The following is a 43,232-nucleotide window of genomic DNA, read 5'->3' on the forward strand; positions in this document are numbered from 1 at the left end:
CATAAGGAAACACTGATAAAATGAGGTCTGCCAGATTGGCGTAGATTTTTTCGTCCGAACGAGGTGGAAAACCGGACGCAGAGTGGTGCTCTGTGGAGGATTTTCCGCCGAAGTGCGGGCAAAAAAGATGCGTCAAGATGGTTGTACCGAATTTATCAGTGCTTCCTTAACAGTCATATTATATCATAACGATAATAGGAATGTAGACAGTTTCTGCCAAAACTGTTAGAATACTTATCAAAGGAGGGATGTGCATGGCACAGGATCCATCGGACGCCATACGGCGCATCGAGGCGGAGATCCGCACCCTCGACGCACGGATGCTCCGCGCATCGGGCGACCTCGACTACGAAACCTGCCGCTACGAAAAGCGCGCCCTCGAAACTGCCCTCCATGCCCTGCGCAAACAGAGGGAAAGCGGTGCAGATGCAGCATTCAGCCAAAATTCAGCATCATCGGATAGGATAAAAGGCAAATAGTCAAAGCAAAGAAAGGAAAATACTATGTCACAGCGTATGACCACGGACGAAGTCCTCAAAGAATACGGCGTCCCCCAGCTGCGTCTCGACGTGCACGCGACGCGCAGCGACCTCCTGAAGCTCCGCGAAAAGCTCATGGCGATCCGCGACCTCTCCGACGGGCGCGAGCAGGGCTACCTCGACATCAATTGCAAGCTCTACATCGACGTGGACGACATCGACCGCTACCTCTCAGGCGAGCTCGACACCGTCGGCGAGATCTACGCCTTCCCCGAGGACATCAAGTCCTATCAGGAGTAAGGCATCTTCGTGTGCTCCTCGCAGAACACCTCGTTACGCAAGCGGTCGTCAAGGTATAAATCTGCGTTCTTCAATCCGGTTACGAATACCGGGGCTATCCCCGTATCGAATGATATATGAAGGAGAATATGGAATGAAACTAAAGAAACTCATCGCTGCGGCAATGGTCGGCTCGCTGGCCTTTACCGCACCCATCATCGTCCCGAACGCCGTGCAGAGTACGCTCGGTGCACAGGCAGAGGCCGCCAAGGGCGGCGCGCGCATCTCACCGAAGGCGACGCCCAAGGCCGCACCGAAGGCATCCGAGGGACAGAGCAGCAGCGGCAAATCCGTCTCGGGGAACGGCAACAGCTACGCCCCCTCGAAGAACGCGAACCAGCTGGAAAAGAATGCCCCCGCGGCAAACAGCAAGGCGAATGCAGCAAACGCCGCGACCCCCGCTAAGAGCAGCACAGGCTGGGGGAATACCCTGCGCAACATCGGCCTCCTCGCGGGCGGCATGATGCTCGGCGGGCTCCTCGCGAGCCTCCTCGGCGGCATGGGCAGCGGCCTCCTCGCCGACATCCTCGGCGTCCTTGTGAACGTCGCCATCGCCGTCGTCGCCTTCATGGTGCTGCGCTGGCTCTGGAACCGCTTCCGCTCCCGCAAAGAGGAGGAGAACGTCTACCAGCGTGCAGAGCAGCCGCGCGCTGCCGCACCGCAGCCGCCCATCACGGACATCCGTCCGCAGGGCAGCGCACCGCAAAGCGCCGCGCCGATGGACATCACACCGCCGACCTCGGCACTCGATGCAGGCGACAGCCCGCGTGCCATCGCCGACCGCTATCGCAGCCGCTGAGATACACAGAGAAACGAGGGACACTGCACGAAGCTCCGACTTCGTACAGCATCCCTTTTCTTATGCCCATACACTTACGCAAGAATCCCATCAGAGAGATTTCCCACCCTGTAAAAACACAAAAGCAAATCAGTAAAACAATACAGATAAATTCCATAAAATAACGATAAATAACTATAAATTAAGATCAATAGTATCAAAATAGAGCATTTCGCACATCAAAAAGCAGGATTGTGCACAGAAAAATCCATCTAACCCCGCGTCATTCCTTCCTCACAGCGATTTTTTATACGCTGAACGCCCCAGCACGACGACAAAGCCTCCCGCATCGGACAACCTGCCGCATTTCCCTCCCCTTTCCCTTGAAAAAGGCAGCATTTTCGTCCATAATAGAAGGGAACGGAGCCTAAAGGAAGCAGCGTTTTCTTTATCCGCCCTGCGAATACAATGTACACGGTACATTTCTTCACCCCTCGCGCGCAGCTAGGGAATCACTGATAAAATGAGGTCTGCCAGATTGGCGTAGATTTTTTCGTCCGAACGAGGTGGAAAACCGGACGCAGAGTGGTGCTCTGTGGAGGATTTTCCGCCGAAGTGCGGGCAAAAAAGATGCGTTAAGATGGTCGTGGCGAATTTATCAGTGCTTCCCTAACTGTCCGCGTGAGGCTCGCATCAATCGTAAAAGAATCACAAAGGAGCAACAACTATGAAATCATCCACCCTTGCCGCCGTTGACACGCTCATCGCACGCTATCCCGCACTCGAGGCCTGCGGTACAGACATCCGCGCCGCCATCAAGGCACTCTGCACATCCTACCACGCAGGCGGCAAGCTCATTGTCTGCGGCAACGGCGGCTCTGCGGCAGATGCCGAGCACATCGTCGGTGAGCTGATGAAGGGCTTTCTCCTGCCGCGTCACCTCGACGAGGACATCCTCGCAAAACTCCACGAAGCGTGCGACGCCGCTGACCCCTTGACCATCGACTATTTCATGCGGCACCTGCAGGGTGCACTCCCCGCCATCTCCCTCCCGTCCCAGCTCGCGATCAGCACAGCGTTCGCGAACGATCAGGCACCCGATCTCACCTTTGCCCAGCAGGTACTCGGACTCGGGCGCGCGGGCGACGTCCTCCTCGGCATCACCACCTCGGGCAACTCGAAAAACGTCCTCTACGGCTTCCGCATGGCAAAGGCACTCGGCATGACCTCCATCGCCCTCACGGGCGCATCGGGCGGCAAATGCGCGTCGGGCTTCGCCGACATCGTCATCAAAGCCCCCGAGGAGGAAACGCACAAGATCCAAGAGTACCACCTCCCCATCTACCACACCCTCTGCATCGCCGTCGAGGAGGAATTCTTTGGCGCGGAGTGAGGATGTGTCACTCGCGGTGCAGGCTGATGTCTATGGATAAAAAGCTGTAGCCGCTCATGGCGCCCCTTCCACCGCAAGCGGTCCCCCTCCCCCGCACCGGCGGGGGAGGCTTTTAGGGCGTTCGTGGCGTAGTAGTATCCCCAAAGCAAACCCTAGTGGAACAAGTGAAGATAAGCGCACGTTCTGCCCCCTGCGAATTGCGTCGTTCAAGCGCAGCGCGTTTCGGAATTCGTCGGTATTTAAGGAAGCACTGATAAATTCAGCACTACCATCTTGACGCATCTTTTTCGCCCGCACTTCGGCGGAAAATCCTCCACATAGCCTTTGCTATGCGTCCGGTTTTCCACCTCGTTCGGACGAAAAAATCTACGCCAATCTGGCAGACTTCATTTTATCAGCGATTCCTTAAGCGTACAAACACACGAACGCTTGCAAGCGAGGTGTTTGGGAGGCGGCGTACAAGAATCCTACATTTAAATCATTACACGCATAACACATAAACACACCATCACACACAATCATACGCAAAGGAGGAATCCCCATGCCACTGACCTACGAGGACTTCAAGAAGCTCGCGAACGGCAGCGACATCCGCGGCGTCGCCGTCCCCGGCGTGCCCGGTGAACCTGTCACCCTCACCCCCGAGGCAGCAAACCGCATCGCTGCCGGCTTCGTCCGTTTCCTCAGCGAAAAGACGGGCAAGAGCCCCGCAGAGCTGCAGATCGCCGTCGGCCATGACTCGCGCATCTCCGCGCTCGCCATCAAGGACAGCGTCCTCACGGGACTCACCTACACGGGCGCGCACGGCATCGACTGCGTCCTCGCCTCCACCCCCGCCATGTTCATGGCGACCATCTTCGAGGACACGGCGGCGGACGGCTCGATCATGATTACCGCGAGCCACCTCCCATACAACCGCAACGGACTGAAATTCTTCACCGCCGCGGGCGGCACAGACAAGGCGGACATAGAGAAGATCCTCACCTATGCCGCCGAGGCACCCGAGGCGCACGGTACCCTCGAGCACGTCCTGAAGTTCGACCTCATCGGGCGCTACAGCGAACACCTCGCGAAGAAAATCCGCGACGCGTTCGGCGGCGCAGAACGTCCGCTCGAGGGGATGCACATCGTCGTCGATGCGGGCAACGGCGCGGGCGGCTTCTTCGCGGGGCGCATCCTCACCCCGCTCGGCGCGGACACGACAGGCAGCCAGTTTCTCGACCCGGACGGGCACTTCCCGAACCACATTCCGAACCCCGAGAACGCCGATGCCATGCGCGCCATCAAGGACGCCGTGGTGAAGAACCATGCCGACCTTGGACTCATCTTCGACACCGACGTGGACCGCATGAGCGCCGTCCTCGCCGACGGCACGGACGTGAGCCGCAACGCCCTCATTGCCATGATGGCCGCCATCCTCGCGCCCGACTACCCCGGCTCCACCATCATCACCGACTCCGTCACCTCCGACGGGCTGCACGACTTCCTCGAGGATCACCTCCATCTGAAGCACCTGCGCTACATGCGCGGCTACAAGAACGTCATCAACGAGTGCATCCGCCGCAACGAGGCGGGCGAAATCTCCCCGCTCGCCATCGAGACCTCAGGGCATGGCGCGCTCAGCGAGAACTACTACCTCGACGACGGTGCCTACCTCGCGGTAAAGCTTCTCATCGCAGCGGCAAAGGCACACGCCGAGGGCAAAACCCTCAGCGACCTCATCAAGGATCTGCGCCATCCCGCCGAGGCACGCGAGATCCGCATCAAGATCACGGGCACCGACGACGTCAAGGCATACGGAAAGGACGTCCTCGCCGCATTCGAGCAGCGCGCCAAAGACAAGGGGCTCAGGATCGCCGCTCCCTCCTATGAGGGCGTGCGCCTCATCTTCCCGAGCGGCTGGGCGCTGCTGCGCATGTCGCTGCACGATCCGAACATGCCGCTCAACATCGAGGCGGACGCAGCGGGCGGCGCGGACAGGATCGAGCACGAGGTCAGGGAGCTCCTCGCGGGATTCGACGCGCTCGACCTCTCCGGCTTTCACGCATAGAACACATCCATGTCAGCCGCCCACGTGAGGGAAAGGCACAAGAGACTGTCGTACGAGGTGGACACCTTCATATCGCAGTCTCTTTTCTCTTGGTAAACGTACGACCTGCTCTTTTCTCATTTTTTTCCCACACGCACCCGTATTTTATGATATAATGCAGTGGTATATTGACATTTATTTCATTTATCCCTTATTGGAGAACAACGCAGGAGAAATGAACCCCTATGAAGGAAGCCGCACAGCACGCGCTGAAAAATGCCCTTGGACTGGCTGCGTTCGCCGCAATCATCGGGTCCATGGCCTTTGCCTGGCAGCTGCTCAATACCATGCCGTATACTGATCTGGCTCGCTCGTACGCCCTCGTCGGCAAGGATCTCACACATAACGACATCCTTGGTTTCCACGCGGCGGACCATGACTGGCAGTCCTATACGTCCCCCGTGCCGCCCCTTGCCGACGATGTGAAGGCGGTCTATCTCTCGTGGGAGATCCCGCAGGATATACCTCTGTCCATCGATCACATCCTCGCGGCGACGACGAATCAGAACCTCTGCGTCTACCTCGATGACCGTCTGATCTACACCACCGGTCAATGGGACGGTTTCCACAACCCCTATGGGCGCACACTGCACTTCATCGACGCGAAGGAGTCCCTCGCGGGGAAACGCATCACTTTCCTCCTGCATACAAACTATGCCCGGTGGCTTGGCAGCGTAGACTATTTCTTCATTGGCAGCGAGCTGACCCTCTTCCAGAAAATCAGCATCAGCGATGCCATCTACACGGCGAGCCTTGCCATCGCCGCTGCACTCATCGCCTTCCTCGTCATGGATATCATCTGGCGCGGTTATATCCGACGACGGCATCTGCAGCTTTACCTCATTGCCTTCCTCCTGAGCATCATCTTTTGGGCGACGGGCACCTCCTCACTCTTCCCCCGACTCTTCGGCACGACGCAGGTCTGGGCGGAGCTCCACTTCATCATGCTCTACCTCATGCCGATGCTTTTCATCAAAATCATCAAACACATCAGTCCGCCGAACTACAAGCATTCTCTGACCGGCATCTTTGGTCTCTACGGCGCACTCTTCGCCGTCGCAACGGCGGCGGAGGCACTCGGGCTGAACGGCTATATGAATATGCTCTTTGCCTTCTACCCCATCCTCGCCGTCACCTTCCTCTACCCCATCTTCGTTCTCCTGGGCACCTCATGGGCAAAGCATCCCGCCTGCCGCTACGGAGTGATCGCAGCGGTCTCGCTGATGATCTTTGTCGCGATCGATGCCCTCCATTTCGAGTATCATCTCTTCACCTCGACACTCTCAGCAACAGTTTTCTCGATCTACGCCATCATCCCATTCGTCTTCTACCTCATCCGCGAGCAGATGATGCAGGAAGCGGAGCTCGTCCGGGAGAACAGCATCCTCTCACGCGAACTGCAGGAGACGCAGGACGAGGCAAAGCACGACTTCCTCACGGGATGCTACAACCGTTTCCAGCTTGAGCCGAGCTTTGAGCAGTTCGCAAAACTTGCAGAGGAAAATAGCTTCCCCTTCTCCTACGCCATCTTCGACATCGACCACTTCAAGGAGGTCAACGACACGCGCGGCCACCTCGGCGGCGACCATGCGCTGCGCGGCGTCGCCGAGATCGTACAGGAGAAGATCGACCGCCGCCACATTTTCATCCGCTACGGCGGCGACGAGTTCATCCTCCTCGCCCTCCATCACGACCTCACACAGATGGCAGAGTTCTGCGAATCCCTGCGCTGTGCCATCGCAGAGACCATGGACGGCATCACGATGAGCTTCGGCGTCTCCACATGGCACGGTGCAGATGACTCGATGCACAGCCTCATGGAGCGTGCCGACCGTGCGCTCTACTGCTCCAAGGAAAAGGGACGCAACAGCGTCTCCACCGAGAGCGAGGCAGCGTGCTGCGATATCTGTGCAAACGCGAATGCGGAGCACCATCGCTGACGAGTAATATAAAGGCAGCGCTGTTAAAATAAGGTCTGCCGGATTGACGCAGATTTGTCCGAACGCGGCGAACGCCGATGATACCAGCGCATCAGAGGACTGCTGTGCGAAGCGCAAAACTTCGCGCAGCGCCTTTTTTGTATCCCTTCCACTGTATACTTAGATCACTGATCCTGCGGGAATCGTCTTTTCTATTGTTTTATCGCACCTAAATATGCTATAATGTTAGAAAATCCACACAAATTCCTACGAAAGTCCTTCTCTTCCCCAGAAGGAAGGTGCTCCCCATGATGAAACTCCGCACATTCCTGCAGGACAATGCCGCTGCTCTCCTCTGCACGGTAGCGCTCGCCGCCATTTGCATCATTTCATGGCGTCTCCTCGCAGCGCCCCCCGACCGTCAGCTCCCCCCCACGTATGCCCTCGCGGACACGACCTCCCCGATGCTCCGCGACTTTCGCGCTGACGCGCTCGACCGGCAGTCCTATGACTACCCCGTCCCGCCGCCGCTGCCAACGGATGCATCGGCGGTCTATCTTTCGTGGGAGATCCCGTATTCCTCGCGATTCATGAACTGCAACCTGCTCTTTACCACGACGAATCAGGATATCGCCGTCTACCTCGACGACGACTTCCTCTACCGCTACGGTGACTGGTCGGGGCGCACGGAGACGCGCGGCCGCACGATCCACTATATACCGCTCGACAACAAGGCGGCAGGACGGCGGCTCACGATCCTCCTGCACACGACGGATATGGGGCGGCGTGGGAGCATCGACGACTTTGAGATCGACACAACAACGCAGTTCATGAAGAACATCTCCTTTGCCGACGCGATCTACATCTCGGCGCTCTCCATCGCCCTCGCGATGATCGCGTTCCTCAGCCTCAACCTCTCGTGGCGCGCCCTGCAGGACATCCATCGCCGCGCACTCATCTACCTCATCGCCTTCCTCGCTGCATTCGCCCTGTGGACGACGGGCAACACCTCTCTCTTCCCGCGTCTCTTCGGGATGCCCGCACTCTGGTGGGAGCTCCATCTCGCGATGATCTATGCGCTGCCGGTCTGCTGGGCACTCGTCGTGCGCGAGATCGTCGCTCCGCAGTACCACGCGCGCGTAAAGAACATCCTGCACATCTTCGTCGGCATCTTCGCAGCGGCCACCCTCGCCGAACTCATCGGACGACACGCATACAGCAGCATGCTCCCGTTCTACAATGTCCTGATCTTTTCGTCAGACCTCATCCTCATCCATGCACTCGTCCGCTCCCACTGGGCATACCACCCCGCGTGCCGCTATGCCGCCTTTGGACTGATCGCCTTCGTCGCGCTCTCCCTCTTTGACGTACTGCACTGGGAGCACCATCTCTTCACGGGGATTCTCTCCATGGCCGTGTTCTCTGTCTACGCCATGGTTCCACTCATCCTCCACCTCATCCGCATCCAGATGATGGAGGAGGCGACACTCGAGCGCCGGAACGAGCGCCTCTCACAGGAGCTCGCCGCCTCGCAGGACGCCGCCAAGCGCGACTTCCTTACGGGCTGCTACAACCGCCATCAGCTTGACGTGGGCTTTGCGCGATTCTCTACCCTCGCGCACGAGCGCGGGTTTAGGTTCTCCCTTGCCCTCTTTGACATTGACCATTTCAAACAGGTCAACGACACGCACGGGCACCTCGCAGGCGATCAGGTGCTCAGAGACATCGCCGCCATCATCCACGATGAGATCGACCGTCGCCACATCTTCATCCGCTACGGCGGCGACGAGTTCATCCTCCTCGGCCTGCACTACGACCTCGAGGCGATGACCGCGTTCTGCGAGAGACTGCGCGCCATCCTTGAGGAGCGCATGGGCGGCGTCACGCTCAGCTTTGGCATCTCCACATGGCACGGGGGATGCGACTCCCTCCCCGGGCTCATCGCGCGCGCCGACCGCGCCCTTTACCGCTCCAAGGAAAAGGGGCGCAACGCCGTCTCCGACGAGAGCGAGATCGATGCGGCTTAGGGGTATGCGTTCGCCGCCAAGTCAAATGCTGCCGACAAGGGGGCTGTTGCACGAAGCTGCAAACTTCGTGCAACAGCCCCTTCTTTGTGCCCCTTCCACCGCTTGCGCGGTCCTCCTTCCCCTCCTTTTTTACTCTCTCTTTCTCTTTTAATACTAGGTCATATATTTTTCTTGTGAATCACAGGCAACTATGCTACAATTTCCATATACTTGGGAATCGTTTTCCATTAGGGAATCACTGATAAAATGAGGTCTGCCAGATTGGCGTAGATTTTTTCGTCCGAACGAGGTGGAAAACCGGACGCAGAGTGGTGCTCTGTGGAGGATTTTCCGCCGAAGTGCGGGCAAAAAAGATGCGTCAAGATGGTTGTACCGAATTTATCAGTGCTTCCTTAGACAGTGATTCCCTCATCAACGAAAAGGAGAATCATCATGTTCCAAATCGACAACATTCGGGAAATGTTCTTCTCGTGGGAGGGGCGTCTCAACCGCAAGCCCTACATCCTGCGCTGCCTCGCCCTCGGTCTTATCATGACGGCGATCTACATCCTGCTGATGGTGATCGCCTTTACCACGGCGGCGGCACAGGTCGGGAATGACCTCCCTATGATGGGCGCATTCAGTGCGACCTATATCCTCTACCTGCCCTTCATCATCTCGGGCTACCTCCTCGCGATCCGCCGTCTGCACGACCTCGACCTCTCGGCATTCTTTATCCTGCTGAGCTTTGTCCCCGTCGTCAGCTTCTTCTTCGCGCTCTACCTCATCTTCAAGAAGGGCACAGAGGGACCGAACGCCTACGGCCCGGATCCGCTCGGCACGGGGGATGAGATTCCCGTATTCACGGCGCCTGTCGCCCATACGACGAACAGCACAAAAATAGATACTGCACAGACAGACAGTGATACATCGCATGACAGCGGCGTATCGCGCAGCTGAGGACTGCGTATGAATCACGCACTCTTTTCTCGCACGGGCAGGCTCACGCGGCGCGACTTCGCTCTGACGCTCGGCGTCATCAGCGGCGGCGTCTTCTTTGCCATGCTCGCGCTCTGCTATCTCCTCTTCCCGCTCACCGCATCCGCTGCGGTGGGCTTTTTCCGTGATTCGACAGAGGTCTTCTTCGCCGTCTACGTCGCGACGTTTCTCGGGCTCAACCTCCTCCTCTACGCACTCATCCCGCCGCTCGCCATCCCCGCCGTCGTACGGCGTCTGCACGATCTGGGACACGGCGGCGGCTGGGCGGCGCCCATGCTCCTCCTCTGCGTCCCCGTCCTCCTCCTCATGCTCCTGCCCGTATGCATCTTCATCGGCATCCTCAACGAGATGATAGGGCCGTCTTTTCCCCTCTGGAACGGAACAACGGAGGCATTCGCCTCCGCCGTCGCCGCGAGCATGGGCATCGCGCTGCTCCTCTTCTTCCTCCTCTTTCTCCCGCTCGCCTGCTGGCTCGGCTGGCTCTTCCTCAAAAAGGGAAAACCCGAGGCGAACCGCTGGGGCGATCCACCTGTCGAGGAGGTACTGCCGCCCACGCGCGCAGCGTATTTCTCCTGTGCGGGGACGGTGACGCGCACGGCGTTCATCCGCCGCAGCCTCCTCCTCCTCCTCGTGCTGGGGCTTGTCCTCCCGCCGGCGGCACAGCTCATCCTGCAGTCCATGGCCGGCGTGTTCATGATCCTTGTCGCGGCGATTCCGGAGGCAGCGCGGATCCTTGCCACGGTCATCATCATTCTCTTTGTCCTCCCCTTCGTACTCTTTCCGCTCCCCCTCCTGCCGCTCGTACGGCAGCGCCTGCGCACGCTGGGACATTCCCCCTATGAGGCGTTCCTCCCCTTCGCCGTACTGCTCCCACCCCTCATCACACCGCTGCCGTTTGCCCGACTTTTCTCCTACGAGGTTCTGATGGAGGGCAGCACTGTCACGGACGGCGTGCTCCAGTCGGCAGTGGACAGCATGATCGGCGTGCCGAGCATCCTCCTCTGGACACTCTGCGGCATCCTCTCGTTCATCGGTATTATCCGACTGCTCGCAAATGACGATATATCCTATAGAAGGGAATCATCCGACGAAAGCGAGGTCCATGATGTACTGCCCAAAATGTGAAAAATTCGTCCCCTCCACCGCCACTGCCTGCCCGCACTGCGGCATCCCCATCATCTCGGGATTCTCGCCGAACTACGGCGCGGGCTTCTCCCTCGGCGACGATGAGACAGAGAGCCGCAACGACGCGCCCCCGGCGAAGGTCGTGAACGCCGACCTCTACGACGACGTGCCCGACACGGATGCACCGCCCACAGAGGGCATCGGCAGCAAGCTAAAGTCGCTCTTCGGATTCGGGAAGAAGTAACAAGGCCACATACAGAAAGCCCCTCGGCTGCATGCCGAGGGGCTTTTACACGCAGGGAAGCGAATAAAAAAGACTCCTCACGATGAGAAGTCTTGTCTGCTTTCATGGTGCGATTGGCGCGAGTCGAACGCGCGACCCTCTGCTTAGGAGGCAGATGCTCTATCCATCTGAGCTACAACCGCAGGAAACGTATTGATTCTACCAAAAACACACGAAAAGTGCAAGCCGTTCCCCGCCTCCATTCACAGAAGCGGCGACAGAGCACAAAAAGGGACTTCGCACGAAATTTTTCACTTCGTACAACGTCCCTCGTCATGTCCTGCCGATTCAGTACTCAGGCAAGCTGAGCACTGTCTACCGTCTGGACACTGATGTCCTTGATGGAGACAGGGTATGCCTCACCGAGCATGATCGCCTTCTTTGCGATGACATCCTGCAGGCAGGTCTCCACCGCCGCCTTCGTCAGATCATCCTTCGGATCCATCAGACTGACCGTGTGGTTCTTGCCCGTCGAGAGTGCCAGCGTCATGCGGAGCTGTTTCTTCGTCGACATAGTCGTACCTCCTTTCTATGTCCTCACATCATCTGCCGCGCGGGGGCTCAGTCCGTCAGGACAGCCGTATCCGTGCGCATCACCTGATCGAGCCCGTGCTTCTGCAGATTCGCGAACCCGCGTCCGACCGCGAGCGCATCCGCATCCGTGAGCACAGGCGCAAGCCCTGCGATCGTGCGGTTCTTATAGAGGTTCTTGCCGTCTGCGCCGACCCCCGTAATCACCTTCAGCGTGAGCTTGCTCGCTGCTTCTTTGCGTGCCATAGATGTCACTCCTTTCCGTTTTGTTCGTCCGCTGTAAGCTGCTTACACCCAAATACCTGCTGCGGCGAAAAAAAAGAAGAGCCTCCATGCAAAATTTTCTTTACATACGAACATATTTTCTCTATAATAGCATTCAGAAAGGAACAGGAGATCCAGAATCGTGTCCCGTGCCTGTGCGCCCCGCCAGCGGCAGGCAGGAGTCATGGAGTCACAGCATTTTGCCGTGATTCCCCCAAACAAAGGAGATCCACTATGAATCGTACGAAAAGAGAATGCCTGATGCAGCGCCTGCCCGCTCCGGCGGACATCCTCGCCCTCATTCCGGCACAGGAGGACGCGACGCGCACTGCCGTGATCTGTGCGCACGGGAGCAGCCTGATGCTCGGCGCCACACCGGAGCACGTGCTCGCCTGTCTCGCCGAGCGCGAGGACAAGGCACTCCGCCTCATCCGACGCAACGCCGCCCGTCTCATGGCACGGCGGCGCAACATTATCCTCCCCATCCTACATGGCTGCGTCCTCACCCCGATCAAGATGTACAATGCGCGCCGCGGCGGCATCGGCTACATCAACACAGCATACGCCGCCCTCGTCCTGCAGCGGCGCGGCACGGGGAGCGACATCGCCCTGCAGAACGGTGACATCATCCACAGCCTGTGGGCGTTCGGCACACTGGAGCGCCACGTGCGCGAGGGGCGCGCCCTCCACTACAAACTTCTCAACGACGTGCGCCGCCAGCTTCGCTTTGCCGAGAACTTGGCGTAGAGAAGTCCCTTGCATTTCTCCTCCATCCATTGTATGATACGAATATCGAACAACGGAGGGTACAATATGCAGATTTCGAGCCGCTTTACCATCGCCGTCCACATCCTCATCTGCGTCGATCTTTTCGGCAAACGTGAGCCCGCGACAAGCGAGTCGCTCTCGGGAAGCATCGGCGCACATCCCGTCGTCATCCGCCGCATCCTCGGTCAGCTCCGCCGCGCGGGGCTCATCACCGTCGCGCGCGGGCGCGAGGGCGGCGCACATATCGCCAAGGAACTCACGGACATCACGCTCGCCGACATCTTCTGTGCCGTGGAGAGCATCAGCGGTCAGTCCCTCTTCAGCTTCCATGAGAATCCGAACCCTGCCTGCCCCGTCGGCAGCCACATCCACGATGTACTCGACCATCGCCTCGCAGACATCCAGCACGCCATGGAAAAGAAAATGGAGGAGACCACTCTCGCCGACATCATCAAAGAGGCACGAGAAAGAGCAAACACATAGTTACTTAACAGCTGTTGTCTGCACAATATCTATCCGTATAGATTCGATGCCCGTCCCCATTTTCAGAGGAGGAAATACGCCATCATGACATGGGTATCGCACGCTGCACTCACGGGTACGATTGCCTATGCGGTGAGTGCCGATCCACTCGCGGCGGCGGCGGCATGCGTCGGCGCCGTCCTGCCGGACAAGGTGGAGGGCACCCCCGGCAGTGTCGGATGGCGTACATGGCGCAGCCGTCATCGCGGCTGGTCACACTGGCCAATGCTCTATCTCGCCCTCATCGGTGCGCTCCTCCACAGCGAGACGTACATTGGGAGCAGGATGTTCCTCACAGTACTCCTATGGATCTTCCTCGGTGCACTTCTCCACATTGCAGAGGACGCGGTCTGTGGCAAGGTGCCCGCCGTCCTCCCGACACAGAAAATCGGGATACGCCTCTTTACCGTCGGCTCGCTGCGGGAATATCTATTCACAGTTCTATGTATTGGCATTGTCTATGCAGGAAGTTGTTTTCTAGGGAATTAGTGATAATTAAAAGACCTGTCCAACGAAATCACAGACTTCGTCGGGCAGGTCTTTTTCGATTGCTTAGTGATTTGCCGCCGTGTAGATGGTGATGACGTCGGCGCGTGTGAGCGGGTGGAATACGCCGATGCGGATGCGGTCCTCCTGCGTCGCATCGTCTGCGAGCTGTTCGATCGTCCCCGCCGAGAGGGTGCCGATCCCCAGCCCGCCGATGCTCGTCGGCATCCCGATGGAGGTGAAGAACTCCTCCATGTGACGGATGCCCGCGCGCGCCCGCTCCTCATCCGTGCCCGCATCAATGTCGAAGAGGTCGGCAGCGAACTGGGCAAAGCGCGCCGGGTCGTAGGGATAGGCAAACCGCGCCCACGATCCCCAGAGCGCAGTGAGCGCACGCCCGTGCGTCACATCATAGTGTGCAGAGAGCGGATGGCTCAGCTTGTGTACGGAGAAATCCTTACCACGTCCAAGTCCTGTCAGGTCATTGTGTGATACACTGCCGCAGAACATGAGCTCACTCATCGCATCGTAATCCTTGCGCGAGACGAGGAGGCGGCGCACGGACTCCATCACGGTGCGCAGGAGGTCAATCGCGACGCGGTCGGTGAAGACGTTCGGCTCCTTGACGTCCGTGAAGAACCGCTCCATCGTGTGCATCATGATGTCCGATGCCCCCGCGGCGATCTGCTCACGCGGCAGGGTAAAGGCGAGCGTCGGGTTCATAAAGGCGAAGACAGGGCGGTTGAGCGGCGCGTTCAGCCCCAGTTTCTGCCCCGTATCCTCATTCGTCAATACGGCGGAGTCGCTCGTCTCGCTGCCTGCGGCAGGGATGGTGAGCACGGACGCAACGGGCATCGTGCGCGTCAGCTCTGCCTTTTTCGTCCAGATATCCCAAATGTCCACGTCAGGATTTGCGATGCCGTGAGCGACTGCCTTCGCCGAGTCGATCACGCTGCCGCCGCCGATGGCAAGGATGAAGTTCACATCCGCCGCGAGCCCCTCGCGGATCGCCTCACGAACGAATGTAACGCGCGGGTTCGGCTGTACACCGCCCATAACGAGGAACGCCAGCCCCGCCGAGGTCAGATTCATCTCGATGCGCGAGAGCAGCCCCGAGCGCTCCGCACTGCCGCCGCCGTGGAGAATGAGCACGCGGCGCGCCCCCGCCGCACGCAATTTTGCGGGAACGGCATCCTCCGCCCCCCGCCCGAAGATGATCTCCGTCGGACAATGATAGGTAAAGCTCTGCATGAAACTCCTCCTTTAATTTGGAACGAAACATACCGTATCCTTCTTTATTATAGCAGAATAATCAGGAAAAAATCATATTGGTGTGAAGAAAAGTGTTGCAAAAAGACTTCAAAATTTCGTATAATAAAATACACATAGAAATTATCATTACTTCCGGTAAGGAGGCTGAAAAAATGAGTGGAGATCAAAGCAAAGAAGCCCAACAGATACATGAGGCTGAGCAGAAATTTGATCGCACGCGTCGTCTCGTCGGCTTGTTTGGCGCGCCAATCCTCGCGATTCTGGTGCTCCTGACGCCGATTGACGGACTGACGCTTGCATCTCACAAGCTGCTCGCCATCATGGTTCTGGTGGCACTCTGGTGGATCACGGAACCCGTACCCATCCCCGTCACGTCCCTCATCGGGCCGACGCTCGCTGTCGTAACAGGCGTGGTCACGGCAAAGGATGCCTATGCGGCATTCGCCAATCCGATGATCTTCCTCTTCATGGGCGGATTCATCCTCGCCAAGGCGATGATGGATCATGGACTCGACAAGCGTTTTGCCTACTGGCTGCTCTCGCGCTCGTGGGTCGGCTCGAATCCGCGCCGCATTTTCCTCGCGATCGGTCTTGCCGCAGCACTCTGCTCCGGCTGGGTGAGCAATACGGCGACGGCCGCGATGATGTTCCCGATCGCCCTCGGCCTGCTGTCTGCCGTCAAGGAAATGATGGCCGCGAACGGCAAGGAGATCGACCTGCACGACTACAAGTACGCGACCGGGCTGATGCTCATGACGGCGTATGCCTGCTCGATCGGCGGCGTTCTGACTCCGATCGGCACTCCGCCGAACATCATCATGCTCGGCTTCCTCGATCAGATGGCAAACATCCACATCTCCTTCTTCGAATGGATGACGTGGGGCGCCATTGCAATGGTGGCGTACTTCATCATCGCCTATATTGTTCTCATCCGTATGTTCCCGCCCGATGTCGAGCGCATCGACGGCGCGGAGGAGTTCATCCGCGCGCGTGTCGCCGAGCTCGGCGGCTGGACGCGCGCCCAGAAGAACACGCTCTTCTGCTTCCTCGTCGCCGTCTTCCTCTGGGTGTTCCCGGGCATCCTCTCGATGGCGCTCGGCAGCACCTCACCGCTCCTCAAGATGTACAACCACCTCTTCCCTGAGGCGGTCGCGGCAATGGCCGGCGCGCTGCTCCTCTTCCTCCTGCCGATCAACTTCAAGGAGCGCAAGTTCACGCTCGAGTGGAAATCGGCCGTGCAGGGCATCGAGTGGGGCACGCTCATCCTCTTCGGCGGCGGCCTCGCGATGGGCGGCATGATGTATAAGACGGGGCTCTCGCAGTGGGTCGGCGACCGCATTGTCGGGATGCTCGGCGGTGAGCCGTCCGAGTTCGCCCTCGTCGCAATCTTCTGCGTGATGGCGCTGCTCCTCTCCGAGCTGACCAGTCACACGGCGGCGACGAACATGATTGGCCCGCTCGCCATTACCGCAGCGGTATCCGCAGGGTTCAGCCCGATCCACGTCGCGATCGGTATCGCCCTCTCTTCGTCGCTTGGCTTTATGCTTCCTGTGTCCACACCACCGAATGCAATTGTCTATGCATCGGGCTACATTCCCATCACAAAGATGATCAAGACCGGTGTCTACATCGACTTCATCGGCATCTTCTGCGTGACCATCCCGCTCGTGCTCTACTTCGTGGTATGGCTCGTCGGGTAACATCGATACAACGGAACAAAAAAGGAGCTGCTGTGCAGCTCCTTTTCCATGCATGTGAGGAAACATGACCCCCTTTCTCTTCTTTTCCATCATCGCCGCCATCCTCTTCGGCTCGTTCTTTCTTGCCGCCTATCTCTACAGTGTAAGACAGCGGCGCAAACAAGAGGCACATGATGCATATCTCCGGCAAAAGAAGGAAGAACTGTCCCCCTATGCGTTCTACCGTACGGTGCAGAGTGCCGACAATCAGATATTTTCCTTCGGACACATACAGGCAGGAGACCGTTTTCGTATCCGACGGGACTTCGTCGATCACGGCGGGCAGACGTTTCATGCGGGAGAGACGTATGATTTCGCATCAGCCTTCTTCCTCCCCTATGAAGGCGTCTATACCCTCTTTCTCTCAAGTGACGGCAAAGAGATCACCCGCATGTATCTCCATATCCCCTACGCGAGCATCAAAATCTCCGTCTCTGACCGCAGAGGAGAACTCACACATGAAGAGCTCCCTGCCGAAGAGGACATCTGCTGTCATACGGAGGAATATTTTGAGCTGCTTCTCCCGAGAGAATGACCGCCGCAGCGCCGCATACAAAAAGAGCCGCAGGGCGGCTCTTTTTGTACAAGGGAACGACTTACTCCTCCGGCGTAAAGCGAACCGGCACCTCCGTCAGCTCCGTCTCCATGCGGCGGCAGGTGACATTCGCCGAGGCGAGCATCCGCTTCGATGCCTTCGTACTGTCGGCGGCGGCGTACTTGTCCGAGAGATAGATGACCTCACGAATGCCGCTCTGAATGATCGCCTTGCAGCATTCGTTGCACGGGAACAGTGATGTGTAGATACGACAGCCTTTTAATGACGTGCTTGCGTTGAGGATGGCGTTCAGCTCTGCATGCACGACATAGGGGTACTTTTGCTCGGCGAACTCCCCCGTCCGTCCCCATGGATACTCATGGTCGTCGCAGCCGTTCGGCATCCCGTTGTAGCCGACGCCGACGATATGCTTGTCCTCGTTGACGATGCAGGCGCCGACCTGCGTATGCGGATCCTTGCTGCGATAGGCGGAAAAGAGCGCCACGCCCATAAAATACTCATCCCACGAGATGATCATGACGATTCCTCCCTGTATTGCATGGCATACATTTGTTTGCTATAATCACAGCAGGCACTGTACGCAACGGCAGGCGGCTAATCTTGCCCCCGAAAGGGGGTGATGGCATGGGGATCTACGATCTGTATGTTTTCCTCATTCTGCTCATCACCTTGATTCTTATAATCAAGTCATAAACAAGAAAACTCCGCCGAACGCTTCCAAACAGTAGGCGGAGATTTCTTCCTATTCTACGGGGCGGCCGCCCATCGGCAGTGCCCTTTTTCTATGCTTATTTTACTTCAATTCGCGCAGTTCGTCAAGCGTTGCGCTCACTTCACGAAGAGGCCGCGAGCGCGGCGTGACGGAATGAACGAGTCATATCATTTCCTCCTTTTGTATCGGGGCATAGGAAGCGCGGATACACGCAGTCCCCATCATCTTGGCGCATATTTCCACCTGTACTGCGCTCTCGATCCTCCCCACAGCTTTAGCTTTGGCTATGTGTTCGACCGATCTCTCTGACGGGAAAAATCTGAACCAATCCGATAGACTCCATTTTATCAGTGAGTTCTTAAAATATTTTCTATTTTCGCAAGGAAATGATAGCATATTTGGCGATAAAATTCAAATATTTTTCATATTGTTCATGCGTTCTTCGGAACTTTCGTGTCGCGCCGTGATCACGCCGTTCGTTTCGGTAACGATGATCCTCTTTTCCTCCGATTTCAGTGTGTCAGGGTGATCCGTGCGGTAGTGTGCGCCCCTGCTTTCCCGTCGGAGCAGAGCTGCTGTCAGAACTGCCGTTGCCGTCCGCAGCTGGGCGGACAGGCGGAGGGATGCGGCGGCATCCGCTGCAGCTGTCGCGGGGGCATTACGCTCCATTTCCTCCCGTGCGTCCGTGCAGAAGCGGATTGCCCGCGTCAGCCCCTCCGCGCTGCGTGCGATCATGGCGTTCTCTGTCATCACGCTGCGGAGACGGCTGCGTATGCCGTGTGCATCGGGGATGCTGCGCGCGCGCAGGAGGATCTCATCGTCTGCAGCCATCGTGCCGCCCGCCTCTGTAGCGGCGGATTTGCCCGCGATCTCTCCGAATACAAGCCCGTTTGCACTGGACAGCCCGCCGATCCGATCCGCCCCGTGCATCCCGCCGGTCACTTCACCGCAGGCGTAAAGGCCGGGGACATCCGTTGCGGCATTGCTGTCGATCACGATGCCGCCGTTCGCTGCATGGGCGTACATCCCGATTCGCACGGGATCGTTCGGGGTCAGCCCCTTTTTCTCGCGCAGCCAGTCGAAATAGGCCGCGATAAACTCGGGCGGATTTTGCTTCATCTCGTCCGAATAGCTTGCATACGCCCCGCCGCTCTGCTCCGCGCGTGCAATGGCAAAGTCGACCGCGCGATCCGCGCCCGCAGCGGTAAACGGCCCGTGCGTGGAGCGCTGCGCCAGCAGTGCGGCGCGGTTCGGCAGATGCGCCAAGATGTCGTTTCCGTCCACGTCGCGGAACGTGGCAAAACGAAAGGTCTTTTCATTGAATACGGTCTTTGGCGCAGGGGAGAGGAAGCCGGGCATCATCTGCATGAACTCCATATTGATGAGCCGCGCCCCTGCCCGCAGTGCCAAGGCGTGTCCCGTCCCCGTGACATCGGCGGTCGTGAGGCAGTTCTGAAACAGCCCGCTGTAGCCGCCCGTGGCGAGGACGACCGCCTTGCTGCGAATGGCGAGGAGGCGGTTCTTCGCCGCGAACACTGCGCCGCACACGCGCCCGCTGCGCTGAACGAGTTCCAATGCCTCATGATGGGGGCAGAGCCGCACCCCGTATTCCGACAGCTCCTTTTGGAAGACGGCACGCATACGGGCGGCTTCCAGACCGTTCCAATTTCGCCGCTTGTGGTCAAAACAGGGGATAAACTCTTTTTCATCGGATTTTTCCGCCGTCCTCAGCCGGATGCCGCGTGCTTTCAGCGCGTTGATCGCGGGATTGATCTTGTGTACGAAGGTTTTGACGAGTGCGGGTGTCGTCATCCCCGCCCCGACCCGCGCAATGCTTGCGGCAAGGTCGTCCTCGTCCGCCGCGTCCACAGGACCGATCAGCCCCAGTCCCCATGTCCCCGGGAAAAAGCTGGAGCCGGAAAAGATCTCCGTACTGCTCGTGAGCACGACGGCGCAGCCCTCTTTTGCCGCCGCAATCGCCGCACAGATCCCGGCGATGCCCGCGCCGATCACCAACACGTCACAGTGGTCTTTGGATGGAACAATCATGTGGGTTTTCTCCTCCTTAGGACAGGTGTTCAGTCAGAGGGACGACACGCCCCCGCAGTTCGGCGTATGCTTTGCGTTTACACCACATCGACGCGCAGCACGCCGTCCACCTGCCGCAGGGCATCGGCGATGAAGGACGGCTTGATGTTCTCACGGTTGTAGACCTCAAAGGTCAGGTAGATGCGCCGCTCTCCGCCCGTCTCTGTCTCCGCCTCGTCCTCGTCCGTCCTGACCTTCATCCCGCGTGAGCGCAGATGGAGATCCTCAATGCAGGCACTGACGCGCATGATCTGCCCGGGCCGATCAATCGTGTGGATGGAGAGCGAGAGCAGGCGTTCATGATCGACCCATGCATCGAGCCGCGAGAGATTCCCGAGGATGAGGAACACAATCGCGGTCGTCACGCTCGCGCCGAGGTAAAACCCCGCGCCGACCGCAAGCCCGACCCCCGCGACGACCCAGAGCGTCGCCGCCGTCGTCAGTCCTGTGACCGTCAGCCCCTCCTTCATGATCGCGCCCGCACCGAGAAAACCGATACCTGAGACCACCTGCGCCGCAAGGCGCGCGGGATCGGCATTCGTCTTTCCCTCCACATTGTCATAGATCGCCTGCGACATAATCATGATGAGGCATGAGCCGAGCGCAACGAGCATATTGGTCCGCAGCCCCGCCGACTTGTTCCGCATCTGCCGCTCATAGCCGATGATCCCGCCCATCACACACGAAAGCACGAGCCGCAGACATACCTCCCACTCCGCCATCAAATCTTCCTCCTAAAATAAACAGAATATATCGTATACGACCTTTTCCATAAGTTATCCCCAACTGTGTAAAACTCTGTGGATAAAATTGTTCAAAAGCCCCCAACTGCCTTTATCCACACATCTTTACACAATGTGCATAATTTTTACGAACGATCCTCCGATTTCTGTGGATAACGTGGATAAATCAGTGGATAACCCCATATATGGGAGTTGATCGGCTGACATTTTCCATATTTTGTAGCAGAATCGGAGCTACTTTTCCACAGGGACACGTGGATATCCGGACTTCTCCTCCGCCGTCCAAGAGTGATAAGGGTGCACAATCAGTGACGAATTGTAGTAGCGTTTTTCCCCCGTCACCTCGCGTTTCACCCACGCAGGCAGCGTGACCTCCGCCGTCTCCGACGGCAGCTCCACCTCGGCGACGACGAGACCATCGTTCGCCCCATGAAAGACATCGACCTCCCATCGGCGCCCTGCGACATCCACGACATAGCGCGTCTTCTCCACGAGCGGCGGATCGCAGAGCGCGAGCATCGCCCGCGCATCCGTCGGGGGGATCTCATACTCATACTCCGCGCGCACCATCCCGCGCGTCTCCCCCTTGACCGTCAGATAGCCGCGCCCGCCGGCGAGACGCACGCGCACCGTCCGCTGCGGATCGCGCGAGAGATAGCCCTGCGCCATCTCCGTCCCCGCACCCTGTGGGCAGAAGTCCACCCGCACCGTAAACTTGCGCTCGATCTCAACGCCCATATTTTCCCTCCTTCATTATAGTAGGTTTTCTTTCAAAAATGATGCGGCAAAATAATTTTCTCGGCACGAATCGGCATTTCATCCGACCATGGAAAAAGTAGCGCAGGCTGCATGTTTTTTGCGATTAAACCGAATGGAACAATGAATACAGCCCCATCCTGCCGCCTAGCGCCGGCAAAAACAGCAGATTTCCGCCATTTTCCAAGGAACAATCCCTTGCATATTCGCCGCGTTTGCTATATATTATGTGATACTGAGTAGATATGTACCATCCCTGTGATTTCTACAGTATAATCCACACGCACGCGAAGCGCAACCGCACGGCGCGGAATACACGCGCCCTCCTGCGATGGGGGAGGAAAGGACAGATTCTGCATTGACGACACTACCACCGAAGAGACCAACGGCGAAAAAGAAACGATGGCCCTACATCGTGCTCGGCACGATCCTCATCTTCGTCCTTGCGGCGCTCGCGGGCGTCTTCTTTGCCCAGAGCAGCCTGCTCGACCGCGCCAAGGAGATGCCGAAGGACGAGCTGCTCACCGCCAAGGACAAGGCAACCATCATGATCATGGGCGTCGATGAGCGCTCCGACGACGTCGGACGCAGCGACACCCTCATGGTCGCGACCATCGACCCGCAGAAGAACGAGGCCTCGCTCCTCTCCATCCCGCGTGACACGCGCGTCGCCATCCCGAAAAACGGCTACGACAAAATCAACGCGGCATACGCCTACGGCGGCGAAAAACTCACCCAGCGCACCGTCGAGGACTTCCTCGGCATCCGCATGGATCACTACGTCATCATCAACACCCACGCCTTCCAAAAGATCATCGACGCCATCGGCGGCATCGACATCGATGTCGAAAAGCGCATGTACTACGAGGATCCGTGGGACGACGACGGCGGCCTCGTCATCGATCTGCGCCCGGGACTCCAGCACATGGACGGCAAGACCGCCGTCACCTACGTCCGCTACCGCGACGAGGAGGGCGACATCGGCCGCGTCAAACGCCAGCAGAAATTCATGCGCGCGTGCGTTGACGCTGTAACCACCCCCGCCATCCTGCCGCGCCTGCCGGGCATCATCTCGAGCGTCATCGACAGCGTCAAGACCGACCTCAGCGTCCGCCAGATGCTGGAGTTCATCGGCACACTGAAACAGGCACAGGCAAAGGGCCTGCGCACCGACATGGTGCCGGGACGCCCGCTCTACATCGAGGGCATCAGCTACTGGATCCCCGACATGGAGCAGCTGCGCCGCAACATGGTCAACACCCTCGGCCTCAGCCTGAACGCGAACGAGCGCAGCCGCATGGAGCGCGCCATCCGCGACTACGAGAACTCCATCCCCGCCGGCGCCACCGAGGTACCTGAGGGCGACAACAGCATCGGCCGCCGCGTCAGCGGAGACGAGGCACTCGACACACGGAGCCGCAAACACTCCTCCTCCGAGGACAGCAGCAAGACCGAGCGCAAATCCACCGAGCGAAAGAACAGCGACAAGGAGAGTAAATCCCAGAGCACCGACACATCCCCACCGAAAAAATCGGCCAACACCGACACTGGAAGTGGAAACGGGAGCAACAGCCGCCACGCGAGCACGCGCCAGAGCAGCAGTGCCGACAGCGGCGGCGACACCGCAGCACCGCAGCGCAGCGGCGGCAGCCCCGGCAAGGAAAACTAAGAAATCGCTGCACCGATCCAATCACAAAGCATAACGCCCTCTTGCCTCCCCGATGGGGAAGGGGCACCCTAGAAACGGCGGCAGAGGACATATAGAGAGGACATCCCCAAGGAAAGGAAAATGCACTATGGGAAGCAAATTTGATGCAGAATCACTCGACCTTCATAAGAACCACCACGGCAAGCTCGGCATCACGCCGACCGTCCCGCTGAAGACGCGCGACGACCTCAGCCGCGCCTACACGCCCGGCGTCGCCGCACCGTGCCTCGCAATCAAAGAGGATCCCGAAAAGATCTACGACTACACGAGCAAGGGCAACATGGTCGCCGTTGTCACGAACGGCACCGCCGTCCTCGGCCTCGGCAATATCGGCGCGGGCGCAGGACTCCCCGTCATGGAGGGCAAGGCGATCCTCTTTAAGGGCTTTGCGGGCGTCGACTCCGTCCCCGTCTGCGTGAACAGCGAAAAGGTCGAGGACGTCGTCAAGGTCTGCCAGCTCATCGCACCGACCTACGGCGGCATCAACCTCGAGGACATCAAGGCACCGCAGTGCTTTGACATCGAGAACGAGCTCAAAAAGACCCTTGACATCCCCGTTTTCCACGACGACCAGCACGGCACGGCGATCGTCGTCGTCTCCGCTCTCCTCAACGCATACAAGTACCTCGGGCGTGACCTCAAGACGGCAAACATCGTCATCAACGGTGCGGGTGCGGCAGGACAGGCGATTGCGCGCCTCCTCTTTGCCTACGGCATCAAGACCGTCGTCCTCTGCGACACGACGGGCGCGATCTACGAGGGACGCGAAAAGAACATGAACCCGTACAAGGAGAGCCTCGCCAAAGTCTCCAACCATCAGAAAGAGCAGGGCACGCTCGCCGAGGTCATCAAGGGCAAGGACATCTTCATCGGCGTCTCCGCGCCCGGCAGCCTCACCCCCGAGATGATCAAGAGCATGAGCAAGGACCCCGTCGTCATGGCGATGGCGAACCCTGTCCCCGAGATCCTGCCCGACGAGGCAAAGGCAGCAGGCGCACGCATCGTCTGCACGGGACGCTCCGACTTCCCGAATCAGGTCAACAACCTCCTCGCCTTCCCGGGCATCTTCCGCGGTGCACTGGACGTCCGTGCAAAGGAAATCAACGAGGAGATGAAAATTGCCGCCGCCGGCGCGATTGCCTCCCTCATCCACGAGTCCGAGCTGAACGAGACCAACATCATCGCGAGCCCGCTCGACCCGCGCGTCGCACCGACCGTCGCCGCGGCTGTCGCTGAGGCGGCACTCAACACGGGCGTCGCACGCCGCACCGACATCACCCCGTCCGCCGTTGCCGCCCACACGCGTGAGCTGCTCGGACACACCCTCGGCTGAGCGATATATAGAAACTAAGGGACTGCTGTACGAAGCTGCAAACTTCGTACAGCAGTCCCTTAGTTTATTTCCGATGTTCTCTCACGTACGCCTTCGCCGCCTTCAGCCGCACCTCAAAATACTCTGCCAGCCGCTCCTCTAGGAGCGCGGCATCCTTCTCCCCCGACGAGTGCCCCGGATTCTCGTATAGCGTCCGCGCCCAGTCCTCTCCCGCCCGCAGATAGAACGTCATGATCGGCACCGCGCGCGCCTGCTCCTCCGTGCCCTCCGGCAAACAGCAGAATGTTATCCTGCGCCCATGTGCCTCCGTGAGGAGTGTATCGTCGCCCTGCGGGCGATAGAGCGCGTGCAGTGCACGGCACAGATCCACAGCATCCGCTCCGCGTGCCTCATGGAGAAAGATAAAATCGCCCTGATCAAAAAGCGCCTCTCCCTCGTGCATCACATGACTCCCGCGCAGCGCTGCCGCCTCCTCGGGGGACGCCACCGTGAGATGAACATCAGCCGCGGCAGCATTCACTGCGGGATAGAGATGGGCGAAATAGCCTTCCGCATACGCCGCAGCGGCATCCGTATCGCGGTAAAGGAAGGGATAGGGGAACTGTGCACGCCGAATCTCCGCCGCAGCGGTAAAGCGGATCCCGTTCCCCGCATCATAGAGCGCATAACGATTCCTCTGAAACGGCTTTTCCCGCAGCGTCTGCACTCCCTCCGGCACGACCTGCGCCCCATAGGCATGAAATTTTCCATTCACCATCGCGGCGACCTCATCCGCCGTATAGGGATCGCTGTTTTCCGTGACGAAAAAATCGCAGCCCGACAGCACGGAGCAGAACAGAGCGAGCACCGAAAGACAGAAACGACGCTTCATATCACACCTCTCACGTACCGTCTGCCGTACGCACAAACCTCGCCCAGATCGACCGATACGCGTCCTCCACATCATGCACATAGCCTGCGGCATCCGTCAGCGGTGCGTGCCGCAGCATCGTGCGCAGATTCATCCGCAGAGCACGCAGGGTCGCAGGATCGGAGGCAAGCCCCGCCGCGATCCGCACATAGTCCGCCGGCGTCTGCGCGACGAGCTCGGGGAGATGTGCATTCGTGAGGAGGCTCGCACCGAACCGTGCGCCGTGGCTCGTCCCTGCAAGCGTCACCACGGGTACGCCCATCGAGAGTGCCTCACAGGTCGTTATGCCGCCCGTATAGGGAAACGGATCGAGCGCGATATCCACATCCCCGTACTCTGCCAGATAGCCGCGGCTGAACCCGCGCATCTCGACACGCACGGCGGGAATGCCACAGCGCACGAGACGCTCCGCGACCATAGCGCGCCCCTCCCCATGGTCAAAGATCCTGCTCTTAACGAGGAGACGCGCCCCCGGCACCGCATCCAGCAGCTGCCGCCAGAGGCACAGCACCTCATCCGTCACCTTATTGAAATTATTAAATGAACCGAACGTCACGTGTCCCCTCTGCTCCATCGGCGGAGGCATGACAGGGGGCAGATCATCGGGCAGTGAATAGCAGAAATGACTGTGCGGCAGGCGGAGGATCTCCTCCGTCATCGCATCATCTCCCGCCCCCGGCGGATCGACATACACATCCGAGAGCACATAGTCCACCGCAGAGAGCCCTGTCGTGTTAAAGTAGCCGATCCCCGTCACCTGCACGGGTGCGGGGCGAAACGCGAGAACGGGCAGAGAATTTCCCTTTGTATGCCCCGCAAGATCGACGAGAATATCCACCTCGTCACGGCGGATGAGCGCCGCCGCCTCTGCCGCAGAGAGCGCGCGAATATTATGCCACACATCCACAGCGAAACGTCTCGGAGAGCGCATCCTCTGCGCAGCGCGCGTAGCAATGGACGGCAAATTGAGTGCGGTCATACTGCGTGAGGAGCGGGCGCACGAGCCGCCCGACGGGATGCACGCAGAGATCGGGCGAGATATAGCCGATGCGGATGCGCGCATGCCCGCGCACGGCGTCCGCCGCCTCCGCCCGCGGCAGGACATCGGCAAAGAGCGCATCATAGACGTGCGCAAGCCCTGCATAGGCGGGGCGCAGATGGGTCGGAAGATAGTTCACGGCAAAGAGCGCGTTGCTGTACTCCACCGCCCCCTGTGCGCGCTCCGTCTCCAGCTGTGCGGACGCGAGAAACGCCGCGACCGCCTCCTGTGCCTCCCCCGCCTCCGTCAATGCCGAACCGAGGAGACTGTACGCACTCGCAAGAAACACCGCATCGTGCGCACGGCGCTCCTCCTCCTCTGCCATGCGCCGTTTCAGCATATCGATCAGCGCGCGCAGATGTGCGATCTCCGTCGCGAGCCTCCCCTCCGCGCGGTCGATATAGACCTCCTGCCGCGCGGCGCCCGCATGGTCGGGACACACAGCGCGGATGCGTGCGACCTCCGCCCGCGCCGCATCGTACGCCCCCGTCTGCGTCAGCGCGGCGGCGAGAATATAGCGCATCTCCGCATCCTCGGGCAGAACCGTCAGCAGCTCCTGCGCGACCTCCGCCGCACGCGCATACTCCCTCTTTTCATAGAGATCATTGGCACGCAGGAGAATCTCCTGCCGCAGTGCCTGCACATCGTCCATACCATCCCGCCTTTCGCAATATAACCTCTATTCGACGGGAAGAAGAAGAATCCCTTTTCTCCCCTCTCTCAGCAAAGAGCCCCTGACTTTTGACAAAATATCGTGAGACGATGCTGTGCGCGGCTCCTAAGCGAACACCTCGTTGCGCAATACGGTGTTACCCCACGCCCCCAAACATAGACTTTTCCCCGCGAAAATGCTATACTTAGTATGTATTTTTATGAAACGAACACGGAGAGGTGACATTTTGGATCTGGACTTTGGACAGGGGCGCATCGTCCCCGTCAACCTCGAACACGAGATGAAAAACTCCTACATCGACTATGCGATGAGCGTCATCGTCGCGCGCGCCCTTCCTGACGTACGCGACGGCCTGAAGCCCGTACACCGCCGCATCCTCTATGCGATGCAGGGCTCGGGCATGACCAGCAGCAAGCCGTACAAAAAATCAGCGCGCATCGTCGGTGAAGTGCTCGGTAAATATCACCCGCACGGCGACAGCTCCGTCTACGACGCCATCGTCCGCATGGCGCAGGACTTCTCCATGCGCTACATGCTCGCGGACGGCCACGGCAACTTCGGCTCCGTCGACGGCGACTCTGCCGCCGCCATGCGCTACACCGAAGTGCGCATGTCGAAAATCGCCGAGCTCATGCTGCGCGACATCGACAAGGAAACCGTCGACTTTACGGACAACTACGACGGCTCGGAGAAAGAACCGACCGTCCTCCCCGCGAAATTCCCGCAGCTCCTCGTCAACGGCACCGCGGGCATCGCCGTCGGCATGGCGACCAACATCCCGCCGCACAACATGGTCGAGGTCATCAACGGCACCCTCATGCTCATCGACAACCCCGACACCACCATCGACGAACTCATGGGCGTCATCAAGGGACCCGACTTCCCGACGGCGGGACTCATCCTCGGCACCGAGGAAATCCGCAAGGCATACACCACTGGACGCGGCGTCATCAAAATGCGCGCACGCGCCCACATCGAAACGATGAGCAATGGCAAACCGCGCATCATCGTCACCGAACTCCCGTATCAGGTCAACAAGGCACGCCTCATCGAGAAAATCGCCGAACTCGTCCGCGACAAACAGATCGACGGCGTCACCGACCTGCGCGACGAATCCGACCGCAGCGGCATGCGCATCGTCATCGAACTGCGCCGTGACAGCGCGCCGAACGTCATCCTCAACCAGCTCTACAAACACACCCAGCTGCAGGACAGCTTCGGCGTCATCATGCTCGCGCTCGTCGACGGCCAGCCGGTCATCATGAACCTCAAGCACGTCCTTGAGCACTACATCGACCATCAGGAAACGGTCATCACGCGGCGCACCCGCTATGAACTGGCAAAGGCAGAGGCACGTGCCCATATCCTCGAAGGACTGACAATAGCACTCGACCATCTGGACGCTGTCATTACAACGATACGCGAAAGCCGCACGGCAGACATCGCACGCACGGCACTCATGGACGGCTTCAAACTCACCGAGAAACAGGCACAGGCCATCCTCGACCTCCGCCTCCAGCGCCTCACCGGCCTCGAGCGCGAGAAAATCGAAGAGGAGTACCAAGAGGTACTGAAACTGATCGAAGAACTCAAGGGCATCCTTGCCGACCGCATGAAGGTACTTGCCATCATCAAAAACGAGCTCATCGAAGTGCGTGACAAATACGGCGACAAACGCCGCACAGAAATCACCTTTGATGCGAGTGAGATGGACATCAAAGACCTCATCGCCGAGGAGGACGTCGTCGTCACCCTCACCCTGAACAACTACATCAAGCGCATCCCGCTCGATACTTACCGCCGCCAGCGGCGCGGCGGCGTCGGCGTGCGCGGCATGGGGACCAAGGAAACCGACATCGTCAGCGACCTCCTCATCACCACCACGCACCACGATATCCTCTTCTTTACGAACCGCGGGCGTGCCTTCGTGCTGAAATCCTATGAAATCCCCGAAAGCGGACGGCAGGCAAAGGGCACGGCCATCGTCAACCTCCTCGCCGTCGAGAATGACGAGCGCATCACCGCCGTCATCCAGGTCAAGGAATTCCGCGCCGACCGCTACCTCTTCCTCGGCACCAAGCACGGCGTCGTCAAGAAAACACCGCTCTCCGAGTTTGGCAACATCCGCAAGAACGGCCTGAGGGCGGTCAACCTCGACGAGGACGACGAACTCATCGGCGTCAAATTCACCGACGGTGAGAACCGCATCATGCTCGGCACGCGCGGCGGCAAGGCGATCACCTTCCCCGAGGACGGCGTACGCTCCATGGGGCGCGTTGCGCGCGGCGTACGCGGCATCACCCTCGCCGACGGCGATGAGGTTGTTGCCATGGACGTCCTGCGCAGCGACTCCGAGGTGCTCACCGTCACCGAGGGCGGCTACGGCAAGCGCACTACCGCCTCCGAGTATCGCACCCAGACGCGCGGCGGCAAGGGACTCATCAACATGAAGGTCACCGAAAAAACCGGCCCCGTCGTCGGCATCCGCGTCGTGCGTGAGAACCAAGAACTCATGCTCATCACCACCGAGGGAATCGTCATCCGCACCAGCGTCGACGAGATCTCCCTCATCAGCCGCAACACCCAGGGCGTCAAACTCATGACCATCGCCGAAAGCGACCGCGTTGCCTCCATGGCAACCATGAACCGCATCGTCGACAGCGCAGGTGAGTGAGTAAAAACTACATATCAAAAAGCATCGCTTCTTTTCACAGAAAGCGATGCTTTTTTTGCAGAATCACCGATACATCTCTAAATAATCCTCCCAAACCTCTGCCGGCACGAGCCGCCCGCCCGTCGCCCATGCGATATGCGTCGCACAATGGAGGCGTTCCTCCGTCAGACCATGCGCTGCGCAAATGACGTTTTATCTGTATTTTCCTAGGCGAATAAAAGAAATTATGGTATGATGAGAATGAGCGCTGCGCTGTTGGTTGGAGAGAAGAGAAAATGAACATCAATTTAATGGATTTTAAATTTAAAAAAAGAAAAATACTTATCGATAACAATATCCCCATTGTAACCGCCGGAGAAAAAACGTACATCGTTTATGCAACCGTCGAAATAGGAAGTCCTGCCTGTCATATTCTCATAGGAAAATACTCTACTCTTTCCCATCGCCTCCTCTTCGAGATTGCAGTCAACCACGACTACCGTTGTGCAACAATGTATCCCCAACACAAGCTCCTAGACGCGAACGCTCTTCCCGGAGCGGATGGTGTGACAAACCCGCATTCTGATCCAATCAATTATCATCAGGTCGTTATCGGCAGCGATGTATGGATCGGCTGCGCTGCTATGATCCTGAATGGTGTCCGCGTTGGCAACGGCGCCATCATCGGTGCGGGTTCCGTTGTGGCAAAGGACGTCCCCCCATACGCCATTGTCGTTGGCAATCCGGCACGTATCATCAAGTATCGATTTGATGCGGAGACCATCGCTGCACTGCAGCGCATCAAGTGGTGGAACTGGCCCGAAGAGCAGATCGTGGAGGCAGCCCCCCTTCTCTACGGAGATATACAGCAATTCATTGACGCATTCGATGTTCCTCAACCGATCGAGGAGCCAGACGAAATCATGGAGACCATCAACGATCTGCGTGAAAAGAACTATCACATCTCCTACTTCATCCCAGACTTTGAAATCGAACCGAGCGCAGCAGTGTGGCCACGCGTCGTTTATACCTTTCTGAATACCTACCATGCAGAGGATCGGGCAGCACTCATCATGGCGATCCCGCCACACGATCAATGCGGGGATTGCCTCAATATCATCCTGAATGCCATCGCCGAGCACGGCGAACAGGCACCGCTCATTCTAACGCACGAAAGGGACGGCGACCTCCCCTTCTCCATCCCGGCCCTCCGCGCATCCAGCGACTACATCACCACACGTGAACATATCTCCTCCCTTGCCGTGGACTACGCCTCTGACGCCAATGTGCGGATCCGTTACGGCCTCGATCAGGGTACGCTTCTCTTCCCGTCACTGAAATAACAAAAGCTCCGCCTCCACAATGGAGGGGGAGCTTTTCTATGCCTGAATGGAGCGTTTTTACTCCTTTGTCTCCCGCACGGCCGCCGTTGTTCGGATGCGCTTTTCCATGGCACTTGGCGGAAGGATCTTCAGCACCTCGGTGTAGACAAGATCAACGAGGAAGAACTGCGCCGTCTTGGAGGCGATGGAGCCCGTCTCGAGAGGAGTTTCCGCCGCGATGTAGGTAAGACTCACATCGGAGGCGCTGCGGAGCCGCGAGGGATGATGCTCCGTCAGGGAGATGATCCGCAGGCCGCGTGCGCGGGCGATATCGACCGTTGCAAGGATGTCCGCCGTCTCACCCGAGTGCGAAATGGCGACAATAACATCGCCCGGCTCCATGATGGCGGCGATCATCCGCATCGTGTGATTATCGCGCGGCGCGATGCAGTTCATGCCAATGCGCAGAAACTTGAAACAGGAGTCCTGCGCAATGATCCCCGAATAGCCCAGTCCGATGAACGCGATCCGCTGTGCGCCGATGAGAAGACGGGCACAGCGGTCAATCGTTTCATCCGCGATGATGTCCTGCGTCTTTTCGAGGGCAATCACGTTCGCGGAGAGCAGCTTGCGCGCCGTCTCACGCGGTGTCTCCCCATTTTGGATATTCCCGCGGTCGAGATAGCGTCCCAGCTCTGCTCCCTCCGCGGCAAGTGCCGCCTTGAAATCACTGAGTCCCGCAAAGCCCATCTTTCGAACGAAGCGTGTGCAGGTCGCCTCTGCCGTGCCGCTCGCATGGGCGATCTCACGAATGGTCATGCGCGGGATTTCCGTGAGATGAGCACGGATGCAGGCGATAATCTTGCGGTCGCCCTTCGAGACGCGAAACGGCAGATCATCAAGCCGGCTGAGTATCTTCATTGGATCACCTCATGCAATTCTTGCCTTTCATCATAGCAGATTTTTTTGAAAAAGAAAACGCCGTCCACGCAGAGCGGCGTTTTTCCTGTGGGCAGTCCCTTCGTTGGGCTGTCCGAAGGATGCGGCAGGGCAAAGAGCGGCGTTCGTCACTTCACAAACAGTCCGCGATAGAGGCGCGGGCTGCGTACGCCGGGCTTCACCTCACCGCTGATGGAAAAGAGTGCGCCGCGTGCGATGACGAGTGCCTCGCCGCATGGGGCAGGGAACGGCAGCTGTCCGACACTTCGCCATGCGTCGGCCTTTGCGCTGTAGACGAGGATTTCCCGGTTCCAGTGGTAGTCCTCGGGCGGCATTGTGAAGTAATGTGCGCGGAATGCGTCCTTTTCCTCCCCTTGCAGGGTGTTCAGATTCGATACTGCCCAGTCGTAGATCTCGCAGTTGAAGCCGCCGACAACGAGCATCTCGTCCGCATTGAGACGCACGGCACGCGCACCGAGAAGCGAGACGGGCGTGCCGTCCACGTTCGTCCCCTTGATCTCTGTCCATGCGCGTGTCTTCGGATCGTAGGAATAGCCGTCCGTGTACGCTACGTTCGCGCCGCCGCTGAATACATAGAGCCGCCCGTCGAGGAATTCTGCGACCGACTGCTCGCGTGGCTCGCCGGGGAAGTCGGGGAGAGATGACAGCATCCCTGTCTTGACATCGTAGGTGTAGAACTTCTTGCTGAGCACGCCGTCCTGCTTGCCGCCGCCGAGGTACACTGTGCCCTTGTCATAGGCGGCGACACCGTTCTGGAGGGCAAAGGGCAGCGCGGGCCGCGTCTCTGTGCGGAGCTTGCCGTTCGGCGCGGTGAGGCGTGTCACGGCACGCGCTCCCGACTCGTCTGTGCTCCCGCCAAAGTAGAGTACGCCGTCCGGTGTCGTTGCGGATACGCCGTATCCGACGGGGTACGGCATCTGTGCGTGATCCGTCTCGGTGAGTCCTGCCTCCTCGGCACGCAGGACGTAGACGTCGGGATAGGTCACCTTCGCCCCGCCTGTGAGCGGCCCACCATCGGGGAAATTCGCGCCGCCGCCGACGATGATATAGTCGCCAAATGTGCCCTGAAGAAGTCCCGCAACGCCGATATTCTCCGTCCGCCCCTCTGCGGGTGAGAGCGTTCCCATCGACTGCCATGCGAGTGCAGGACTTCCCACGGTGGCGGGAGCAGCCGCAGCAGAGAGCGGCGCAAGTGCAACGAGTGCCGCGAGCGCAGTGCAATGCAATGAGCGTTTCATACTGTTTTCTCCTTTGTGTGCCAATCATCTGCCCACGAAAGCAGCTTGATTGTTTCGGCTTTTGGGGGTCATGTTATACACAATATATGGGTTCCTATGGAAGCACCGACACGCTCAGATTTCCATGTTCCTGAAGGAAGTGATAGAGTGCGCCGAGCATACCCGCGTCGTTCTGTGTAGCGGCGAATGCAATGGTGGTTGCCTCGTAGACGAGGGGCGGAAGGCGGCCACGCAGTGCCTCCTCAAGGGGCGGGCGCAGCACCTCCTCCTGCGCCATGATGCCGCCGCCAAGGACGACGCGCTCCGGGTTCGCGACTGCGATGACGTTTGTGATCGCGTCCGCGAGTGCGTCGATGAGTGCCGTGACCTCCTCGGCGGCATCGGGATCTCCTTTCCTGAGGAGGTCAAAGACGGCGTGCCCGTCGATGCTGCCGGCAGGCAGCCCCTTTGTGCGGCAGACGGAGGCGACGAGACAGGTGGCGGAGCAGCGCTCATGGAGGCGTCCGCCCGGCACGCGCATATAGGCGATCTCACCTGCACTGCGCGAAACGCCATGCACAACGCGTCCATCCATGATGAGACAGCCGCCAATACTCGTACCAACGGTCATGGCAAAGAGTGAGGATGCACCGCGCCCTGCCCCCTTCCACAGCTCACCGAGTGCGGCGCAGTTGACGTCGTTTTCGACAGAGGCCGGGAGATCAAAATTCTCGCGCATGATGGCTTTCCAGTTGACCCCACGATACTGTGGAATAGATTCCTCCAGTGCATAGACAATCTCCCCCGTCGCGGGATCGACCATCCCTGCCGTAGAGATGGCGACACCACGCACATCGTATACCCCGCATGTCTCACGAACGAGGTCCGAGACCTTGCGCACGATGCCGAGACCGCCATACGTCTTCGCCTCGGTGGGGAGGGTGCCATGCACAGCGAACTCGCCCGCCACATCCATGACGCCGTATTTGATATCTGTCCCACCGATGTCAATGCAGATATACAAAGTCTGTTCCTCCCAAGATTACACGCGAACCTTAAAGATGCCCTTTTTGAGCGGTGCCGGTGCATCCACCTTCACCCCTGAGCGATGCACGTCCTCAGGGAAGCAGACAAGGAAATCCCCAGGCCGCATGATGGTGGTCTGTGTGACGGCACCATCGGCGGGCACATAGTCCTTGTCCGCCTCGTACGGGTGCGTCTCCATGCGCTCGATGAGACTGACGTCGATCTTCTCCGTCCCCTCAGCAAGGACGTGGATGTCGATGTAGGCGCGGTGCGCCTCCCAGATCTTTTCGCTGCGCTCCCCCGTCGTATAGTGCGCAATGTTGACATAGACATCGTCGCCCGCGATCTCGCAGCGCCCTGTGGGGAGCGCACCGAGGTCATGCGTGCGGGCAAAGTCAAGTGCCTGACGGATGCGCGGCGGGAGGAAGGAATAGGTATCTTCATGATGGATGCTGCCGTAGATCATAAAACTCTCCTTTGACAAATGCCCGACGCAGCTGCGCCGGGCGTAATGAATAGCAACGAATTATTTATGTACGTGACACACTGCCGCATCCTCCTGCCCATCGCAGCGGGACGCGCCGTTCGTATCATAGACCGTCGTACCCGCAGGTGCCGTATAGCCGGGTGCTGTGAGGCGGCTGACGATCGTACCGACCCCAAGCGTGAGAGCGATGGTGATGAGGGTATACGACCAGAACGAAACGGAGGGGACGAAGTACTTCAGGTAGATGACCACTGCCGTCGATACGAGGAAGCCTGCGACAGCACCTGCCGCATTGGCATGGCGGCTGAATGCACCGAGAACGAAGACGCCTGCGAGTGCACCGAGTGCAAGCCCGATGAAGCTGTTGAACCACTGATACGCCGAGCGGATGTCGCTGCCTGCCATGATGATGGCAACGACGATAGAGAGGATACCGATGCCGAGCGAGATGAACTGCGCGATGCGCGTCTGCTTTTTCATCGGCATCTCAGGATGAAGCACGGACTGGATATCGAGCACCCAGCTTGTCGCCACGGAGTTGATGCCCGTGGAGAGCGTGGACTGCGCGGCGGCAAAGAGCGCGGCCAGCAGGATGCCCGTCAGACCCGTGGGCAGCTCGTATGTGATGTACGCCGCCAGCACGAGATCGCGCCGGTCGGTCATGAGAAGGCCGGGGTTCTGCTGATAGAACACGAAGAGTGCGGTACCGACGAGGAAGAACACCGTCGCGGCAAAGATGGAAATGACTCCATTGCCGAGTGTCATCTTGCGCAGCTGGTTCATGTCGGTCGTCGTGGTGAACCGCTGGACGATGTCCTGACTGGATACATAGGATGCGAACGTGACGAGACCGCCGCCGATAAAGGTAATAAAGACGCTGCTTGATACGATATCGGGGCTGAACCAGACCTCGTTTTCGAGCAGGAACTTATGCCCCGTGGTGAGTGTATCCCAGACCGTTCCCCAGCCGCCGTGGATGCTGCCGATCATGACGACGAGCGAGAGAGCGATGCCGACAATCAAAACCGTGCCTTGGATAAAATCGGTGTAGAGCACCGCCTTGAGTCCGCCGGAGTAGGAATAAATGATGGCGATGACCCCCATGACGACGATCAGCAGGTTGACATCGATCCCCGTAACTTCCGCGAGTGCAACGGACGGCAGATACATGATGATGGACATGCGTCCGAGCTGAAAGACGATGAACATGAGTGCGCCGAGGATACGGAGTTTGCCGCTCTCAAAACGCTTCTGGAGGTAGTGATACGCCGTATCGATCTCCAGGCGGCTGTAGATCGGCAGGAAGTAGCGGATGGTGAGTGGGATGGCGAACAGCATACCGAGCTGCGCCCACCAGAAGATCCACGAGCCGTGATACGAGTTGCCCGGGATGGCAAGGAAGGAAATCGGGCTGAGCAGCGTCGCGAAGATGGAGACGCAGGTAACGTACCAGGGGATGGTGCCGTCGCCCTTGAAGAACTCCTTGCCCTTCATTTCCTTTTTTGAATAGTAGAGACCTGCCAGGAGGACGCCGAGCAGGTAGATGATGAGGACTGCCGTATCAATCCAGGTAAATCCCTCATGCATGAAAATCTCCTCCTATTGTGATGTGAATGGGGGAAGCAGCGCGCCCCTCCCCCGACGTGCGGGGAAGGCTTTGGATGCGGCTGCACACGATACCAATCTTCTCAGAAATACTTCTTGTAGATCTCCTTGGCACGTGCACGCATCTCCGGCGTGTACGGCTTCATCGGCTCACGGCAGCAGCCTGCCTCGATGCCCTGCTCCGCGAGAAGCAGCTTGATCGTTCCGTAGAGACCGTTATCGAGGATATCCGTGATGAGATCGTTCGTAATGTGCTGTACCTCGAGTGCTTCGCTGATCTTGTTTGCACGGGTGAGCTCATAGATCTGACGGGCGCGCGCCGCGTTGACATTGTAGGTCGAGCCGATTGCACCGTCGATGCCGAGTACCGTCGCGGGGAGGAGCATCTCATCGAATCCGGCAAAGATGAGCTTGTCCGGGAACGCCTTGCGCATGCGCTCCAGGAGGTAGAAGTCGCCCTGCGTGAACTTGACGCCGACGATCTTCTTGTTCGCGAACAGCTTCTCAAACTGCGGGATGCTGATATTGACTCCTGTGAGGAACGGGATGAAGTAGATGATCATGCGGTTGTCCACATCCGCGATGATGCTCTCGTAGTAGTGACGTACCTCATCAAAGCTGAACTTGTAGTAGAACGGCGTGACTGCGCTGAGCGCATCATAGCCGAGATCCGTCGCGAACTTCGCAAGCTCGATGGACTCCTTGAGGTTGATCGAACCAACCTGCGCGATGAGGGTGACATCGTCCTTTGCCTCGTCCTTCGCGATCTCAAAGATGCGCTTTTTCTCCTCCGTCGAGAGCATGAAGTTCTCGCCCGTGCTGCCGCCGACATAGAGTCCGTCCATCTTGTTGTGGTCGATGTTGTGGCGGATGATCTGGCGCAGTCCCTTCTCGTTGATCGTGCCGTCCTCATGGAACGAGCAGAGCAGTGCGGAATAAAGTCCCTTAAGATCTCTCATAATAATTTCTCCTTTGAATAAAATAATAACATCTCTCACTGAGCAATATCACTTGCAAGAGATTGCTCAGTAATTTTATCTCTATATATTATGCAATCGCCTCGGTAAAGCGCCGTGCAATCAGCTGGGGACGCGTAATGGCAGAGCCGACAATCGCACCGAAGACACCCGTCTGCATCGCCTGTACCAGTTCCTCCGGCGTGTTGATGCGCCCCTCCGCAAAGACAGGCACGGGCGCATCCTTCGCAAGACGCTGCATCAGCGCGAAGTCCGGCCCCGCGATCTGCGGGCTGTACGGCGTATAGCCCGACATCGTGGTCGAGACGGCATCCGCGCCGAGCTCCGCTGCCTTCATACCCTCCTCATAGGTCGAAATATCGGCGAGCACGAGGCGATGCGCCGCATGAATTCGTGCAATAAGGTCACGCACATCCGTCCCCTGCGGGCGCTCACGATTCGTCATATCGAGGGCGATCATCTCGCAGCCCGTCCCGATCAATGCCTCCACCTCGCGCATGGTCGCCGTGATATAGATCTCCGAGTCCGCATAGGTCTGCTTGATAAGACCGATCACGGGCAGCTGGGTGACGGCACGGATCTCATCGATGTCCGCCACACTCTGTGCGCGAATGCCGACGGCGCCGCCTTCCTTTGCCGCACGTGCCATGCGCCCCATGATGAATGGACTGCAGAGCGGTTCGTCCGCGAGTGCCTGACAGGAAATAATGAGCTTTCCCTTGACCTTGTCAAAGAAATTCATTGAAACAGCCTCCAATTTATTTGAATTTATTTCTATTTTTAGTAATTGTTATATATTTATTCTTCAAAAACAATCCCGCCCGCCAATCACTGTGTGATGTATGTGGAACTGCTCATCGAAGATCGCAATATCGGCATATTTTCCGACCGTGAGCGAGCCGAGACGGTCATAGACACCGAGCTCCTCGGCCGGGGTGCGCGTCGCCGTCTCCACGACAGCGGGGATGGACGCACCCGTGTTCTCACGAAAAATCGAAAGTCCGTGATTCAGGCAGAGCACACTGCCCGCGATGGTTCCGTCCGCGAGTGTCGCAAGCGTTCCCTTGACGAATACCTTCTGCCCGCCGAGCTCCGAGACGCCGTCGCCGAGCCCGCAGGCACGCAGGGAGTCCGTGATGGGGATGATGTGCGCACCGCGCTTCGCCGCGTAGATGATGTGCTGCATGGCAGGGTGGACGTGGACGTTATCGACGATCAGCTCACAGTTCGCATCGCTGTCAAGCGCCGCGCCGAGAACACCGGGACGGCGGTGATTCAGCCCCGTCATGGCGTTGCAGAGATGCGTGATATGACCTGCACCACGGCGAATCGCGGTGTGCGCCGTATCGTAGTCCGCCGCCGTATGGCCAAGCGAGACGATGATGCCGTGCGTGCGGCACTGCGCAATAAAGTCCTCCTCTGTCAGCATCTCGGGCGCGATCGTGATGATCTTGATGACATCTGCATAGGGCGCGATCTTCGCGAATGCGGGCGGCAGAATGTACTGCTCGTCCTGTGCTCCCTTCTTCGCGGGACTGATGAAGGGGCCCTCCATGTGTGCACCGAGGACGCGCGCCCCCGTGCCATCGGCATTCATCGCGCGGCGGATACGCACAAGTGCGCGCTCTACGGCATCAAAGGCACAAGTCATCGTGGTCGGCAGGAAGGAGGTAACACCCGTCCGCGCCTGAAATGCGGCGATGCGGCGGAGGGCGTCCGCATCCTCATCCATCGTATCTGCGCCGTCACATCCGTGAATGTGAACGTTCAGAAATCCGGGAGCAACATACGCACCTGCTGCATCAATCACCGTTTCGGCATCGGCTGCACGAAACTCTGCCGCCGGCAGGATGTTCGTGATGCGTTCATCATAGCAGAGGACAAGCCCCTCCTGCGCGGTAAAATGTCCGTCCGCGCTCGGCAGAATGAGAACGCCGTTTTGGATGGCTCTCATTTCGTATCACTCGATTCCCGCAGCAGCGCGCCCGCCTCACGGTCAACGATGAGTGTGACCTGTGGATGCAGCTGGAGGATGGAGGCGGGGACGCGCGGCGTAATCGTACCGCATACCGCATCACGCACCGCCTCTGCCTTCTCCGCGCCGCTCGCCATGAGGACGATATGACGTGCATGGAAGATCGTACCGATGCCCATGCTCATTGCCTCACGCGGCACCTCATCCGGGGAGGAGAAGAAACGTGAATTGGCCTCGATGGTACTCTCCTTGAGCACCACCTTGTGCGTCGTCCGTGCGAATGCATCACTCGGCTCGTTGAAGCCGATGTGCGCGTTGCGCCCGATTCCAAGAAGCTGCATATCGATGCCGCCCGCCGCCGCAATCGCCGCCTCGTAGCGCGCTGCCTCGGCGTCTGAGTCCTTTGCCATGCCATTCGGGAAGAAGATGTGATCCTTCCGTATATTCACATGGTCAAAGAGATTCTCGTGCATAAAGCGGTGATAGCTCTGCGGATCGCCCTCAGGCAGACCGACATACTCGTCCAGATTGAACGACGTTGCCTCGGAGAAATCCAGCCCCACGGCCTCATGCAGCCAAACCAGATTCTGATAGAGCTCGACCGGCGTGCTGCCTGTGGCAAGCCCCAGAACCGAGTCCGGTTTGACCCAGAGCTGCCCCGCAAGGATCTTCGCCGCTTCCTTGCTCATATTCTGATAGGTGTCGGTATAAATGATACGCAATGCAATTCTCCTTTCGATAAAACTCGTCCGAAATCTCCTACAATATAACATAATCTGTGATATTTTTCAATTATTTTTCACAAAATAATTGAAAAATATCTATTTATCGTTAATAAAAGAAAATATTTTTCGTTTTCATAGGATAAACATATTGCGATCGACGATTCTGCCGATTTTATCAGCGGTACCTTAAGAAAAACAGCAATAAAAAGGACGATCATGCGAGGTCCGGTCACATCCTCCTCGTGTCATCGTCCTTCTTTTATGTTTTTTCCGCCGTTTTGTGATCCCTCAGCGAAAAGATACCACCTCATACCTGCACGTGCCGACTGCCGTCCGCTGATGCCATAAACTGTGCCGGGTTCAATCCCTGCAGGAGGTCAATGACCTTTTCGCTCTCCGCATCGAGCCGCGCGATCTCCGTGCGGTAGTCCACGATCTCCGCGATCACCCCGCGGAGCATCTGCGTACCCTCCTCCTCCTGTTTCTGATACTCCTCCGTAATGCGCGCATGGATGCTGTCCATGCGTTTCTTCGCCTTGATGTACGCGTTAAAGATCACCGCGCCGGCGGCGATGCCGAGTGCCGTCCAGTATACCTCCCCACCGTAGAGACCGAGCAGCACGGGAAGGAGCCATATCCATCGGAAGAGTTTTTCCTGTGAGGACAGCCCATAGGGACGCATGCGGATCATGCGCTGAACGTCGTTCCACGTGACAAATAACCGCAGCAGTTTTTCCTCATTGGAGCCGTCCTCTGTCTCGTTATCAAATGCAAGAATCTTAAATTTGATGGTCTGCGGGATGTCGGCGCGGTTCTCCGCGACAATATCGCGAAAGGCGGAAAGAATCGAATCACGCCCAAGGGCAAGCGCCATTTTCTGCAGTGCGGGGCTCGCCTGCATCTCCTGCGGGTGTATTGCCGCATCCGACAGGAGCTGCATGAAGTCACGCCGCTCGTCGAATGCCTTCACCTTCTCCGCCAAAATGTTGCGCGCACGATCCTCCCTGCCGCCCTCATGGATGACCAGCTTCTCAAGGATCGACTCCATGTGCAGCGGCTTTTCCGCCGCATCGAAATCGGCGGCCAGACGCTCCAGGATGCTGTCCAGCTGTTGTTTCAGCGTGCGGGGCGGCGCCGTCTGCGTGACGATCTGCTGAAAATGTGTGCTGAGTTTCTCATAGAGACGCGCACACGAGAGCGTATGCTCCAGCACCTCCGATGCCGATCTGGCATGCACCCTCAGATAGGGAAAACTGCCCTCTGCGGGCGGCGCGGGGCACATCGCCTTCATCGCCTCATACCAGCGTTTTTCCTGCGCAGCGGCAAAACTATATACCCGGCTGAACCGATCGATCCAGCCGTCGATCCTATGGCGGATGAGCCCGTCCGCATCGCGGCCGAGGAGGCCTGACACATAGGCATCAATGACAATGGCCGCCTTGCGGTCGAGCGCCCCGCCATCCAGTCCGGCAAAGTAGCGCTGCAGCCAGTGCAGGCTTGCCTCTTTTCGTCCAAAACGGCGGCAGACGAGTGCAAAAAAGAGCGACGTTCTCTCATCGTCACGATGGAGTGCCTCCGCGCATGCGCGATTTGCGACCTCCTCCTCGTCGCTGATCCACGCCGCGAGTGCAACGAGTGCCGGTGCCAGCCAGTAGCCGGGCGCATGGAGCATGAGCTCCTCTGCCGCCGCACGCAGCGTGTCCCGCCGCACGACCGCGAGATCATTCGCCTCCAGAATGCCGCGCGCCATGCGGCGGATCTCCGCATAGTGGCCGAATCGATGCTCGATCTCCTGCCGCAGCTTCACCAGACGGATTTCCGCGAGCTGGATGCGGTTCGTCCGCTCCTGTTTTGCCGCATAGGCATGAAAATCCTGCGTCAGAGACGTCACGTCCTCACGCAGATCATTGACACTGCGCCCGACAGCATGGATCTCCGAGTGTGCCGCACCGACAAAATCACCGAGCGCATCCAGACGATCCTCCAGATACGATAGATCCGGCTCGATGTAAATGGTATCGCTCATCCTCTGTCTCCATATTTTGCGTTATTATTTATTATTATTACTTTTATTATTTTTATGGACATCGTGATACAGAAAATAGTATAGCATAGGCACACGCATGGGACAAGAAAATCGATCGGATGCAAAAACTAAGGAATCGCTATCCGCAGCGCATGCCGCACGGGGACGATGAGCACGCAGTCCGCCGCACGGAGCATAGAGGGCAATACGCGCATCAGACGCGACGGACGGGAGCGCCATGACATCCACCACGCCGCGCGTCTCACGCTCCGCTGAGAGCAGCTCATCCTGCAGTGCTAGAAATTCTCCCGAAAGCGGGCGCGGCGGACGCACATTCATCAGCGCGCGCAGAAGCCGCCGCTGCTCTCCCGACACACCGATCTCCGCCGCCTGCGCGCGATACTCCGGCATCTCAGCGAGGAGCATTCTGCCGCCGGGCTGACAAAAACCCACTTTGCATCCTTCCGCGCACGGAGGGCAGCCAGTTCCTCAGTCTGTGCCTTGGCGACTGCGTAGAACGCCGCCGGGAACTCCGGCGTATCCAGGAGCTGCACCTTGTGCGATGCATCGACATAGAGACTTCCTGCACCGCCGACGATGTAGAGACGCGTATTCGTCCCCGCAACGAGATCAGCGAGATGCTGGCTCGTCTTTGTGTGCAGCGGCAGTGTCTCCGGCGTAAATGCACCGAACCCGTCCACCACAGCATCAAAGCCCGCAAGATCTCCCTTGGTCAGATCTAGGGAATC

41 protein-coding genes and 1 tRNA gene are annotated in these 43,232 nt (G+C 58.5%); 19 read left to right on the top strand and 23 right to left on the bottom strand.

Features of this window, described 5'->3' with window-relative positions; translation table 11 throughout:
* Positions 1-248: 248 nt before the first annotated feature.
* The 10 genes from HMPREF9166_RS07655 to HMPREF9166_RS07700 all read left to right on the top strand — a co-directional run bounded on the left by HMPREF9166_RS07655 (position 249) and on the right by HMPREF9166_RS07700 (position 11,371).
* On the top strand, positions 249-479 hold the full coding sequence (locus HMPREF9166_RS07655; RefSeq protein ID WP_009753411.1) for a V-type ATP synthase subunit D: 231 nt from the start codon (positions 249-251) through the stop codon (positions 477-479).
* A 24-nt stretch (positions 480-503) separates the two neighbouring features.
* Entirely contained in the window at positions 504-779 is a 276-nt protein-coding gene (locus HMPREF9166_RS07660; RefSeq protein ID WP_039981208.1) for a hypothetical protein, read from the top strand.
* Positions 780-912: 133 nt separating this feature from the next.
* On the top strand, positions 913-1,617 hold the full coding sequence (locus tag HMPREF9166_RS07665) for a hypothetical protein (RefSeq protein WP_039981210.1): 705 nt from the start codon (positions 913-915) through the stop codon (positions 1,615-1,617).
* Positions 1,618-2,323: 706 nt separating this feature from the next.
* The gene (locus tag HMPREF9166_RS07670) at positions 2,324-2,989 is read left to right on the top strand and encodes an SIS domain-containing protein (RefSeq protein WP_009753415.1); all 666 of its coding nucleotides are present in this window, start codon (positions 2,324-2,326) and stop codon (positions 2,987-2,989) included.
* 541 nt (positions 2,990-3,530) lie between these two features.
* Positions 3,531-5,039: a phosphoglucomutase gene (locus HMPREF9166_RS07675; RefSeq protein ID WP_009753416.1), complete on the top strand. Its 1,509-nt coding sequence runs from the start codon at positions 3,531-3,533 to the stop codon at positions 5,037-5,039.
* Between the two features lie 224 nt (positions 5,040-5,263).
* The gene (locus tag HMPREF9166_RS07680; protein ID WP_009753417.1) at positions 5,264-7,018 is read left to right on the top strand and encodes a GGDEF domain-containing protein; all 1,755 of its coding nucleotides are present in this window, start codon (positions 5,264-5,266) and stop codon (positions 7,016-7,018) included.
* Between the two features lie 287 nt (positions 7,019-7,305).
* Positions 7,306-9,024, top strand: a complete 1,719-nt coding sequence (locus tag HMPREF9166_RS07685) for a diguanylate cyclase (protein ID WP_009753418.1) — start codon at positions 7,306-7,308, stop codon at positions 9,022-9,024.
* A 432-nt stretch (positions 9,025-9,456) separates the two neighbouring features.
* Entirely contained in the window at positions 9,457-9,963 is a 507-nt protein-coding gene (locus HMPREF9166_RS07690) for a DUF805 domain-containing protein (protein WP_009753419.1), read from the top strand.
* Between the two features lie 9 nt (positions 9,964-9,972).
* Positions 9,973-11,127: a DUF805 domain-containing protein gene (locus tag HMPREF9166_RS07695; protein WP_009753420.1), complete on the top strand. Its 1,155-nt coding sequence runs from the start codon at positions 9,973-9,975 to the stop codon at positions 11,125-11,127.
* Positions 11,108-11,371 carry a zinc ribbon domain-containing protein gene (locus HMPREF9166_RS07700; protein ID WP_175279233.1) on the top strand — a complete coding sequence of 88 codons (264 nt, stop codon included), beginning with the start codon at positions 11,108-11,110 and terminating at the stop codon, positions 11,369-11,371. The genes HMPREF9166_RS07695 and HMPREF9166_RS07700 overlap by 20 nt, the downstream gene beginning before the upstream one ends.
* Positions 11,372-11,476: 105 nt before the next feature.
* Here HMPREF9166_RS07700 and HMPREF9166_RS07705 read toward each other — a convergent pair.
* From HMPREF9166_RS07705 to HMPREF9166_RS07715, 3 genes are all read right to left on the bottom strand, one after another.
* Positions 11,477-11,553: transfer RNA gene (locus HMPREF9166_RS07705), tRNA-Arg, on the bottom strand.
* Positions 11,554-11,705: 152 nt separating this feature from the next.
* Positions 11,706-11,924 carry a DUF2922 domain-containing protein gene (locus HMPREF9166_RS07710; RefSeq protein WP_009753422.1) on the bottom strand — a complete coding sequence of 73 codons (219 nt, stop codon included), beginning with the start codon at positions 11,922-11,924 and terminating at the stop codon, positions 11,706-11,708.
* A 47-nt stretch (positions 11,925-11,971) separates the two neighbouring features.
* Complete coding sequence (locus tag HMPREF9166_RS07715; protein ID WP_009753423.1) at positions 11,972-12,187, bottom strand: DUF1659 domain-containing protein; 216 nt, start codon at positions 12,185-12,187, stop codon at positions 11,972-11,974.
* 252 nt (positions 12,188-12,439) lie between these two features.
* Here HMPREF9166_RS07715 and HMPREF9166_RS12535 point away from each other — a divergent pair, with 252 nt between their 5' ends.
* The 3 genes from HMPREF9166_RS12535 (at position 12,440) to HMPREF9166_RS07730 (ending at position 13,984) form a co-directional block, all read left to right on the top strand.
* The gene (locus HMPREF9166_RS12535) at positions 12,440-12,952 is read left to right on the top strand and encodes a hypothetical protein (protein WP_039981211.1); all 513 of its coding nucleotides are present in this window, start codon (positions 12,440-12,442) and stop codon (positions 12,950-12,952) included.
* Between the two features lie 66 nt (positions 12,953-13,018).
* Positions 13,019-13,456 (top strand): Rrf2 family transcriptional regulator, encoded by a 438-nt coding sequence (locus tag HMPREF9166_RS07725; protein ID WP_170950743.1) that lies wholly within the window; start codon positions 13,019-13,021, stop codon positions 13,454-13,456.
* 84 nt (positions 13,457-13,540) lie between these two features.
* Positions 13,541-13,984: a metal-dependent hydrolase gene (locus HMPREF9166_RS07730; RefSeq protein ID WP_009753427.1), complete on the top strand. Its 444-nt coding sequence runs from the start codon at positions 13,541-13,543 to the stop codon at positions 13,982-13,984.
* Positions 13,985-14,047: 63 nt separating this feature from the next.
* Here the strand turns inward: HMPREF9166_RS07730 and HMPREF9166_RS07735 are convergent, their stop codons facing one another.
* On the bottom strand, positions 14,048-15,232 hold the full coding sequence (locus HMPREF9166_RS07735; protein WP_009753428.1) for an iron-containing alcohol dehydrogenase: 1,185 nt from the start codon (positions 15,230-15,232) through the stop codon (positions 14,048-14,050).
* A gap of 173 nt (positions 15,233-15,405) precedes the next feature.
* Here HMPREF9166_RS07735 and HMPREF9166_RS07740 point away from each other — a divergent pair, with 173 nt between their 5' ends.
* Positions 15,406-16,953, top strand: coding sequence for a DASS family sodium-coupled anion symporter (locus HMPREF9166_RS07740; protein WP_039981213.1), 1,548 nt, complete (start codon positions 15,406-15,408; stop codon positions 16,951-16,953).
* A gap of 64 nt (positions 16,954-17,017) precedes the next feature.
* Positions 17,018-17,527, top strand: coding sequence for a DUF3601 domain-containing protein (locus HMPREF9166_RS07745; protein ID WP_009753430.1), 510 nt, complete (start codon positions 17,018-17,020; stop codon positions 17,525-17,527).
* A 61-nt stretch (positions 17,528-17,588) separates the two neighbouring features.
* Here HMPREF9166_RS07745 and HMPREF9166_RS07750 read toward each other — a convergent pair whose 3' ends face one another.
* The 4 genes from HMPREF9166_RS07750 to HMPREF9166_RS07765 form a co-directional block, all read right to left on the bottom strand.
* Positions 17,589-18,065 (bottom strand): dCMP deaminase family protein, encoded by a 477-nt coding sequence (locus HMPREF9166_RS07750; protein ID WP_009753431.1) that lies wholly within the window; start codon positions 18,063-18,065, stop codon positions 17,589-17,591.
* 606 nt (positions 18,066-18,671) lie between these two features.
* Positions 18,672-20,309 carry an FAD-binding protein gene (locus tag HMPREF9166_RS07755; RefSeq protein ID WP_009753434.1) on the bottom strand — a complete coding sequence of 546 codons (1,638 nt, stop codon included), beginning with the start codon at positions 20,307-20,309 and terminating at the stop codon, positions 18,672-18,674.
* A gap of 77 nt (positions 20,310-20,386) precedes the next feature.
* Entirely contained in the window at positions 20,387-21,070 is a 684-nt protein-coding gene (locus HMPREF9166_RS07760) for an MgtC/SapB family protein (protein ID WP_006690798.1), read from the bottom strand.
* A 255-nt stretch (positions 21,071-21,325) separates the two neighbouring features.
* The gene (locus tag HMPREF9166_RS07765) at positions 21,326-21,829 is read right to left on the bottom strand and encodes a CYTH domain-containing protein (RefSeq protein ID WP_009753435.1); all 504 of its coding nucleotides are present in this window, start codon (positions 21,827-21,829) and stop codon (positions 21,326-21,328) included.
* A gap of 376 nt (positions 21,830-22,205) precedes the next feature.
* On the opposite strand from HMPREF9166_RS07765, the gene HMPREF9166_RS07770 reads away from it, so the two are divergent.
* Together HMPREF9166_RS07770 and HMPREF9166_RS07775 are read left to right on the top strand one after the other, a co-directional pair.
* A complete protein-coding gene (locus HMPREF9166_RS07770) occupies positions 22,206-23,516 on the top strand; it encodes an LCP family protein (RefSeq protein ID WP_039981214.1) in 1,311 nt (436 codons plus the stop codon).
* 127 nt (positions 23,517-23,643) lie between these two features.
* A complete protein-coding gene (locus HMPREF9166_RS07775; protein ID WP_009753438.1) occupies positions 23,644-24,888 on the top strand; it encodes an NADP-dependent malic enzyme in 1,245 nt (414 codons plus the stop codon).
* Between the two features lie 64 nt (positions 24,889-24,952).
* Here the strand turns inward: HMPREF9166_RS07775 and HMPREF9166_RS07780 are convergent, their stop codons facing one another.
* From HMPREF9166_RS07780 to HMPREF9166_RS13035, 3 genes are read right to left on the bottom strand one after another with little or no spacing between them, the layout of a single operon-like run.
* Complete coding sequence (locus HMPREF9166_RS07780; protein WP_009753439.1) at positions 24,953-25,759, bottom strand: hypothetical protein; 807 nt, start codon at positions 25,757-25,759, stop codon at positions 24,953-24,955.
* Positions 25,760-25,769: 10 nt separating this feature from the next.
* Positions 25,770-26,705, bottom strand: a complete 936-nt coding sequence (locus tag HMPREF9166_RS13030; protein WP_009753440.1) for a TPR domain/SEC-C domain protein — start codon at positions 26,703-26,705, stop codon at positions 25,770-25,772.
* Complete coding sequence (locus tag HMPREF9166_RS13035; RefSeq protein WP_009753441.1) at positions 26,689-27,489, bottom strand: tetratricopeptide repeat protein; 801 nt, start codon at positions 27,487-27,489, stop codon at positions 26,689-26,691. The genes HMPREF9166_RS13030 and HMPREF9166_RS13035 overlap by 17 nt, the downstream gene beginning before the upstream one ends.
* Before the next feature lie 247 nt (positions 27,490-27,736).
* On the opposite strand from HMPREF9166_RS13035, the gene gyrA reads away from it, so the two are divergent.
* Both gyrA and HMPREF9166_RS13255 read left to right on the top strand, forming a co-directional pair.
* On the top strand, positions 27,737-30,184 hold the full coding sequence (gyrA, locus tag HMPREF9166_RS07790) for a DNA gyrase subunit A (protein WP_039981216.1): 2,448 nt from the start codon (positions 27,737-27,739) through the stop codon (positions 30,182-30,184).
* Positions 30,185-30,729: 545 nt separating this feature from the next.
* Entirely contained in the window at positions 30,730-31,506 is a 777-nt protein-coding gene (locus HMPREF9166_RS13255) for a CatB-related O-acetyltransferase (RefSeq protein ID WP_302948292.1), read from the top strand.
* Positions 31,507-31,563: 57 nt separating this feature from the next.
* On the opposite strand, the gene HMPREF9166_RS07800 is transcribed toward HMPREF9166_RS13255, so the two are convergent.
* The 12 genes from HMPREF9166_RS07800 to HMPREF9166_RS07850 all read right to left on the bottom strand — a co-directional run.
* On the bottom strand, positions 31,564-32,406 hold the full coding sequence (locus HMPREF9166_RS07800; RefSeq protein ID WP_009753444.1) for a MurR/RpiR family transcriptional regulator: 843 nt from the start codon (positions 32,404-32,406) through the stop codon (positions 31,564-31,566).
* 146 nt (positions 32,407-32,552) lie between these two features.
* Positions 32,553-33,683: a cyclically-permuted mutarotase family protein gene (locus tag HMPREF9166_RS07805; protein ID WP_009753446.1), complete on the bottom strand. Its 1,131-nt coding sequence runs from the start codon at positions 33,681-33,683 to the stop codon at positions 32,553-32,555.
* Positions 33,684-33,777: 94 nt separating this feature from the next.
* A complete protein-coding gene (locus tag HMPREF9166_RS07810; protein WP_009753447.1) occupies positions 33,778-34,686 on the bottom strand; it encodes an ROK family protein in 909 nt (302 codons plus the stop codon).
* Positions 34,687-34,704: 18 nt separating this feature from the next.
* Positions 34,705-35,154 (bottom strand): YhcH/YjgK/YiaL family protein, encoded by a 450-nt coding sequence (locus tag HMPREF9166_RS07815; RefSeq protein WP_009753448.1) that lies wholly within the window; start codon positions 35,152-35,154, stop codon positions 34,705-34,707.
* 60 nt (positions 35,155-35,214) lie between these two features.
* Positions 35,215-36,762: a sodium:solute symporter gene (locus HMPREF9166_RS07820; protein ID WP_009753449.1), complete on the bottom strand. Its 1,548-nt coding sequence runs from the start codon at positions 36,760-36,762 to the stop codon at positions 35,215-35,217.
* Positions 36,763-36,863: 101 nt separating this feature from the next.
* Positions 36,864-37,739, bottom strand: coding sequence for an N-acetylneuraminate lyase (locus HMPREF9166_RS07825; protein WP_039981218.1), 876 nt, complete (start codon positions 37,737-37,739; stop codon positions 36,864-36,866).
* Positions 37,740-37,827: 88 nt separating this feature from the next.
* Entirely contained in the window at positions 37,828-38,499 is a 672-nt protein-coding gene (locus HMPREF9166_RS07830; RefSeq protein WP_009753451.1) for an N-acetylmannosamine-6-phosphate 2-epimerase, read from the bottom strand.
* 63 nt (positions 38,500-38,562) lie between these two features.
* Complete coding sequence (gene nagA, locus HMPREF9166_RS07835; protein WP_009753452.1) at positions 38,563-39,711, bottom strand: N-acetylglucosamine-6-phosphate deacetylase; 1,149 nt, start codon at positions 39,709-39,711, stop codon at positions 38,563-38,565.
* Positions 39,708-40,454, bottom strand: coding sequence for a glucosamine-6-phosphate deaminase (gene nagB / locus HMPREF9166_RS07840; RefSeq protein WP_039981219.1), 747 nt, complete (start codon positions 40,452-40,454; stop codon positions 39,708-39,710). The genes nagA and nagB overlap by 4 nt, the downstream gene beginning before the upstream one ends.
* 310 nt (positions 40,455-40,764) lie before the next feature.
* Positions 40,765-42,483, bottom strand: coding sequence for a hypothetical protein (locus HMPREF9166_RS07845; RefSeq protein ID WP_009753455.1), 1,719 nt, complete (start codon positions 42,481-42,483; stop codon positions 40,765-40,767).
* A 24-nt stretch (positions 42,484-42,507) separates the two neighbouring features.
* Entirely contained in the window at positions 42,508-42,936 is a 429-nt protein-coding gene (locus HMPREF9166_RS13295) for a hypothetical protein (protein ID WP_371137022.1), read from the bottom strand.
* The coding region (locus HMPREF9166_RS07850) for an NAD(P)-dependent oxidoreductase (RefSeq protein WP_009753457.1) at positions 42,822-43,232 on the bottom strand (411 nt) is incomplete at its 5' end. The genes HMPREF9166_RS07850 and HMPREF9166_RS13295, both read right to left, overlap by 115 nt.

Origin of the sequence: Selenomonas sp. oral taxon 149 str. 67H29BP (assembly GCF_000146365.1) — a bacterium.
Taxonomy (GTDB): Bacteria; Bacillota; Negativicutes; order Selenomonadales; family Selenomonadaceae; genus Centipeda; species Centipeda felix.

Coding starts and splice junctions, on each gene's coding strand:
- HMPREF9166_RS07655 (WP_009753411.1), top strand. CDS start 249: ATGTGCATGGCACAGGATCCATCGGACGCCATACGGCGCATCGAGGCG.
- HMPREF9166_RS07660 (WP_039981208.1), top strand. CDS start 504: ATGTCACAGCGTATGACCACGGACGAAGTCCTCAAAGAATACGGCGTC.
- HMPREF9166_RS07665 (WP_039981210.1), top strand. CDS start 913: ATGAAACTAAAGAAACTCATCGCTGCGGCAATGGTCGGCTCGCTGGCC.
- HMPREF9166_RS07670 (WP_009753415.1), top strand. CDS start 2,324: ATGAAATCATCCACCCTTGCCGCCGTTGACACGCTCATCGCACGCTAT.
- HMPREF9166_RS07675 (WP_009753416.1), top strand. CDS start 3,531: ATGCCACTGACCTACGAGGACTTCAAGAAGCTCGCGAACGGCAGCGAC.
- HMPREF9166_RS07680 (WP_009753417.1), top strand. CDS start 5,264: ATGAAGGAAGCCGCACAGCACGCGCTGAAAAATGCCCTTGGACTGGCT.
- HMPREF9166_RS07685 (WP_009753418.1), top strand. CDS start 7,306: ATGATGAAACTCCGCACATTCCTGCAGGACAATGCCGCTGCTCTCCTC.
- HMPREF9166_RS07690 (WP_009753419.1), top strand. CDS start 9,457: ATGTTCCAAATCGACAACATTCGGGAAATGTTCTTCTCGTGGGAGGGG.
- HMPREF9166_RS07695 (WP_009753420.1), top strand. CDS start 9,973: ATGAATCACGCACTCTTTTCTCGCACGGGCAGGCTCACGCGGCGCGAC.
- HMPREF9166_RS07700 (WP_175279233.1), top strand. CDS start 11,108: ATGTACTGCCCAAAATGTGAAAAATTCGTCCCCTCCACCGCCACTGCC.
- HMPREF9166_RS07710 (WP_009753422.1), bottom strand. CDS start 11,924: ATGTCGACGAAGAAACAGCTCCGCATGACGCTGGCACTCTCGACGGGC.
- HMPREF9166_RS07715 (WP_009753423.1), bottom strand. CDS start 12,187: ATGGCACGCAAAGAAGCAGCGAGCAAGCTCACGCTGAAGGTGATTACG.
- HMPREF9166_RS12535 (WP_039981211.1), top strand. CDS start 12,440: ATGAATCGTACGAAAAGAGAATGCCTGATGCAGCGCCTGCCCGCTCCG.
- HMPREF9166_RS07725 (WP_170950743.1), top strand. CDS start 13,019: ATGCAGATTTCGAGCCGCTTTACCATCGCCGTCCACATCCTCATCTGC.
- HMPREF9166_RS07730 (WP_009753427.1), top strand. CDS start 13,541: ATGACATGGGTATCGCACGCTGCACTCACGGGTACGATTGCCTATGCG.
- HMPREF9166_RS07735 (WP_009753428.1), bottom strand. CDS start 15,232: ATGCAGAGCTTTACCTATCATTGTCCGACGGAGATCATCTTCGGGCGG.
- HMPREF9166_RS07740 (WP_039981213.1), top strand. CDS start 15,406: ATGAGTGGAGATCAAAGCAAAGAAGCCCAACAGATACATGAGGCTGAG.
- HMPREF9166_RS07745 (WP_009753430.1), top strand. CDS start 17,018: ATGACCCCCTTTCTCTTCTTTTCCATCATCGCCGCCATCCTCTTCGGC.
- HMPREF9166_RS07750 (WP_009753431.1), bottom strand. CDS start 18,065: ATGATCATCTCGTGGGATGAGTATTTTATGGGCGTGGCGCTCTTTTCC.
- HMPREF9166_RS07755 (WP_009753434.1), bottom strand. CDS start 20,309: ATGATTGTTCCATCCAAAGACCACTGTGACGTGTTGGTGATCGGCGCG.
- HMPREF9166_RS07760 (WP_006690798.1), bottom strand. CDS start 21,070: ATGGCGGAGTGGGAGGTATGTCTGCGGCTCGTGCTTTCGTGTGTGATG.
- HMPREF9166_RS07765 (WP_009753435.1), bottom strand. CDS start 21,829: ATGGGCGTTGAGATCGAGCGCAAGTTTACGGTGCGGGTGGACTTCTGC.
- HMPREF9166_RS07775 (WP_009753438.1), top strand. CDS start 23,644: ATGGGAAGCAAATTTGATGCAGAATCACTCGACCTTCATAAGAACCAC.
- HMPREF9166_RS07780 (WP_009753439.1), bottom strand. CDS start 25,759: ATGAAGCGTCGTTTCTGTCTTTCGGTGCTCGCTCTGTTCTGCTCCGTG.
- HMPREF9166_RS13035 (WP_009753441.1), bottom strand. CDS start 27,489: ATGGACGATGTGCAGGCACTGCGGCAGGAGATTCTCCTGCGTGCCAAT.
- HMPREF9166_RS07800 (WP_009753444.1), bottom strand. CDS start 32,406: ATGAAGATACTCAGCCGGCTTGATGATCTGCCGTTTCGCGTCTCGAAG.
- HMPREF9166_RS07805 (WP_009753446.1), bottom strand. CDS start 33,683: ATGAAACGCTCATTGCATTGCACTGCGCTCGCGGCACTCGTTGCACTT.
- HMPREF9166_RS07815 (WP_009753448.1), bottom strand. CDS start 35,154: ATGATCTACGGCAGCATCCATCATGAAGATACCTATTCCTTCCTCCCG.
- HMPREF9166_RS07820 (WP_009753449.1), bottom strand. CDS start 36,762: ATGCATGAGGGATTTACCTGGATTGATACGGCAGTCCTCATCATCTAC.
- HMPREF9166_RS07825 (WP_039981218.1), bottom strand. CDS start 37,739: ATGAGAGATCTTAAGGGACTTTATTCCGCACTGCTCTGCTCGTTCCAT.
- HMPREF9166_RS07830 (WP_009753451.1), bottom strand. CDS start 38,499: ATGAATTTCTTTGACAAGGTCAAGGGAAAGCTCATTATTTCCTGTCAG.
- nagA (WP_009753452.1), bottom strand. CDS start 39,711: ATGAGAGCCATCCAAAACGGCGTTCTCATTCTGCCGAGCGCGGACGGA.
- HMPREF9166_RS07845 (WP_009753455.1), bottom strand. CDS start 42,483: ATGAGCGATACCATTTACATCGAGCCGGATCTATCGTATCTGGAGGAT.